The 57,671-nt window shown below is 48.2% G+C and carries 48 protein-coding genes (2 of these 48 cut by a window edge); 23 read left to right on the forward strand and 25 right to left on the reverse strand.

Annotation, left to right across the window (positions count from 1 at the left end):
- The 3 genes from KVT36_RS01685 to KVT36_RS01695 form a co-directional block, all read left to right on the forward strand.
- Positions 1-1,671: the 3' portion of a ligase-associated DNA damage response DEXH box helicase gene (locus tag KVT36_RS01685; protein ID WP_217601766.1), read on the forward strand. 783 nt of this gene lie to the left of the window's left edge; 1,671 of the gene's 2,454 nt are visible here — the last part of the coding sequence; its start codon lies beyond the left edge, outside the window; it ends in the stop codon at positions 1,669-1,671.
- 114 nt (positions 1,672-1,785) lie between these two features.
- Entirely contained in the window at positions 1,786-2,442 is a 657-nt protein-coding gene (gene pdeM / locus KVT36_RS01690; RefSeq protein ID WP_217601767.1) for a ligase-associated DNA damage response endonuclease PdeM, read from the forward strand.
- Positions 2,443-2,455: 13 nt separating this feature from the next.
- The gene (locus tag KVT36_RS01695) at positions 2,456-3,355 is read left to right on the forward strand and encodes a histone deacetylase (RefSeq protein WP_217601768.1); all 900 of its coding nucleotides are present in this window, start codon (positions 2,456-2,458) and stop codon (positions 3,353-3,355) included.
- Between the two features lie 297 nt (positions 3,356-3,652).
- On the opposite strand, the gene KVT36_RS01700 is transcribed toward KVT36_RS01695, so the two are convergent.
- Positions 3,653-4,405: a LexA family transcriptional regulator gene (locus tag KVT36_RS01700; RefSeq protein ID WP_089917635.1), complete on the reverse strand. Its 753-nt coding sequence runs from the start codon at positions 4,403-4,405 to the stop codon at positions 3,653-3,655.
- Positions 4,406-4,546: 141 nt separating this feature from the next.
- Between KVT36_RS01700 and KVT36_RS01705 the strand changes: the two genes are divergently transcribed.
- Entirely contained in the window at positions 4,547-5,002 is a 456-nt protein-coding gene (locus tag KVT36_RS01705) for a hypothetical protein (protein ID WP_217601769.1), read from the forward strand.
- A gap of 75 nt (positions 5,003-5,077) precedes the next feature.
- On the opposite strand, the gene KVT36_RS01710 is transcribed toward KVT36_RS01705, so the two are convergent.
- The gene (locus tag KVT36_RS01710; protein ID WP_217601770.1) at positions 5,078-5,752 is read right to left on the reverse strand and encodes an SdpI family protein; all 675 of its coding nucleotides are present in this window, start codon (positions 5,750-5,752) and stop codon (positions 5,078-5,080) included.
- Between the two features lie 385 nt (positions 5,753-6,137).
- Here KVT36_RS01710 and dinB point away from each other — a divergent pair, with 385 nt between their 5' ends.
- Genes dinB through KVT36_RS01730 form a run of 4 tightly spaced genes read left to right on the forward strand, consistent with a single transcriptional unit; the run spans position 6,138 to position 11,291 of the window.
- Entirely contained in the window at positions 6,138-7,349 is a 1,212-nt protein-coding gene (gene dinB, locus KVT36_RS01715; RefSeq protein WP_217601771.1) for a DNA polymerase IV, read from the forward strand.
- A gap of 3 nt (positions 7,350-7,352) precedes the next feature.
- Complete coding sequence (locus tag KVT36_RS01720) at positions 7,353-10,334, forward strand: DNA polymerase III subunit alpha (RefSeq protein ID WP_217601772.1); 2,982 nt, start codon at positions 7,353-7,355, stop codon at positions 10,332-10,334.
- Between the two features lie 16 nt (positions 10,335-10,350).
- Positions 10,351-10,809, forward strand: coding sequence for an antitoxin Xre/MbcA/ParS toxin-binding domain-containing protein (locus KVT36_RS01725; RefSeq protein WP_217601773.1), 459 nt, complete (start codon positions 10,351-10,353; stop codon positions 10,807-10,809).
- A 14-nt stretch (positions 10,810-10,823) separates the two neighbouring features.
- Positions 10,824-11,291 carry an RES family NAD+ phosphorylase gene (locus KVT36_RS01730; protein ID WP_217601774.1) on the forward strand — a complete coding sequence of 156 codons (468 nt, stop codon included), beginning with the start codon at positions 10,824-10,826 and terminating at the stop codon, positions 11,289-11,291.
- 80 nt (positions 11,292-11,371) lie between these two features.
- Here KVT36_RS01730 and KVT36_RS01735 read toward each other — a convergent pair whose 3' ends face one another.
- From KVT36_RS01735 to trpS, 10 genes are all read right to left on the reverse strand, one after another.
- Positions 11,372-12,694 (reverse strand): aspartate kinase, encoded by a 1,323-nt coding sequence (locus KVT36_RS01735; RefSeq protein WP_217601775.1) that lies wholly within the window; start codon positions 12,692-12,694, stop codon positions 11,372-11,374.
- A 42-nt stretch (positions 12,695-12,736) separates the two neighbouring features.
- On the reverse strand, positions 12,737-13,813 hold the full coding sequence (locus KVT36_RS01740; RefSeq protein WP_217601776.1) for an Ldh family oxidoreductase: 1,077 nt from the start codon (positions 13,811-13,813) through the stop codon (positions 12,737-12,739).
- 22 nt (positions 13,814-13,835) lie between these two features.
- Positions 13,836-14,150, reverse strand: coding sequence for a DUF3467 domain-containing protein (locus KVT36_RS01745; protein ID WP_089917848.1), 315 nt, complete (start codon positions 14,148-14,150; stop codon positions 13,836-13,838).
- A gap of 94 nt (positions 14,151-14,244) precedes the next feature.
- On the reverse strand, positions 14,245-15,255 hold the full coding sequence (locus KVT36_RS01750; protein ID WP_217601777.1) for a M57 family metalloprotease: 1,011 nt from the start codon (positions 15,253-15,255) through the stop codon (positions 14,245-14,247).
- A 166-nt stretch (positions 15,256-15,421) separates the two neighbouring features.
- Entirely contained in the window at positions 15,422-16,861 is a 1,440-nt protein-coding gene (locus tag KVT36_RS01755) for a SusD/RagB family nutrient-binding outer membrane lipoprotein (protein ID WP_254639789.1), read from the reverse strand.
- Between the two features lie 14 nt (positions 16,862-16,875).
- Positions 16,876-20,091, reverse strand: a complete 3,216-nt coding sequence (locus tag KVT36_RS01760; RefSeq protein ID WP_217601778.1) for a SusC/RagA family TonB-linked outer membrane protein — start codon at positions 20,089-20,091, stop codon at positions 16,876-16,878.
- Between the two features lie 195 nt (positions 20,092-20,286).
- Positions 20,287-22,338 carry a helix-hairpin-helix domain-containing protein gene (locus KVT36_RS01765; protein WP_217601779.1) on the reverse strand — a complete coding sequence of 684 codons (2,052 nt, stop codon included), beginning with the start codon at positions 22,336-22,338 and terminating at the stop codon, positions 20,287-20,289.
- Positions 22,335-23,162: a hypothetical protein gene (locus KVT36_RS01770; RefSeq protein WP_217601780.1), complete on the reverse strand. Its 828-nt coding sequence runs from the start codon at positions 23,160-23,162 to the stop codon at positions 22,335-22,337. The genes KVT36_RS01765 and KVT36_RS01770 overlap by 4 nt, the downstream gene beginning before the upstream one ends.
- Before the next feature lie 123 nt (positions 23,163-23,285).
- Positions 23,286-23,921, reverse strand: a complete 636-nt coding sequence (locus KVT36_RS01775) for a deoxynucleoside kinase (protein WP_089917667.1) — start codon at positions 23,919-23,921, stop codon at positions 23,286-23,288.
- A gap of 37 nt (positions 23,922-23,958) precedes the next feature.
- Positions 23,959-24,963: a tryptophan--tRNA ligase gene (trpS, locus tag KVT36_RS01780; protein ID WP_217601781.1), complete on the reverse strand. Its 1,005-nt coding sequence runs from the start codon at positions 24,961-24,963 to the stop codon at positions 23,959-23,961.
- A 97-nt stretch (positions 24,964-25,060) separates the two neighbouring features.
- Here trpS and gatC point away from each other — a divergent pair, with 97 nt between their 5' ends.
- Genes gatC through KVT36_RS01795 form a run of 3 tightly spaced genes read left to right on the forward strand, consistent with a single transcriptional unit; the run spans position 25,061 to position 26,679 of the window.
- On the forward strand, positions 25,061-25,351 hold the full coding sequence (gatC, locus tag KVT36_RS01785; protein ID WP_217601782.1) for an Asp-tRNA(Asn)/Glu-tRNA(Gln) amidotransferase subunit GatC: 291 nt from the start codon (positions 25,061-25,063) through the stop codon (positions 25,349-25,351).
- Positions 25,352-25,360: 9 nt separating this feature from the next.
- Positions 25,361-26,077: an ABC transporter ATP-binding protein gene (locus KVT36_RS01790; RefSeq protein ID WP_217601783.1), complete on the forward strand. Its 717-nt coding sequence runs from the start codon at positions 25,361-25,363 to the stop codon at positions 26,075-26,077.
- Between the two features lie 41 nt (positions 26,078-26,118).
- A complete protein-coding gene (locus tag KVT36_RS01795) occupies positions 26,119-26,679 on the forward strand; it encodes a cob(I)yrinic acid a,c-diamide adenosyltransferase (RefSeq protein ID WP_217601784.1) in 561 nt (186 codons plus the stop codon).
- Here KVT36_RS01795 and KVT36_RS01800 read toward each other — a convergent pair.
- The gene (locus tag KVT36_RS01800; protein WP_217601785.1) at positions 26,676-27,326 is read right to left on the reverse strand and encodes an ABC transporter ATP-binding protein; all 651 of its coding nucleotides are present in this window, start codon (positions 27,324-27,326) and stop codon (positions 26,676-26,678) included. The genes KVT36_RS01795 and KVT36_RS01800 overlap by 4 nt on opposite strands.
- A 130-nt stretch (positions 27,327-27,456) precedes the next feature.
- Between KVT36_RS01800 and KVT36_RS01805 the strand changes: the two genes are divergently transcribed.
- The gene (locus KVT36_RS01805; RefSeq protein ID WP_255859860.1) at positions 27,457-27,648 is read left to right on the forward strand and encodes a DUF2795 domain-containing protein; all 192 of its coding nucleotides are present in this window, start codon (positions 27,457-27,459) and stop codon (positions 27,646-27,648) included.
- 202 nt (positions 27,649-27,850) lie between these two features.
- Here the strand turns inward: KVT36_RS01805 and KVT36_RS01810 are convergent, their stop codons facing one another.
- The 5 genes from KVT36_RS01810 to KVT36_RS01830 all read right to left on the reverse strand — a co-directional run bounded on the left by KVT36_RS01810 (position 27,851) and on the right by KVT36_RS01830 (position 34,060).
- Complete coding sequence (locus KVT36_RS01810; RefSeq protein ID WP_217601786.1) at positions 27,851-28,663, reverse strand: enoyl-ACP reductase; 813 nt, start codon at positions 28,661-28,663, stop codon at positions 27,851-27,853.
- Between the two features lie 87 nt (positions 28,664-28,750).
- The gene (recN, locus tag KVT36_RS01815) at positions 28,751-30,403 is read right to left on the reverse strand and encodes a DNA repair protein RecN (protein WP_217601787.1); all 1,653 of its coding nucleotides are present in this window, start codon (positions 30,401-30,403) and stop codon (positions 28,751-28,753) included.
- Positions 30,404-30,568: 165 nt separating this feature from the next.
- On the reverse strand, positions 30,569-32,050 hold the full coding sequence (locus KVT36_RS01820; RefSeq protein ID WP_217601788.1) for a lipopolysaccharide assembly protein LapB: 1,482 nt from the start codon (positions 32,048-32,050) through the stop codon (positions 30,569-30,571).
- Between the two features lie 157 nt (positions 32,051-32,207).
- Entirely contained in the window at positions 32,208-32,960 is a 753-nt protein-coding gene (locus KVT36_RS01825) for a zinc ribbon domain-containing protein (protein ID WP_217601789.1), read from the reverse strand.
- A 5-nt stretch (positions 32,961-32,965) separates the two neighbouring features.
- Positions 32,966-34,060, reverse strand: coding sequence for a Nif3-like dinuclear metal center hexameric protein (locus tag KVT36_RS01830; protein WP_217601790.1), 1,095 nt, complete (start codon positions 34,058-34,060; stop codon positions 32,966-32,968).
- A gap of 298 nt (positions 34,061-34,358) precedes the next feature.
- Here KVT36_RS01830 and KVT36_RS01835 point away from each other — a divergent pair, with 298 nt between their 5' ends.
- Positions 34,359-35,867 carry a carboxypeptidase M32 gene (locus KVT36_RS01835; RefSeq protein WP_217601791.1) on the forward strand — a complete coding sequence of 503 codons (1,509 nt, stop codon included), beginning with the start codon at positions 34,359-34,361 and terminating at the stop codon, positions 35,865-35,867.
- Between the two features lie 89 nt (positions 35,868-35,956).
- Here the strand turns inward: KVT36_RS01835 and KVT36_RS01840 are convergent, their stop codons facing one another.
- Entirely contained in the window at positions 35,957-36,646 is a 690-nt protein-coding gene (locus KVT36_RS01840; protein WP_217601792.1) for a rhodanese-like domain-containing protein, read from the reverse strand.
- Positions 36,647-36,836: 190 nt separating this feature from the next.
- On the opposite strand from KVT36_RS01840, the gene KVT36_RS33060 reads away from it, so the two are divergent.
- From KVT36_RS33060 to KVT36_RS01865, 5 genes are all read left to right on the forward strand, one after another.
- Positions 36,837-41,675, forward strand: a complete 4,839-nt coding sequence (locus tag KVT36_RS33060; RefSeq protein WP_217601793.1) for a PKD domain-containing protein — start codon at positions 36,837-36,839, stop codon at positions 41,673-41,675.
- 209 nt (positions 41,676-41,884) lie between these two features.
- Positions 41,885-44,734 (forward strand): gliding motility-associated C-terminal domain-containing protein, encoded by a 2,850-nt coding sequence (locus KVT36_RS01850; protein WP_217601794.1) that lies wholly within the window; start codon positions 41,885-41,887, stop codon positions 44,732-44,734.
- A 31-nt stretch (positions 44,735-44,765) separates the two neighbouring features.
- The gene (locus KVT36_RS01855) at positions 44,766-45,803 is read left to right on the forward strand and encodes a PorP/SprF family type IX secretion system membrane protein (protein ID WP_254639790.1); all 1,038 of its coding nucleotides are present in this window, start codon (positions 44,766-44,768) and stop codon (positions 45,801-45,803) included.
- A gap of 80 nt (positions 45,804-45,883) precedes the next feature.
- Entirely contained in the window at positions 45,884-46,354 is a 471-nt protein-coding gene (locus KVT36_RS01860; RefSeq protein WP_217601795.1) for a redoxin domain-containing protein, read from the forward strand.
- 141 nt (positions 46,355-46,495) lie between these two features.
- Complete coding sequence (locus tag KVT36_RS01865) at positions 46,496-46,855, forward strand: T9SS type A sorting domain-containing protein (protein WP_217601796.1); 360 nt, start codon at positions 46,496-46,498, stop codon at positions 46,853-46,855.
- A 97-nt stretch (positions 46,856-46,952) separates the two neighbouring features.
- Here the strand turns inward: KVT36_RS01865 and KVT36_RS01870 are convergent, their stop codons facing one another.
- Complete coding sequence (locus KVT36_RS01870; protein ID WP_217601797.1) at positions 46,953-48,125, reverse strand: class I SAM-dependent rRNA methyltransferase; 1,173 nt, start codon at positions 48,123-48,125, stop codon at positions 46,953-46,955.
- Positions 48,126-48,299: 174 nt separating this feature from the next.
- Between KVT36_RS01870 and KVT36_RS01875 the strand changes: the two genes are divergently transcribed.
- From KVT36_RS01875 to KVT36_RS01895, 5 genes are all read left to right on the forward strand, one after another.
- Positions 48,300-48,842: a nucleotide exchange factor GrpE gene (locus KVT36_RS01875; protein WP_217601798.1), complete on the forward strand. Its 543-nt coding sequence runs from the start codon at positions 48,300-48,302 to the stop codon at positions 48,840-48,842.
- 107 nt (positions 48,843-48,949) lie between these two features.
- Positions 48,950-50,113 (forward strand): molecular chaperone DnaJ, encoded by a 1,164-nt coding sequence (dnaJ, locus tag KVT36_RS01880; protein WP_217601799.1) that lies wholly within the window; start codon positions 48,950-48,952, stop codon positions 50,111-50,113.
- 242 nt (positions 50,114-50,355) lie between these two features.
- Positions 50,356-51,303 carry a class I SAM-dependent methyltransferase gene (locus KVT36_RS01885; protein ID WP_217601800.1) on the forward strand — a complete coding sequence of 316 codons (948 nt, stop codon included), beginning with the start codon at positions 50,356-50,358 and terminating at the stop codon, positions 51,301-51,303.
- 158 nt (positions 51,304-51,461) lie between these two features.
- The gene (locus tag KVT36_RS01890) at positions 51,462-51,653 is read left to right on the forward strand and encodes a type II toxin-antitoxin system HicA family toxin (RefSeq protein WP_217601801.1); all 192 of its coding nucleotides are present in this window, start codon (positions 51,462-51,464) and stop codon (positions 51,651-51,653) included.
- Positions 51,654-51,675: 22 nt separating this feature from the next.
- Positions 51,676-52,065 (forward strand): hypothetical protein, encoded by a 390-nt coding sequence (locus KVT36_RS01895; protein ID WP_217601802.1) that lies wholly within the window; start codon positions 51,676-51,678, stop codon positions 52,063-52,065.
- 1 nt (position 52,066) lies between these two features.
- Here the strand turns inward: KVT36_RS01895 and KVT36_RS01900 are convergent, their stop codons facing one another.
- From KVT36_RS01900 to KVT36_RS01920, 5 genes are all read right to left on the reverse strand, one after another.
- A complete protein-coding gene (locus tag KVT36_RS01900) occupies positions 52,067-53,833 on the reverse strand; it encodes a von Willebrand factor type A domain-containing protein (protein WP_217601803.1) in 1,767 nt (588 codons plus the stop codon).
- 104 nt (positions 53,834-53,937) lie between these two features.
- On the reverse strand, positions 53,938-54,477 hold the full coding sequence (gene hpt, locus KVT36_RS01905) for a hypoxanthine phosphoribosyltransferase (RefSeq protein WP_217601804.1): 540 nt from the start codon (positions 54,475-54,477) through the stop codon (positions 53,938-53,940).
- 48 nt (positions 54,478-54,525) lie between these two features.
- Complete coding sequence (locus KVT36_RS01910; RefSeq protein ID WP_217601805.1) at positions 54,526-56,037, reverse strand: glucosaminidase domain-containing protein; 1,512 nt, start codon at positions 56,035-56,037, stop codon at positions 54,526-54,528.
- 92 nt (positions 56,038-56,129) lie between these two features.
- Entirely contained in the window at positions 56,130-56,774 is a 645-nt protein-coding gene (locus tag KVT36_RS01915) for an O-methyltransferase (RefSeq protein WP_217601806.1), read from the reverse strand.
- Between the two features lie 204 nt (positions 56,775-56,978).
- On the reverse strand, positions 56,979-57,671 hold the 3' portion of the coding sequence (locus KVT36_RS01920; RefSeq protein ID WP_217601807.1) for a TIGR00730 family Rossman fold protein. The gene runs 6 nt beyond the window's last position; 693 of the gene's 699 nt are visible here — the last part of the coding sequence; its start codon lies off the right edge, out of view; its stop codon occupies positions 56,979-56,981.

Raw genomic sequence — 57,671 nt, forward strand, 5'->3', positions numbered from 1 at the left:
GAAAGCCGCACCACGCTGATATTTACCAATACCCGCTCCCAATCTGAAATATGGTACCAGGAAATACTACGCCAATGCCCGGACCTGGCCGGCGCCATTGCATTACACCATGGCTCTATTGATATGGAGCTGCGCACCTGGGTAGAAGAATCGCTGCACAGCGGTGTGCTGAAAGCCGTGGTATGCACGGCCAGCCTGGACCTAGGCGTGGATTTCCGCCCGGTAGATACTGTGATCCAGGTGGGCAGCCCCGAAGGCGTAGCCCCTTTCCTGCCAAGGGCCGGCCGTAACGGTCACCAGCCGGGCGCCGTGAGCAAGATATTTTTCCTGCCCACGCACTCGCTTGAGCTGGTAGAAGCCGCTGCCCTGAAAGCCGCCATAGCAGAGGAGCTGGTAGAAAGCCGCATGCCCGTGATACTGGCTTATGATGTGCTGCTGCAATACCTGATGACCTTAGGCGTATCCGACGGTTTTTATGCAGATGAGATCTGGGAAGAGGTAACCGGTACTTTTTGTTACAGCCATATTACAAAAGAAGACTGGCAATGGATCCTTTCCTTCCTCACCACCGGCGGCGAGGCTTTACAGAGCTACGATGAGTTCCGCAAGCTGGAACGCGAAGGTGACCTCTACATTTGCCGCAGTCGCATGATAGCCATGCGCCACCGGCTGCATATAGGCGTAATTGTGAGCGATGCCATGCTGAAAGTAAAGTTTATGAGCGGCGGTTATATTGGCATGATAGAAGAATGGTTTATTGCCCGCCTTACACCAGGCGATACTTTCAGCATCAGCGGTTATATCCTGGAATTTGTGATGATCAAGGATATGACGGTGCTGGTGCGCAAGTCTAAAGCCAAACGGGCTATTGTGCCCAGCTGGGGCGGCGGCCGCATGCCCCTTTCCGCCAACCTGGGGGAAATATTACGCCGCACCTTTAACGAAGCGCTCTCCGGCGCCTCCCGGGAACCGGAGCTGCAAATACTGCAGCCCCTGTTTGATCTGCAGGAGCAATTATCCCACATCCCTTCCAGCAACCAACTGCTGATAGAAAAGATACAAACAGAAGACGGGTACCATCTTTTTGTATACCCTTTTGAAGGGCGCCTGGTGCATGAAGTAATGGCCGCCTTGCTGGCCTACCGCATCAGCCGCCTGCAGCCCATTACCTTTTCTATAGCCATGACAGATTATGGTTTTGAGCTGCTGAGCGATCAACCTTTACCGCTGGATGAAGGCAATGTACATGAGCTGTTCTCCCCCGAGAACCTGAGCCTTGACCTGCCGGCCAGCGTAAACTCAACGGAAATGGCCCGCCGCAAATTCCGCGATATTGCAGTAATAGCCGGGCTTGTGTTCCAGGGCTATCCCGGTAAACATAAGACCAGCCGGCACTTACAGTCTTCGTCATCTTTACTGTTCAATGTGTTCAAGGATTATGATGCGCATAACCTGCTGCTGCGGCAAGCTTTTAATGAAGCATTCTTTTACCAGATGGAAGAAGCCCGCCTGCGTGAAGCTATGGAGCGCATTTATAACAGCCATATTGTAATTACAGAACCTGTGCGGTTAACACCCTTCTGCTTCCCCATTAAGGTAGATAGCCTGCGGGAACAGCTGACAAGTGAAAAGCTGGAAGACCGGATAAAGAAGATGCTGAAACATGCATGAATTACGCTTAATGCTTAACGCTTAACGCTAAAGGCCCTTATTACCTTGAACAAAACGTAAACAGCGTTTAGCGTTAAGCGTTAAGCATTCAGCGTTAAGCATTATCTTCGCGTTGTGGAAGAAGTGGTATTTAATTTTCAACAACAAACATGGCATTTATCAGCCGGAAAAGCCCTGTACTGGCTGGAAGAAAAGGCGCTGATCCTTTCTGATCTGCACCTGGGTAAATCGGCGCATTTCCGCAAGGCCGGCATTGCTGTGCCGGCGGGGCTTATACAGGAAGACCTGTACCGTTTGCAGCAGCTCATTACCCATTACCACCCGGAAAAGATCATTGTAGTGGGCGACATGTTCCATAGCAGTGAGAATAATGATGTGCAGTACTTCCGCCTATGGCGGCAACAATTCCTACACATCCGGTTTGAGCTGGTAAAAGGCAACCATGATATACTGGCAGCCGACCTGTATGCCAGCCTGCATATAACCGTGCATGATACACTCACTTTGCAGAACATTCATTTCATACACGAACCCTGTGAATCAGAAGATGAGCATGGGCCCTATACTTTTTCCGGCCACCTGCACCCGGGTGTAGCCATTGCCGGTGGCGGGCGGCAGCGTTTACGCCTGCCCTGTTTTTATTTTGGGAAAAGCTGTGGTATACTCCCTGCTTTCGGGCGTTTTACCGGACTGGCTATGCTGGCGCCGGAAACGGATGAAGTAGTGTTTGCCATAGCAAATAACAGCATATTTAAAATAACGGTAGCATAATAGCCGGAACTGCATGCTTATAGCGTATGATCACATTTATGTACATCCTTTGCCGGAAGGCCACCGCTTTCCTATGGATAAGTATGAGCTTATTCCTTTACAGTTGTTAAGGGAAGGCGTGATCACACCTGCGCATATTTTTTCCCCTGCTCTGCTGGATGAAGCTACCATCCTGCTTACCCACGATGCCGCCTACTGGCATAAGCTCAAAGATCAAACTCTTAGCGACAGGGAACAACGCCGCATAGGTTTCACACAATCACCCGCACTTACCCTTCGCGAAATCACTATTTGCCAGGGCACTATTGATTGTGCGCTGCATGCTTTACAGCATGGCGTTGCACTCAATGTGGCCGGCGGCACCCATCATGCCTTTGCGGTCCGTGGCGAAGGTTTTTGCCTGCTGAATGATTTTGCTATTGCCGCCAACTATCTGCTACAGCAAAAAAAAATAAAACAAGCGCTCATCATTGACCTGGATGTACACCAGGGAAATGGCTCTGCTGCACTGTTTGCAGGTAAGGAAGAGGTATTCACCTTCAGCATGCACGGCGCCGGCAATTACCCTTTTCACAAAGAAGTTTCTGATTGGGATATTCCCCTGCAGGATGGTACAGATACCAGCACTTATTTACAATTGCTGGAAAACGCATTGCCAATACTCATTGACAGGGTGCAGCCGGACCTGGTATTTTATCTTTCCGGGGTAGATATACTGGAAACCGATAAATTCGGGAGATTGAAAGTAACACCGCAGGGCTGCCGCCAGCGGGATGAGCTGGTTTTTTCGTTCCTGCAACAACATGGTATTCCCTGTGCAGTGGCCATGGGCGGCGGTTACTCCACCAATATAAAGGATATTGTAAATGCCCACTGCAATACCTTCAGGGCTGCAGCGGAGATCTATGATTAATGTTGTTTAATTTCATAAAAAAGATGCCGCTCCGCTAGACAACGGACGGCATGATGGATCTCGGTTTTAGAATAACGGGGTAACAAAATGGGACTTATATTAATCAGCATCGTATATCATCCTATTTCATCTATAATCCTACTTCATCGTGCGTAAGCACTCATGGCTGCATTCTATCAGACCAACATAATCACACCTGGCCGCATTCTATCAGGCCAAAAGCTATATTATATCAGCATTGATACAGACCACTATACTTACAATCATTCATTACTTTACTGACATTATCAAACATCATTAATCTTTGATCTTTTTCTTCAACAGGCTTACCTGGTCCTGTAAATGGCTTACCATATCTGCCAGGTGATTTACGCTCAAGCGGCTTTGCTGGCCGGTTTTGCTGATCACGGCATCGGATTGCCAAAGCTCCAGCACATCTTCATAACCTACAGAATAAGGTTCAAACTGCGGGTTGTCAGACACCAGGGTGATCTTGCCTTTTGAACGGTTGCTCTTCAGCAAACGTTTATACACAATCCCTTCCCGGTTGGTAACCACCACATAAGTTTCATTGTTCTTAATATCATCCCAGCCATCTACCTTATGACACACAATCACGGAGCCGGATGGCGTAGGCAGCATGGAATCGCCGGCTATTTCAAAAGCACGGTAGTTACCGGCACCCAGCATTGGCAGCGTAAAGGTGTTCAGCTCTTCAATGAACTCATCATCATTATACCCTGCCAGGTAACCTGCGGCCGCCTTTACCGGTACAAACTCAACCTGCTGACGGCTATTCCCCAGCTTCTGCTGCCGGCGTTTTTCCAGGAAGTTCTCCTTCTGAGAACCAATGTCCCGCCGCAACAGGTCATCAATAGATACCCGGAACATATCGCTCACGAGCTCCAGCACCTCTGTGCGTGGTTCGGCCCGCTCTTCTTCATATGCTCCTAACAAGGAACGTTTAATTCCTAATTTATCAGCAAATTCCTGTTGGGTCCATCCCTTTTGCTTACGCAGGAATTTCAGATTTTGACACGCTATGGACATACCCCTAAATTATTTAGTACATTACTAACAAATTTAGCAATTAATTTTTATAATTACCAAATATATTTCCGGATATTATTCCCAAGGCTTCACTTATTTTTGCCCCTGGAAAAAATACCAACTCAAAAAAACAATAACATTATGAATAGCACGCTGCTGATCATTCACTCCTTACTCAGATGGATCATCCTGTTAACCGGCATCTGGGCCTTTATCCGTGCGCTGCAGGGCGTTAATGGTAAACCTTATACCGCCACTGACAATAAAGCCAGCCTGTTCTTTTCTATTAGCCTGGATATCCAGTTCCTGGTAGGGTTGATCATGTACTTTGTAACCAGCCCGCTGATGCAAACGGCCCGGGCAGATTTTGGCGCTGCTATGAAAGACGGCGTATTACGCTTTTTTGCGGTAGAACATACCTTTATGGCCTTTATAGCGCTGGTACTGGTACACATTGGCCGCTCCAAGGTAAAAAAAGCCGGCACCGATGCACAGAAACATAAATTTGCATTGATATTCTTTGGGATTGCGTTACTGCTGATACTGGCCCTGATCCCCTGGCCTTTCCGGGCAGCGCTGGGCAGAGGATGGTTTTAGTGTGTAAATGAGCATATACAGATGTGCAAATGAATTTACGCGGCAAAGCGTTTATTCATTTGCACATTTTTATTTTTAACCCTGATCTTCATTATATAACCGGAAAGAATAAATGTAAGGGAGAGCCGCCAGTATAGCACCCACAAAAATGAGAATGAAAACCCCGGTAACTACTGCCAGGAAAAAGCCGGCTATAATGATCACGATACCTGTATATAACCATAAATTGCCTGTCATGATATGCGTTTTTTTCCATACCTCACTGCTTTTTAAGGTCCAGGGCGTTCTCACCCCCACAAAATAGTTGGGCTGCAGCTTTTTCAGGTAAAGGCCCAGTAACGCGATCAATAGTCCCACCCCTATAAAGGTCCAGCGTTCCATAACAAATGGCATGCCCCGGCTTACCATAAATATGATGATACCGGTAAAAACAGCCAGGTAAATATGGATCATAAAACGGATCTGGTAATAGGAATGATGATCATGCGCAACCTGCTGCGGCAGTGCGCCTGCTTCATCCGTATCGGGCAGGTAACGGAATAAAAAGTATAAAAGCAGGTTGGTCAGGAATAAAAAGATCATCAATAAAAGGAAATCAGTTTTGCTGCCCACGCGCTGGGGCACGCCATTTACATTAAAATTGCTGGGGATCACCGCGGGCAGCGTATTCCAGATAATGCCCAGGTAAGCCATAGGTAACAATAACAACAATAGTATCAAGAGCTCTTTAGGAACAGCCGTCTTTTGCATGGTAGAACGTATTTAAGTGTTTACCGATCAGCTTCCTCAATCCTTTCATTCTCCTCACTATAAATATTACACCAATCAGGCCAAATATGTTTAGTTAATGAATTACTAATTAAGTTAGTTTTACTAAAAATATTAGTACATTTGGATATATGCTGAATGCCGAATGCTGCTTATGTTTTGCACAGGGCGTTATGTTAAGTATCCGGCATTTGTATCAGGCATTTTTTGAACGATAAGTATTAAGGAATTAAGGCATTCAGCGTTTAGCATTAGGCTTTAGGGCTTAAGCATTTTACTAATGGCATCCGGCATTTATTTAACGATAGGTATTAAGCGTTAAGCATTTCAGCGTTTAGCGTTTAGCGTTCCGCATTAAGCATTCAACATGATCTCTTTACAGCAAAGATCTATAGCGCATTTTGACCTGGATTGCTTTTTTGTATCCGTAGAGGTGCAGAAGAACAGTACATTAAAAGGCAAACCATTATTAGTAGGCGGGCATAGCGACCGGGGCGTGGTAGCCGCCTGCAGCTACGAAGCACGGCGATTTGGCATACACTCCGCCATGCCCATGAAAACAGCCTTAAAGCTTTGCCCCCACGCCATTGTATTAAGCGGCGATATGGAAGCTTACAGTGAAAAATCAAAAGAGGTAACTGAGATCATTGCAAACAATGCACCCCTGTATGAAAAATCCTCCATCGATGAATTTTACCTGGACCTTACCGGCATGGATAAATACTTTGGCTCCCTGCAATGGACCATTGAGCTGCGTGAAAAGATCATGAAGGAAGCCGGGCTGCCTATTTCCCTGGGCATGGCCTCCAACAAAATGGTATCCAAGGTAGCCACTAATGAAGCCAAACCAAACGGGAAAATGCAGGTGCTTTTTGGCGGGGAAAAAGCCTTCCTGGCGCCTATGCCGGTAGAAAAGCTGCCCATGGTAGGTAAGGAAACCGCTGCCCAGCTGCACCGGCGCGGCGTGGAAAATGTGAGGACCCTGAGTGAAATACCCATTCCCCTGCTGGAAGCCTGGCTGGGCAAAAACGGTATTGCCCTCTGGAATAAAGCCAATGGCATTGATGAATCGCCGGTGATCCCTTACCATGAACAAAAATCTATTTCTACAGAAAATACATTCCGGGCCGATACCATTGACATGCAATTCCTGCATGCAGAGCTGGTGCGTATGACAGAGAAAATAGCCTTTGAGCTGCGCCAGCAGGATAAGCTCACCGGCTGCGTAACTATTAAGATCCGTTACTCTGATTTTGAAACCGTTACCAAACAAATGACCATTCCCTACACCTGCAGCGATCATATTTTGCTGGAAAAAGTAAAAGAGCTGTTCCAGCGCCTGTATGACCGCCGCCTGCTGGTACGCCTGATAGGCATACGTTTCAGCCACCTGGTACAGGGAAATTACCAGATCAGCTTATTTGATGATACGCAGGAAATGATTGCCTTATACCAGGCCATAGATCATATCAAAAACCGTTTTGGGTGGCAATATTTAATGAAAGGCACCAATGTAGCAGCACCCGGTAAAAAAACAGATAGCCACCTGCGGAACATAATGCCCTATCAAAAACGCTGAGCTATGTACCTGAACTGTAAAACCTATTTCAGCCTGCGCTATGGTACCATTAGCACTAAAGACCTGGTAACCACTGCCCGCAACATGGGCATTACCAGCCTGGCCCTTACCAACATTAATATGACCGCCGATGTATGGACCTTTGTAAAGGAATGCCATGCAAAAGATATAAAACCTATTATTGGCCTGGAATGCAGGAATACGCATACATTCAAATACATTCTGCTGGCCCGCAATATGGAAGGCTGGTTCCATATTAACCGCTTTTTATCTGAGCACCTGCAAAACGAAATACCTTTCCCGGACCGGGCGCCGGTTTTGCCCGGCACCTTTGTTATATACGCCTGGGGCGCTTGTGCGCCGGATCAGCTGGCCGCACACGAGCTGATAGGCATACGCCCCCGTGAAGTGAATAAGCTATTCAGGGTAGATACGCTAAAGTATAAGCACAAGCTGGTGATCTTACACCCCGTTACTTTCCAGGATGCGGAACATTATGAGCTGCACCGTGTGCTGCGGGCAGTAGATCAGAACATCCTCATCACCCAGCTGCCCCCCGCTACCACCGCCTTACCCGATGAATGCTGGTTATTGCCCGCCGACCTGCTGGAGCACTATGAACAATACCCGCACATAGTACAGAACACGCTGCAGATCATGGAAGCCTGTGAGCTGCATTTTGATTTTAAAGTGCAGCGTAATAAAAAATATTTGTACGGCAGCGCAGCAGCAGACCGGGATAAGCTGCGGGAGCTGGCTTATAAAGGCATGCATGACCGTTATGGCGCTGATAATGCAGAGGCAAAATTCCGTATTGAAAAAGAGCTGAAGATCATAGAAGATCAAAATTTTAATGCTTACTTCCTGATCACCCATGATATTATCAGCTATGCACAAAGCCAGGGCTTTTTCTATGTAGGCCGGGGCAGCGGCGCCAATTCCATTATTGCCTATTGCCTGCGCATCACAGATGTAGACCCCATTGCGCTGAACCTGTACTTTGAACGTTTCTTAAATCCATACCGCAGCTCGCCCCCGGATTTTGATATTGACTTTTCCTGGCGCGACCGCGATGAGGTGATCAAACATGTATTTAAAAAGCACGGCGGCGAATACACGGCCTTGTTAGGCACCGTAGCTACCTTCCAGGAAAATGCAATTATACGTGAGCTGGGTAAAGTATACGGCCTGCCTAAAAAGGAAATAGACCGCATATTGGATACCCCTTTTGAGCTTAAGCTGGATGAAGACAGCATACAGCAAAAGATCCTGGGCTTCTGCAGCCTTATGACCAAAGACGGCAAGGCTTTTCCCAACCACCTGAGCATACATGCCGGCGGTATTCTTATCAGCAATGCGCCTATTCATCAATACTGCGCCACCCATTTGCCGCCCAAAGGATTTTGTACTGCCCAAATGGACATGCTGCAGGCAGAAGCCATTGGCCTGTATAAGTTTGATATACTAAGCCAGCGCGGGCTGGGGCATATACGCGATTCGCTGGATATTATTAAAGCCAATAAAGGCGTAGAGATAGATATACACGCCATTAAAGATTTTACTGCAGATGAAAATGTGAAAAGGCAGCTGCGGACAGTGAACACCATTGGCTGCTTTTACATAGAGTCCCCGGGCATGCGGCAGCTGCTGAAAAAGCTGGAATGTGATGATTATTTAACGCTGGTGGCAGCCAGCTCCATCATACGCCCGGGTGTAGCGCAATCCGGCATGATGCGGCAGTATGTGGAGAATTTCAGGAATAAGGATAAGGTCATCTACCTGCACCCTGTTATTGAAGAGGTGCTGTCGGAAACCTTTGGTATTATGGTGTACCAGGAAGATGTAATTAAGCTTATACATGCCTATGCTGACATGGACCTGGCAGATGCCGATATTATACGCCGCAGTATGGCCGGTAAGTACCGTGGGCCGGATGCCTTTTTGAAATTGCAGGAGCAGTTCTTTTCCAACAGCGCACGGATGAACCGCCCTATAGAAGTAACAAAAGAGCTATGGCGGCAAATAGCCAGCTTTACCAGCTTTTCATTTTCCAAAGCGCATTCCGCCACCTATGCAGTTGAAAGCTACCAAAGCCTGTTCCTGAAAACTTATTTTCCTGCGGAGTTTATGGTAGCGGTGATCAATAACTTTGGCGGCTTTTATAACCGGGAGCTGTATTTCAGGGAGCTGCAAAAAACCGGTGTTACTATTCATGCGCCCTGCATTAATAACAGCAGCTACCCTACCCGCATTACAGGTGAAGAAGTATATACCGGCTTTATTCATGTAGAAGGGCTGGAAGAAGCCTGGATAAACCGCATGCTGGCAGAACGGAGCCAATACGGGCCTTATGCCAGCCTGGATGATTTTACAGAACGTATGCAGCCCCCGCCGGAACAGCTGGATATACTGATACGGATAGGCGCCTTTAACTTTACCGGCTACACGAAAAAAGAGCTGTTATGGAAAAGCAGCCTACTGCTTAGGAGTAAAGATCCGAACGCAGATCATGTATTACCCCTGTTCTATGAGCCGACGCCGGATTGTAAGCTGCCGCAGCTGGCTTACCATGCACATGAAGATGCTTTTGATGAAATAGCGCTGCTGGGATTTCCGCTGTGCTCCCCGTTCAGCGTGCTGGAACATGATCAAAGCCAGTATGTGACCGTGCGGGAAATGGCCACAAGGCTGGGAGAAACCGTGCGGGTGCTAGGCTACCTGGTAACTACCAAACATATTAATACCTCCCAGGGTGCGCCTATGTGTTTTGGAACCTTTTTAGACCGGGAACAGGCCTTCCTGGATACCGTGCATTTCCCGGAAAGCTTCCGGCAATATCCCTTGCAGAAGAGCGGTTTTTATATCCTGGAAGGCAGGGTTACCAAAGAATACGATGTTATATTATTGGAAATCAGTTATATGCGGAAAATTGGGTATTTTGAGGATAAAAATTTTTTAACCAGACAAAAAGCCGTAAATTTGTGACAAATGACGTTGGAGCATGAAACCGCACAAAAACATCGAGTACCAGGTACAGGAACAAACCTTAATGGTAGTGCAGGAAGCCGCCGTGCCTTATGGGGCAGGCCGGGGGTATTTTGAGTTTATACAGCTTTCCAGGGATGGCATCATTAAAAAGGCGCTTATGAACCTGAGTCAGCAGCTTTCATTTTCATTGTCAGAAGTGGCGCGCGTGCTGCACATTTCTGAAAGAACATTGCAACGCTATGCAGATGATGAAAAACTTTCTGCAGATACTTCCGAAAGGGCCATACTACTCTCTCAACTGTACCAGCACGGTACCTTTGTATTTGGCGACCTGGAAAATTTTAAGGAATGGATGCGTACTCCATTACCTGCGTTCAATTACCAACCTCCTATTTCCCTTTTAGATACTACCTTTGGTTTCCAGCTCATCGAAGATGAACTTGGCAAAATAGCACACGGCATTTTTGCATAACCACACCCTATTGAATGGAAGTCTATCGTATCAGCAAATGCATGTACATTACTGATCTGAATGGTGTTGGCGCCCGCCTCTATGGCGGACGCTGGAACAGCAAAGGTCATCCGGTATTGTACACTGCAGGCAGCCGCGCCCTCTCCGCACTGGAAGTACTGGTGCATGTACCATTAAAGAATATTGTTCAGGATTTTTGTATTGCTACTATTCTTATACCGGATAAGATGCCGGTTAAAACCATTACCCGTAAAGAGCTGCCTTCCGGCTGGCAATCCCTCGCCCCTTTCCCGGAGCTGCAAAAAGTAGGTGATGCGTGGTTAGAAGAAGGTAAATACCCGGTATTGAAAATTCCATCTGTAGTGATACCGGAGGAGTTCAACTACCTGGTAAACCCACTGCACCCGGAAGCAGAAGGCGTGTATGTAACCAGCCAGCAGCCTTTTGTATTTGACCAGCGGCTGAAAGAAGCGAAGAGATAATGCAAATACGCAGAAATGCAAATGTGCAAATGAAAGATCCCGAAGAGATCTCATTTGCACATTTAATATTTGTATGGATACTATTCTAAGTTGAACAATCCTTTATTCAGCAGCTGCAATGTTCTTTCCTTGTGCTGGCCACCTACCAGTATGGAAATATTATGCCGGCTGCCGCCATAGGAGATCATACGCAGCGGGATCTCATTCAGCGCCTCAAATAACTTTTTCAGGATAGAAGGCGTGGCCGCTACTTCATTCCCTACAATAGATACAATGGTTTGATGGTGATCCAGCTCCACAGTGCCAAAGGGCTGCAGCTCTTTCAGGATCTGATCTATATGCTGGGTATTATCAATCGTAATAGACACCGCTACTTCTGAAGTAGTGATCATATCTATAGGTGTACGGTACTTCTCAAAGATCTCAAACAGCTTTCTCAAAAAACCATAAGCCAGCAGCATACGGCTGGATTTGATCTTAATAGCAATAATACCGTCTTTGGCAGCAATCGCCTTTACTCCATCGCCATTAGGCATTTCAGTAATAATTGTGCCTTTGGCTTCCGGCTGCATAGTGTTCAGCAGCTTTACCGGGATGTTAAAATGCTGCGCCGGCCATATGGAGGCCGGGTGCAATATTTTAGCGCCAAAGTATGCCAGCTCCGCAGCTTCATCAAAAGACAGCTGCTCAATGGGGAAGGTTTTCTTTACTACGCGCGGATCATTGTTGTGCATACCGTCAATATCCGTCCAGATCTGTACTTCACTGGCCTGAATAGCAGCTCCGATCAAGGAGGCGGAATAATCGCTGCCACCACGTTTCAGGTTATCTACCTCGCCTTTTGCATTGCGGCAAATGTATCCCTGTGTAATAAAGATGCGCTGGTCCTTTTGTTTATCGATCAGGTTACCCAGGCGGATCTTGATCTTGGGGATCTCCGGCTCCTCAAATTCATCAATGCTCATGAAATCCAGGGCGGGCACCAGTACGGCCTGCACACCGGCTTCTTCCAGGTATACATTGAACAGCTTTGTGCTCAATAGCTCACCCTGGGCCAGGATATCCTTGTTCAGCGCTTCATTGAAAGATATTTTGAGAATAATGGTCAGAAATTCAAAATGCTCATCCACAATTTCTTTGGCTTTGGCACGGGGACCTTCCTGCTTCAGCAGCTCATTACAAAAGGTACGGTAATGCTTTTCCAGCTTATCGATCTGCTGTTTAGCCTGTGCCTTATTCCCTTCTGCCAGTGATTGTCCTATTTCTACCAATGCATTGGTAGTACCGGACAATGCAGATAACACCACAATCTTTGGATCGTTGTCTGCCGTTATCAATTGAGCCACGGCATGCATACGTTCCGGCTTTCCCACAGAGGTGCCGCCAAATTTTAAAACTTTCATGTTGTGAGAGTTGTCTTTTAGATGTATTTGTGTTTGTTGTTGCTAAGCAAATTTTATTTTAAACCGGGCTGCCACTTCCTCCAGATCCTTTATCACGGGCTCTAAAACCGGAATGCCCTGCACCCTTCTCTCCTTTTCCATTTCCCGCTCCGGGTCGCCTGGTATCAGCACCTGCTGCCCTTGTACCGGCTCTGCTGCCCGGAAACGGCCGATCCATTTATCCATATTGGCCTTAAACTCATCTGCCGGGCGGAAGGCATCTACCCGCATGGCGCCAAAGAAATGGCCCAGGCCCTGCCCTACCGGATCCGGTGATAATGGTAAAAAGCTTACGAATGGCGGCGCCCAGGGACCGTAATTGGCTCCTGAAAGAACGGCCGAAAATATGTCAACAATTGCGCCCAAACAATAACCTTTATGGCTGCCATGCTCACGGTCGCCGCCCAGGGGCAGCAATGCGCCGCCGCTGCGCAGCTCATGCGGGTTGGTGCTGGTGGCGCCTTCCTTATCCTGGATCCACCCTTCCGGCGCCTCCAGGTTCTTACGCTGTAATATTTCCAGTTTGCCGTTGGCAGCGGTAGTGGTAGCAAAATCTGCTATAAAGGCCGGCTGCTCATTGGCCGGAATGGCTACTGCTATGGGATTGGTGCCCAGCATACGCTCTTTGGCAAAAGTGGGTGCTACCAGGGGGCTGGCATTGGTCATGGCCATACCGATCATATCCCTTTCCAGGGCCATCATGGCATGGTAACCGGCTATACCAAAGTGGTTGGAATTTTTTACGCTCACCCAGCCGCTGCCTACTGCGGCGGCTTTCTGCAAGGCCACTTCCATGGCAAAAGGCGCCACTACCAGGCCCAGGCCGCTATCCCCATCTACCACGGCAGTGCTGGGTGTTTCGTGCACAATATGCACATCCGGGCGGGTATTAATGCGGCCGGCTTCCCACAAACGTACGTAACCGCTAAGACGGGCCACCCCATGGGAATCTACGCCCCGGAGGTCGGCAGACAGGAGTACTTCACTTGCTGTTTCTGCATGCTGTAAAGAGCAACCCATGCGGGTAAATACCTCGTGGGTAAATTCCCTTAAATGCTGATAGGAAAAAATATGGTTCATGCTTTTGTATCAGTGCTAATGATCAGGCCTGCGCGGTGGGACCGCCAAAATTCATGGGCATGGATACAGGGTCCTGATCCTGTATGGCGCCGTGTACAGATTCATATTTCTTTACATTATCCTGCAACGCTTTCATAAAACGTTTGGCATGCTGGGGGGTTAAAATGATCCGGGACTTCACCTTAGCCTTTGGTAAACCAGGCATTACATTAATAAAATCCACCACAAATTCAGCATTGGAATGTGTTATTACGGCCAGGTTGGCGTACACACCCTCTGCTATTTCCTCGCTCAATTCTATATTCAACTGCGTCTGCTCTTCTTGCTGATTATCCATATTTGGTAGGTTTGAGGGTACAAAAGTAAAAAAAGAGGCTTCAAATGAAGCCTCTTTTTTTGTGGAGGGTAATGTGTACATATTTTATAAGCGATCAAGGGCACTGGCCGGGTTCCCGTGAAGTATGAGCGCTGGAAACTTCCCCATTGCTCCACATATAGTAATACGAGATCGTACACCTGTCATGGAAATCATCATATTCCGTGCTGATAATGTAGCGGCCGGAGGTTTGACAAACGCCATTGATCAGCCGCTGGCTATCATCTCCACAGGAAGGTGACGGGATCCCGTACAAGTAGCGTAGTGCCACAATATCACGGAAGGTAAAAGGACGGTTATCAAAAGGGCCTACACATGCCAGCATCCAGGAATCCGGGTCCGGACTAGAGGGTGTAGCAAATATTAAAACAGCGCCATCGCTGCCGGCGCCTTCATTATTAGGATGCGAAGCATCTACCAGGCAGCCGCTGTAAGAACGGTTCATATAATCTGTATGGCGGAAACCAATACAGTGGCCTAATTCATGGGCAATGATGGTGGTTAGATTATTAATATCCGGAAAACCACCTATAGCTGCGGGATCCAGCTGTAGCGTATTATAAGGATTGCCACCACTGGGAAAACCGGAGCGCCCCAGGGGACCACCCAGTGAGGCACTTACAACAGATATATCGGCACTACCGCTTACACGCTGAAAAATAAGGCGCAGGTTTAATGCATTGTACCGTGCAATGGCATTATCCAGCGCTGTAGTATAGTCGGACGACAAGCCAGTGATAGACAATGTAATGGTTCGCGGTGAGGATGCAACGGCGCTTACTGTGTTATTGGTCCTGTACTGCTCTGTTTCCCCCATCTTTATCCAGGGTGAATGGTTGTTTACGCCTAATTGTTCAGGTTTTAGTAAAATATCACCTTCCACCACATAACCTTCCGGCACTTTTTTTACAGCGGAAATATTAAAACCCATGTCATAGATCTTTTGCAAAACTTCGCTGGATACTTTTTCACCGGTGGAGGAGTCAATGCTTTTTTTACAGGCGGTACTAAACATCAATAATACTGCAATCAGGCTACTGATCAGGCTTTTTGAGGAATGTAACATACTTTTTTTTGGTTTAAGTGTGAGGGCAATAGGGTACTTATCAGGTATGGGTTACAAGTACTATCAATATAGAAAGATTAGTTGAGATTAGCAATGAACGGCCATAAAAAAAGCCAGGCAGTTTTTCAACTGCCTGGCTATCTGTTATTCTTAAAAATGTTTTTGTTTAGAACTTATCCCAGAACAATTTGGTAGTTACTACATCACCGCCAATGGCTTTGGCAGCAGCGTCATAATTCGTCTGGTTCAGGTTTTGCTCACTTACCGGGTAAGGGTAACGCAGGGGAATTTCAGACTGTGCTTCTTCCGGTTTAACCAGTTTGGGGAAATCCAGCCTTCTCCATTCCGTCCAGGCTTCAAAACCACGGTTATATAATGCCAGCCATTTCTGTACGCCTATTTTGCCTTTGTAACCGCCGGTAGCAGTAGCATAAGCAACTTCAGGCTGCGCCAGGTAAGTGGCTGCTTCGGCATCAGTACCACCCCATGAAATAATGGAAGCAGTAACTGCATTGGTGTAGTGCGTAGCGGCAGTACCGGCAACACCGGTCATGCCTCTTTCAATTGCTTCTGCACGCAGGAACTCCACTTCAGTATAATCAATCCAAATGGAGGGGTAATCTTTTTTACGCAGCAGGTCACCTACCGGTGAAAATGCGCTGTAATCATTGCTGGTACCATAGATACCGCCTTTGAAACCACCGCCTGCTGCTTCGCCAAAGAAGAAAGGTCTTCTGGGATCGCTCAGTGCGTTCATGGTATCTACCAGGGTATTGGCGCCTACGAAGTCCAAACGGCCGCTCTGCACCAGATCAACCCACAGCGGGTTAGTGTTCGGTGGTACAGTGGAGTACTGGAAAGAGGCGTTATCTGCTGCTGATGTAAATGCAGTGGCAGAAGCCTGCTCAATGCCTGCTTTAGCTTTTGCAGGTTCGTCGTCTGCAAGCACCATCCACATACGCATTTTCAGTGAGCTCGCCATTTTCTTCCAGCCTGCTACATCTCCTTTGTACAGGATGTCGCTGGCGCCAAAACTTGCAGCAGCCGGATCCAGGTTAGCGTTAGCTGCATCCAGCCTTGCCAGCAGATCCAGGTACACGGTTTTTGCATCGTCGTACTTGGGAGAAAGGTTGTCAATATCCATTGCATCGGTGTAAGGGATATTGCCAAAAGTGTTCAGTATTACGTTGTAAGTATAGATAGTTACTATCTCGATCTGTGCCAGCTGGTTCTTTTTCACCGCAGCATCCAGGGTAGCATCTTCATTTATTACCTTTTTAGCTTCGTTCAGGTCAGTCAGCACATCGCGGTACAGCCTGTGCCAGAACTCCTGCGGAATGTTACGGGTGCTCAGGTCATACTGGCTTTCATCCGGGTAGGTGGTTTCTGTCCAGTATTGCGCCAGCAGGCGGAAAATGTTTACGTTCACGTTGGTGCTGGTCAGCGCATTCGTGATATTAAGCTCTGCGTTGGCAAACAGGGTGGGCGCCACTACGGCAGCCGGTTTCTTAGAGTTCTGGTTCAGATCTGTAAGATTCTTTGTGCAGGATGCAGTGAGCACCATTGCAAATGCCAGCGTTATGTATGATAATGTTAGCTTCTTCATGTTTAAATAGTTTTTTAGAACCGCACTTTAGCATTAAAACCAAATGTTCTGGCAGTTGGGTAGGCACCTGACTGGTAGCCCTGAACGTTACCGGAACTCATACCTTCTTCAGGATCAGCATAAGGCAGGTTTTTATGAATGATCCACAAGTTCCTTCCTATCAGAGAGAAGTCCACACCTTTGATGGGATGTATCCTGGATACCACGCCTCTTGGCAGGGAGTAAGTAAGTGATACTTCTCTCAGCTTAATGTAGCTGGCATCATATACGAAAGCAGCAGCCGGGTTATAGCGATAACCATAGATACCGTAGTTAGTTGCGCTGGCGCGGGTTGTATTGGGTTTACCATCTGCGGTTACGCCTTTTACGATCACACCACCACCGTTAGCAATAGGAGAACGTACCGGGTTGCCTAAGTCGTTGGTACCGGCAGTTTCAGGCAAGATACCTGTAGCCAGGCCGTAGTACATATCCAGTGAGAATACATCACCACCCTGACGCATATCTACCAGGAAGCTCAAAGACAGATCTTTGTACTTCAGGGTATTGGTGATACCACCAATCCAGTCAGGATTTACGTTACCAATCACTGAATTGGAAGTAGCGGTTACTTCGTAGTGCCCCAAAGCATCCACCAGCTTCTCACCTTTTTCATTATACACATAGTTGGAACCGCGAATGGTACCATAAGGCTGACCCAAGGCAGCATTAATAGAAATACCGCCCTGCATGTTGGCAGGGTTCAATTGCAGGTTCTGTACGCCTTCAGGTAAGGAATTTACCTTGTTGCGATTCCTTGACCAGTTAGCATTAATAGTCCAGGAGAAAGATGGTGTTTTAACCGGTGTACCGTACACGGATACTTCTATACCCTTATTCTGGATCTCACCGGCGTTCACTACTTTATAGTCATAACCGGTAGCTCTTGAAACCGGCATTTTTACGATCTGGTTGGTGGATCTTGTATTATAATACGTTACATCAAACCCTACGCGGTTTTCCAGAAAAGCAGCTTCCAGACCGACTTCCCAGCTTTTGGTACGTTCCGGCTTCAGGTTAGGATTGTATTTGGTATTATTTACTGATGCCAGCGGCACACCATCTATACCGGTTGGTACGTCATAATAATTCCTTGTATATAAACCAGGAGCTGAAGCACCCACTTCTGCATAGTTGGCTCTTGCTTTGGCATAAGACAACCAGGGTGTGTTGTGGATCAGCTTAGAGAACAGGAATCCTAATGAAACAGAAGGATAATAGTAGGTGTTGTTCTCTTTCGGTAAAGTGGAGGATTTATCTCTTCTGGCAGTTACATCCAGGAACAGCATCTCCTTGTAGGCCAGGTTAGCGGCGGCAAAAATACCATCTACTTCTTCAGTTGAATCTGATTCAATAGGCGCTTCCAGCGGGTTAGCTGTGTTCAGCAATGCATACAGGCGGGGAATAAGCAGACCACCGTTTGTTTTAGCATCGATAGATGTTACATGCGTTCTTCTTACGTTACCACCCAGGATACCACCCAGGTTAAAATCGTTGCTCAGTTTCTTGTGGAAGTTGAGCATCAGATCATAGTTAAACTCACTGAAAGAACGGTTGTACCTGGAATATTCTGAAGGATCGATACTACCGATGGCGATCCTTTCTTCCTGCTGAGCGTTATAGGTATCCATTGATACACGGCCCATAACATCTACCCAATCTGTTATTTTATAGTTCAGCATTACGTTACCGAAATAACGGGTACGGCTATCATTTTCGTAATTCTCGTAACGGGTCCAGTACGGGTTATCCCAGTAAATAGGGTTGGTAGCCCCTACAGTTGCCTGGTTCCAGGTTGCGTTTGTTTTATTGCGGAAATAAGCATCGCGCTGCTCATATACATCCACGTTGGTTTCCCACCACTGACGCATGTTGGTCATCAGGTTCTTGGAATCATAACCGGTACCATAACGGCCCAGACCTGACAATATAGTGGTATTGATAGATCCACTGGCTGTTAATTTGGGTGTGATGTTATAAGAAGCGCCGAAGTTGATCTGGTCTTTTTTAATGCTGCTGTTCGGCAACAGGCCTTTATCAATGTTCTTGGTATAACCCAGCTTAAAGTAACCCTGATCGCCACCGCCATCTATCATAATGCTGTTCACAGTGGAAACAGCGGTCTGGAAGAATTTGGTAGGATCATTGGCTGCAGCTACCCAGGGGCGTGCCTTTCCGTAGAAGGGATTACCCGGGTCAAAAGAATACCAGCCATATACATCTAAGCTCGGATCAAACGGTGCACCATGGGAAGCATCTTCTGTAGTGGGAACAATCAGGTCCTTTACGCCATCGCCATTCACATCCTGATAGTTAAAGTAACCATCGGGTGAAGCATAGTACGCACCATAACCAGCGCCATACTTGTTCTGATATTTTGCAAAAGTGCTGGGATCTACCTTACCGATGGTTACACCAGAGTTGATAGTTACACCCAAACCTCTTCTGCCTTTTTTGGTGGTGATCATGATCACACCATTGGAAGCGCGTGAACCGTACAGTGCAGATGCAGCGGCACCTTTCAGCACGTTCACAGATTCAATATCATCCGGGTTGATATCTGCAGCAGCGTTACCGTAATCATAACCGGCGCGGCCACTTTGCTGATCAGCGGTGTTGGTATTGGAGTTATCAATAGGCACTCCATCTACAATGAACAGCGCCTGGCTATTACCGGATAAGGATTTGTTACCACGTAATACTACGTTGGTGGAACCACCTAAGCTGTTATTACGGCGTACTTCCAAACCGGATACTTTACCGGACAGGGAGTTGGCGATGTTAGATTCCCTGGCTTTTACCAGGTCTTCACCTACCACTGTTTGTGCGGAGTAAGGCAGCTCGTTCTTTTTTCTCTGAACACCCAAAGCTGTTACCACTACTTCCTGCAGACTTTCATTGCTGGTTTGCAGCACGGCATTTGCCTGGCTGCCTGCACCCACTTTTAAGTCCTGGGAGGTGTAACCTACGCTTCTGATCACTAAAACCAAGTCACTGCCGGTGGCATTGAGCTTAAAGTTTCCGTCTTGATCTGTGGTAGTTCCTGTGTTAGTCCCCTTGATTTGTACTGTTGCAAACGGTATAGGAGCGCCATCGCTTCCTGTTACCTTACCTGTAACCTGGCGTTGTTGAGCGAATGCCAGCGTTACAATCACCATAAGCATGGTGAAAAAGAGTAACGTCTTTTTCATTAATTAACGATTTAGATTTTGGTTGACACGGCCCACAATTTAGATAAAAAAACCACTACTAGACAAGTAAAAATTAACAAATGATTAAGGATATTTTAATTTTTAATTCATATTAAGGTTCATTATCAAAAAAGTAAGCTTAAATAATGATGTTGTGTATTTTTTACACTTTAACATTTTGGGTCCCTTTCAGCGTTAAAACAACTGTTGCGCCTGCAACTGAATGGTACTTTTCTGCTTTCCGCTTACTTCATCCCACCCGCTGCCAAGAGTGGCTGCATTCCGGTACATTACCTGGTTCCAGCGTAACCAAACGGCTATACGTTTTGTAATGCCCCACCTTATATTAATATTATACTGCCAGCCATCCCCATTCAGCTGCATTACACTATTACTATACAGCATATTACTTTCTATTGCGTACAAAGTGCTGCCACTACCGCTGGCGCTAAACCAGGTAAGGCGGCCGGAAAGCCGTAGTGGCAGCGTAGGAAAGCGGTACTGCAATTCCTGGAAACATAACCAGCCCTGCTGTTTATCACTGTTCTTTGTATAATGGTTCAGCTCTACCCGGCTGCGCAGCTTCCAGGGCCCGCCTAAAGGCATGCTTACCTGGCAGCGCCAGCTACGCCGTGTTAGCGGTGCTACCGGGGTTATATAATTATTACTGCCCGCACTGTTCTCCCAGCCGGTTTTATGGCTGTAACGGATAAATGCTTCTGTTTGCTTATCCGGCGTATAGGTAAGGCTCATTAACAGCTCCCGGCCATTGGCGCCCGGCCTGTTCACCCGGTATTTGAGCCAGGGGAAACGATACAGGTCCGCATAAGCTTCCATTTTCAGCTGCGGGGTTAAACGCAGGGTAATGGCCGCGTACCAGCCGCTTTCATTGGCAGGGCGGTAGTTGTTACCAAAAGCATTACTGTATAATGACTGGTAGGCGCGGTGGTACGAGCGGTATAATAAAGCTACATCTGCCTTTGGGTGTATGCCGGCCAGGATACCATTTACCGTAGCCAGGTGGCCGCCTGCATCTACAGCTGTTTCACCGAAGGCATGCACATTTTTCCAGGTGCCGCTGTAATCAATGCTGGCATTAAAGAACCGGTCGCCCTCCGGTGCAAACAGGTTATACGGCTGCTCATTTTTTTGCAGCGGGGCGGAGAATTTATGCTGTATAACATTCAAACCTATACGCCAGTTACCATTATCATATACGATATTTCCGCCAGCAGAGCGCTGCTGCAAAGCACCCCGCTTAGCGGCTTCCAGCGCAGTACGATGATAGCCGGTAGTAACAAAAGAGCTGATGTAGGATGCGGCTTCCAAGGTATCGCTTTCAAAAAGATTTCCATCCAGCTTGCGGAGCGATACAAAAGCGGTTAGCTGCCAGGCGCGCTGCTGCAGCGTAATACCCGCGCCGCGGAAGAAATAGAACTCACCAGTGGAGGCATATGGGTTCAGCACCTCCCCTTCCCGCTTCACCTGTAACACTACGGGGCTTTTACCAAATGCCAGCGATTGCCAGTTGATGAGCCCCTGCCCCATATTCACCGTAAAATCGCCCAGGGCCAGGGCTTTAATGTGTTTGTAATTGCGGATGAACAGGTGGGTGCTGTAAAAATCAAAGCCCTGTTTTTGTGCGCCTTTGAAGAATTGCTCACCTGCATCTTTTTCCATTACCAGGCCCCAGCTGGCATAACGAGGAAAGTTATAGCGGTAACGCAGCAGCAGCTGATCCGGCGAGCCGCCGTAATGTGCAGCAGTACTATCTGTATGCGCGTAACCACGCGGTAATTCCAGCTGCCGGCCATAACGGAGTAACAGGGCATGCTCCCCTTTATGCAGGTAATCGCGCAGGGCGTAAGATGGCTGCAAACCAGCATCTACAGTGATATAGGGCAGTATGCGGTTTATAAGCCCTTCATCAAAACCGGGTACGGCCTGCAGCTCATAAATGCTTATTAATTTTCCCAATAAACGGCGGTAGGCCAGCAGGCTATTGATCTGCAAAGGGGTTAACAAACCCAGGGAGCGCAACGCTGCAGCATCTGCCAGGTTCAGGTCCATCTTGTGCCGGGTGTAAGCATTGAGCTGTTGCCAGCGGGTATCATCTTCCGGTATAATGGTGCTATTCTCCAGCTGCTCTTCCCCTGCGGCAGATAAGGTTTCTGCTGACTGGGCATACCCCTGCCCGCAGGCGCCCAGTAACAGGCAGCCTGCCAGAATGATGCGGTAGCTTTTCATAGCAGTGTTTCTTTTTTCTTTAGTTGCCAGATAAGAGCTGCTGCGGGCGTAATACCTAATTGCGGATGATAACTACCGGAAAGGAATATACGCAGCGATTGCCAGCTGAAGCTAATGCCCCCGCCGCTCAGCTGCGGATCTGTGGCAATGCCCAGCTGCAGTGATAATTGGGGGATGATGCGGTACTCGCCCATTACACGGGTGATCATGGGACGGTCTGTTTCCCGGATCACTTCTGCACTGAATAATAAACTGCCAGATACCTCGTAACCCAGGCCTGCGCTGTATACCACCGGAATATCCTGCGCACCGGCTTTGTACAGCTGCCGTGCGGCGGGGTTAAAAGCATGGATACCGGCATGCAGCTGCGGGGTAATGTGCAGCAAACAACCTGCTTCAAAAGTAACAGTGCTGGCGCGGCCATATTGCCGGATAGATGCGGCCAGGTAATCGGCCTGGATGCCGATGCTTACCTTACTGCCTAAGGTACGGCCATAGGCCAGGCCTAACTTTTGCTGGCTAAAGGCATCAAAGCCAAAATGCTGAACAGATAAACCGAATGTGCCGGATGATGTGGGAATGGCTACTGCCATAACATACAAGCTGGTAGCATCCAACATAAAACGGCGCTCAGCATATACGCCTGCGGAAACGGTGGAAATATGCGCCAGGGCGGCCTGGTTATGCAGGGCGGTAAATACATGCTGGAACTGTGTGCTGTACGTACCGCCCGCCTGCTGCGGACCTACGGGTAACCAAACGGATTGGGCTTTCAATAAGGATATACCCCAGGTGCAAACAACGGTTACAATGAGCTTTCTCATTTATACATGGTTGGTTGATGACAATAATTCTGAGGGAGAGATGCAACTAAGAGAGAGGGGCGAAAATAAAGTAAAAAGTAAAAAATAAAAAAAATTGTGTTTGCTGACTACACGTTACAATGTTTAGAATAATCCGTACAGCTGGGAATCTATGCGGGAAATGATCTCGCCCAGGTCTTCCTCGCTATCGGGAAATTTGTTCTTATCAATATCTACTATCAGCAGGGGGCCTTCTTTATACTTTTCTATCCAGTTGTTATAATATTCGTTTAATCGTTTCAGGTAATCCAGGCGGATGTTCTCTTCATACTCGCGGCCGCGCTTCTGGATCTGCGCTACCAACGTGGGTACGGAGGCGTGTAAATAAATGAGCAGGTCCGGCGGTTTAACCATCGATTTCAATGTTTCAAAAAAGTTGAAATAGTTATCAAAATCGCGTTTGGTCATGAGGCCCATTTCATACAGGTTGGGTGCAAAAATGTGCGCATCCTCATAAATGGTGCGGTCCTGTATAACAGTGTCTTTTCCGTTCTGTATTTCCAGGAGCTGTTTTAAACGGCCATGCAGAAAATATACCTGCAGGTTAAAAGACCAGCGTGGCATGTCTTCATAAAAATCGTTCAGGTAAGGGTTATGTTCCACATCTTCAAACTGGGGCGTCCATTTGTAATGTTTGGCTAAAGCTTCAGTAAGGGTGGTTTTGCCGGCGCCGATATTACCGGCTACTGCAATGTGTTTGATCTTGTTAAGTTTTGCCATGCTTTTATTGTGGTAAGTGTAGAAAGATCATCAGCGGTTAATAGTAATTGATCCCAATTAATTTCCTTGCTGCCTGCAAAGTTTGTGCCGCGCTTGCTCTTGCTTTTTCAGCGCCGGTCCTTAAGATCTTTTGCAGGTAGGCAGGGTCTTGCTGCAGGGCTTGCGCCTTTTCACGGATGGGGGCCATAAAGTTCACCATATCTTCTGCCAGCTGCTTTTTCATATCCCCGTAACGGATACTCTGATCCTGGTAAGCATTCTCAAAACTTTTTACCACTTCCGGCGCTGTTACCAGCTGCATGAGCGTAAACAGGTTAGCTATGCTCTCCGGCATGGGAGCGCCCGGTTCTGCAGGGCCACTGTCTGTTTTGGCTTTCATGATCTTTTTACGGATCAGCTCATCGGTATCATTCAGGTACAGGGTAGCCATTTCATTTTCACTCTTGCTCATTTTACCGGTGCCATCCAGGCTTTGAATGCGCACCAGGTTATCGCCAAAGTTAAAGGCTACCGGCTCAGGAAACAATTCCCCGTAGCGGGCATTAAAACGCTGTGCAAAGTTACGGGCCATTTCCAGGTGCTGCTCCTGGTCTTTACCCACCGGCACTTTTATGGCGCGGTGCACCAGGATATCTGCACTCATGAGCACCGGGTAAGTTAACAGGCCGGCGTTTACGTTCTGGGGCTGCAGGCGTACCTTGTCTTTAAAAGTAGGTACTTTTTCCAGCTCGCCCTTATAGGCTAACATGTTCAGCAACAGGTACAGCTCTGCAATTTCAGGCACATCACTTTGCGCATATAATGCCACTTTTTCAGGATCCAGGCCGGAGGCTATATTTTCTGACAGCACGCGGTATACATTGCCCCTCAGGTCTTTGGGATCAGGATGGGTGGTGAGTGAATGCCAGTCTGCCACAAAAAAGTAACAGTTATAATCTTCCTGCATCCGGATATAATTGCGGATAGCGCCAAAGTAATTGCCTAAATGTAAAAAGCCGGTTGATCGTATGCCACTTACTACGATTTCTTTTCCTGTTGCCATAATGGGGTGCAAGATAATAAATCCCCATTTATCCCTAATTTTGAGATACTGTCATATTTAACAATAATATTTCAATTTCTTTTTATTTAATTTGATCATGGAAGTAAATGATGCATTGGTACAGCAGCTGGCTAACCTGGCCAGGCTGGAATTTAGCGAGCAGGAAAGGGCGGGCATCCAGCATGATCTGCAGCGGATGATCACCTTTGTGGAAAAGCTGAATGAGCTGGATACCGCGAATGTACAACCCCTGCTGTTCCTGACGGAGAATTATAATGTGTTCCGCGAGGATAAGGTAGTGCCTTCCATTACCCGTGAAGAAGGATTGCAGAACGCTCCCTCTGCCAACGATCAGTATTTTAAAGTGCCCAAAGTCATTAAGAAATAACCTATTACTATGCGACCTGATTCTGTCATCCATTTAGAGAACATCCGCAAAAGTTATTTTATTGGCCGCAATGAGCTGCCGGTGCTGAAAGGCATATCCATGGATATTCTGAAAAATGAATATGTGGCGCTGATGGGCCCTTCCGGCTCCGGTAAAAGTACCCTCATGAACATACTGGGCTGCCTGGACTCCCCTACCAGCGGCAGATATATACTGAGCGGACATGATGTTAGCACCATGGAGGACAATGAGCTGGCCCGCATACGTAATAAGGAAATAGGCTTTGTGTTCCAGCAGTTTAACCTGATGCCCCGCCTTTCCGCACTGGAGAATGTGGCGGTGCCGCTGATCTATGCCGGCATCAATAAAAAGACCCGGGAAGAAATGGCGATGGAGGTGATTAAAAAAGTGGGGCTGGGCGAGCGTTATAAACATAAACCCAACGAGCTTTCCGGTGGCCAGTGCCAGCGTGTGGCCATTGCCCGCGCCCTGGTAAATGACCCTGCCCTGATATTGGCGGATGAACCTACCGGTAACCTGGATTCCAAAACTTCTGTCGGGTTCATGGAGATCTTTGGAAAGATTCATGCTTCCGGCAACACCGTAGTGCTGGTAACCCACGAAGAAGATATTGCGGACCATGCACGCCGCGTAGTTCGCTTACGCGATGGATTAATTGAAACCGATAAGCTGAACGAGAAATACCTGAGACCTGCTGTTTCCTGATCACCTGTGCCGCTTTAGCGGCCATTTCCCCGTATTTTAATATGGCTACCAAGATATACACCAAAACCGGCGATAAGGGCAAAACGGCCCTCATAGGCGGCACTAAAGTGCCTAAGAGCCACCTGCGTATTGAAACCTATGGTACGGTGGATGAGCTGAACTCTTACATTGGCCTGGTAAATGACCATATTACCGATGCTGCTACCAATACTTTACTGAAAGAGATACAGGACCGCCTGTTCACCATTGGCGCTTCCCTGGCTACGGACCCTGAAAAGGAAACGGGCATGAGCATACCTGACCTGAAAGCGGAAGATGTGCAGCTGCTGGAAAAAAGTATAGATGTTATGAACGAGGAGCTGCCGGTGATGAAATCGTTTATACTGCCGGGCGGGCATGTAGCCGTATCTACCTGCCATGTGGCCCGCTGCGTATGCCGCCGTGCAGAGCGCCTGTGCGTGGGTATGCAGGAGGAAGGATTGTTTATTGAACCCCTGGTATTGCAGTATACCAACCGCCTGAGCGATTATTTGTTTGTATTGGCCCGATGGATAGGCCACCGGCTAAATGTTCCGGAAGTGACCTGGAAACCCAGGGTTTAAATTATTTTCCCATCTTTCATAGTTAGCTGCCGGTCGCTCAAGGGCGCCAGCTCATCGTTATGGGTAACGATGATGAAGGTTTGCCGGAACTGGTCCCGCAGCTGCAGGAACAGCTGGTGCAGCTCCCGCGCATTCTTGGAATCCAGGTTGCCGGTGGGTTCATCGGCCATTACAATGGCGGGGGTGTTAATGAGTGCCCGGGCTACGGCTACACGCTGCTGCTCACCACCGGATAACTCGTTGGGTTTATGATCCATACGGTCCTTGAGGTTCAGGGTTTCCAGCAGGAACTGCGCCCGCTCTTTTACCTGGTTCTTTCTGGCGCCGGAAATATAACCGGGTACGCACACATTTTCCAGGGCGGTAAATTCCGGCAGCAGGTGGTGGAACTGGAAAATAAAGCCAATGTTGCGGTTACGGAAATCGGCAAGCGCATTGCCCTTCAGGGTAGTGAGGTTTACATCCTGCAGCCATACCTCACCGGAGGTAGGGGTATCCAAAGTGCCCAGCAGATGGAGCAAAGTGCTTTTACCAGCCCCGGATGAACCTACGATGGTTACAATTTCCCCCTGCTTAACGGTAACGTCTACCCCCTTTACAACCTGTAAGTTGGAATAATTTTTGGTAAGATTGCGAGCAACTAACATACTCAAAGAAAAGTAATTCACCGTTAAAATAGTAATAGTTGTTTATTTCAAATTAAATAATACTTTTGCGAAAATTTAAGGCAGTAAAAATTTTACTAACATGTACTGGACATTAGAATTAGCTTCATACTTGGAGGACGCTCCTTGGCCAGCTACTAAAGACGAATTGATTGATTACGCCATCCGCTCCGGTGCACCCATTGAAGTGATAGAGAACTTACAGGAGCTGGAGGATGAAGGGGAAATTTACGAAGGGATAGAGGATATATGGTCTGATTATCCGTCACAAGACGACTTTTTCTTTAATGAGGACGAATATTAGCTGAAGCACCACTGAAAGCCAAAGCATAAAGCCCATGCCTGTAAAGCTGGTAAATGTAAGCATACAGCCCTAAGCTTATGCCATCCTTTGCCACAGCCTATACTTTTGATATTCCCCCTTGAGTAAACTATTTAAGCTATTAAAGCACAAAGCCTGCAGCTATCCGCTACAGGCTTTGCGCTTTATGCTTTGAGCTTTACGCTTATTTTTCCATTTGCTCTGCTATGGCCAGTGAAACCCCGGTAAAGGAGAAACCACCGTCATGGAACAGGTTCTGCATGGTTACCATGCGGGTAAAGTCAGAGAACAGGGTTACCACGTAGTTAGCGCATTGGTCGGCAGTGGCATTGCCCAGGGGGCTCATTTTCTCTGCATAGGCCATAAACCCGTCAAAACCCTTTACACCGCTACCGGCAGTAGTTTTGGTGGGTGACTGGGAAACGGTATTGATACGCACCTTGTTGCGGATACCGTAATGGTAACCAAAGCTGCGGGCTATAGATTCCAGCAGGGCTTTGGCATCAGCCATCTCGCTATAATCAGGGAACACCCTTTGTGCAGCAATGTATGTAAGCGCTACCACTGAACCCCAGTCGCTGATAGCATCCAGCTGGTAAGCTGTTTGCAGCACGCGGTGCAGGGACATAGCAGAAATATCAAACGTTTTATGATTGAAGTCGTAATCCAGGTCTGTATAAGGCCGGCCTTTACGCACATTCATGCCCATACCTACGGAATGCAGCACAAAATCTACTTTACCGCCAAAATGCTCCATGGACTTGGTGAAGAGATTTTTGAGATCGTCCATATTGGTTACATCGGCCGGGATCACCGGCGCATTGCAGGTTTCAGCCAGTTTCTTGATCTCTCCCATGCGCAGCGCTATAGGAGCATTGGTCAGCACGATCTGGGCTCCTTCTTCCTTGCAACGCAAAGCTGTTTTCCACGCAAGAGATTGCTCATCCAGCGCCCCAAATATGATACCTTTCTTTCCTTGTAATAAGTTATGAGCCATTGGGTTCAAATTAATTTCCGGCAAAAATAGTTGTTATAGTTTAAAAATCATTATTTGTTATTTGTTAACCAGGCCCATGGCCAGCTCTCAACTCCCTACCATTTCCCGGGCATTCTCCAATGCAGCAGCAGTGGGCTTTTCACCACTCAGCATTTGTGCAATGGCGTTAATACGTTCTTCCGTGGTAAGCAGGCGCACACCGGTAGTTACCTTACCGCTCCTGGTTTCCTTATACACAAAGTAATGCGCATCCGCCTTACCGGCTATCTGCGGCTGGTGGGTAATACAGATCACCTGGTGCGCATGGGCCAGATCTTTGAGTATTACGCCTACCTGGCGGGCTGCTTCGCCGGAAATACCGGTATCTATCTCGTCAAATATTAATGTTGGTAAAGCTACGGATTGTGCTACCAGTGATTTGATGCACAACATTAAACGGCTTAATTCCCCGCCGGAGGCCACTTTTCGCAGCGGCGCAAACTGTTCGCTCTTATTGGCATCAAACAGGAACTCAATGTTATCCTGCCCGTTAGCCTGCAAAGCGCCTGGCGTAATGTTCACCTTTAAGCGGGCATTGGGCATGCCTACCTGTGCCAGCAGGGCATTTACCTTTTTCTCAAAAGGCGGCACCTGCTGCATACGCAGGGTGGTGATACCGGCGGCCAGCTTTTCCAGGGCTTGCTGTAAGGACGCTTGTTCCTTTTCCAACTCCAGCAGCTGCTCATCCAGGTTCAGCGCACTTTCTACACGGGCAGAGAGGTCGGTCCGGATCTTTAACAGGTCGGCAGTGGTATGCACGCCATGTTTTTTTAGCAGGCGGTAACCGGTGGCTGTTCTCTCATTCACCTGTTCTATGCGGGCAGCATCGTACTGGATGCTGTCGTTTATGCGTTCTATTTCGTCTGCTACATCCTGCAGCTCCAGGTAGGATGATTGCAGACGGGCTACCAGGGCAGGCAGCTCCTGCTGATAACCGGCCATGGCCTGCAGGGCAGATTGCAGCTGTTTCAGCTGCTGCAAAATGGGCTGCTCATCTTCCTTTAACTGGAAACAGGCTTTGTTGAGGGCGTTCTTGATCTCCTCTGCATGGGTAAGCACCTGCAGCTCTGCATCCAGGTTCTCTATTTCGTTCTCTGTAAAGGCGGCATCTTCCAGCTCATCCAGCAGGAACTTGTTGTAGTCCAGCTCTTTGTTGGCGCTATCACGCTGATCCTGCAGCTGTTTCAGCTTACGTTGTACCTGGGAGTAGCGCTGCCAGGATTGCTGGTACTGCTGCAGGGCTTCCGGCTTATTTACCAGCGCATCTACCACGCGGCGCTGGAAGTCGCTTTTTTCCAGCTCCAGGGTATCAAACTGCTGGTGCAGGTCTACCAGGTAACCGCTTAGCTCTGCCAGCTGGGAAAGGTTTACCGGCGTATCATTCACAAATGCACGGGATTTGCCGCTGGCACTTACTTCCCGGCGTATAATAAGCACATCTTCCAGGTCCAGCTCATGCTGCTGGAAAAACTCTGCCACCAGCGCTTTTTTTACCTTAAAGGCGCCTTCTACCACACATTTACCGGTTTTATCAAACAGCACCCCGGGATCGGCCCGCTCTCCTAATATTAATGATAACGCGCCCATGAGAATAGATTTACCGGCGCCGGTTTCACCTGTGATGATATTCAGGCTGCCGGAGAAATCAACCTCCAGGTGGTCAATGATCGCATAATTCTTAACTGTCAGTTTCTGTAACATAGAGGGCGTTTGCGTTACGGGTACGAATTAAAATGAAATGCCTGAATTTTAAGTAAGAAGTTTTGCACAATCCCAATAGCTCACATGTATGCTACACCTTTGCAAGCGCAGCCTGGAACAAAGTAAGCGGATGGGTACGAATTGTATTTGCGTAATATATGTTCCTTAGCCTCCTACCCGCTGGATGCCGGCTTTGGCGCGCTGGTCCAGGGAATTTTTAAAATCATGGTCGGGCATGTTCAGGCAGTTCTGGTAACATTGCAGGGCTTTGGCTTTATCGTTGCGCTTTTCGTAGATATATCCCATTTGCAGGGCGGCCCTGGCGGCAAAGTACTCCGGGCGGCTGGTACCCACCTTTACCGTGGCCTCATACATAGATATGGCTTTATCGTCCTGCCCCATTTCATCATAAATACGGCCCAGGCGGTAGGCGTATTCGAGCTTTTCTTCGATCTGCGTAAAGTCGGCTGCTTTTTTAGTTTGCATCAGCTTCAGCGCATCGTTGAAAAAGCCACCGTCGCTCAGCAGGCGTACCTTCAATAAAAAGGTATTGGGCCATTTGCCGCTTTTGGCTTCCTTCAGGGCTTGTTTATCGCCATCTGCTTCCGTATTACCCCTGGTTAAGATGAGGCTGCGGTATTTATTGGCGGCTTCCATATTGCCCCGCATATAATAATACCAGCTTAAGCGCTGCAGGGCTTCTTTTACATTAAACTTTCCTTTGAAGTTGTTCAGGAATTTTTCCAGGTACACATGCGCATCCTCATCCTGGCGGGCCAGCTTTAGCAGGCCCATTAAATAATCCTGGTACACCATGGTTTCATAACGGGCGCTGGTATTACGTTCGGACAGCACTTTAATGCCCAGGTCTGCCCTTTGGTTGGTAACTGCCAGGTTGGCTACCATAATGGCAAACAGGTAGTTATTACGCGTATCCAGCTGCCGTTGTTGTATGAACTGCCATAGCTCGTCCGGGTTGCTTTCCATGAACAGCTTCAGGTAACAGTAGTAATAATATCCTTCCGGTTTAAACAGCTGGGCCAGGGGGGCATTACTGTCTATAAACGCCTGCAGATCCTGCATGCCCTGCTTAATGCTGCCTTTCATGCCCAGCACCCCGCTGATCCACTTATAACCATCCGGAATGGTGCCGAACACGGTTTGCATGGCGCTGATCAACATGGTGTTGGGTGGGAACCGGGGGAACTTGCGCTGGTTATCTTTCAGCGTCATAAAGGCTTTGCGTATTTCCCAGGCGGCATCCCATTTTTCCCCGAACTTAATACGGATCATGGCCCACTGGAACTTAATGGCAGCCTGGGTGTACAGGTAATACGGGGAGCTGTCAGGCCCCTGCTCCATTAATGACAGGCGGGCGGCCCGCTGTGATTTTTTGGCGTTATACTCCGCCGGGTCTTCATTAAAATATAATGGAAAAAAGTCAACGTAATTATCCAGGAAGTAAGGGATCAGATTATCGGGGTGCTCTTTTTTTTCTGTTTCCAGCAGGGCTTTACCCTCCTCTAAACGCAGCTGCATAATAGCCTCATAGGCTTGCTGGCAGCGGCTATTAAAATCATATACCTTTTGACGGGCTGTAACGGTGAATGTTATACTAAGAAAAAGGACCGATAGAAAAAAGCGCATGGGCAAAAGTATTCAAATTCCATTCCAATAACGCCGGGGCTGGTGTAATTGAAAGTAAAAGTCCCGTTCCCGGAACATACCGGGACGGGACTATGTAAGTTGGCAGTTAGTAGCTTACAGTTAGCAATAGGCGCCGGCTGCTACAGGTTGCTGCTGTTTATATCGTTACGGTAGCTTCCAGGTCATTATCAACCAGGATACGGCCGCAATGTTCGCAAACGATGATCTTTTTGCGGTGGCGGATCTCAGCCTGACGCTGGGGCGGAATGGCGTTAAAACAACCGCCACAGGAATCACGTTCAACGGTTACCACGGCCAGACCGTTACGGTAGTTCTTACGGATCTTTTCATAAGCTCCCAGCAGGCGGGGTTCTACCTTGGTACGGGCTTCGTCGCTTTCCTTGCGGATCTGACGCTCTTCTTTCTCAGTTTCAGAGATGATCTTTTCCAGCTCGCCTTTCTTATGTTTCAGATTGGACTCCTTGTCAACGATCGCTTTCTTTGCGGATTCCACCAGGCGGGTTTTATCCTTTATCTCTTCACTTGCGTCCTTGATATGCTTTTCTGAGAGTTTGATCTCCAGGTTCTGCATTTCAATTTCCTTTGTGATAGCTTCAAATTCGCGGTTGTTCTTCACATTATCCTGCTGCTTCTCATACTTCTTAACCAGCGCTTCTGACTCCTTGATAGCTGCTTTTTTGTTAGCAATGAAGTCCTGGATACCTCTCAGTTCATCCTCAACATGGGTAAGGCGGGTGTTTAACCCTTCTACCTCATCTTCCAGGTCTTTCACTTCTATCGGCAACTCCCCTCTCAACACCTGGATACCATCCAGCTTGGAATCGATCTTCTGCAGTCTGAGCACAGACACCAATTTTTCTTCTACGGAGTACTCTTTTACGGTAGCCATATATTTTATAAATAATTTACCGGGTTTGTGTGAATAGTAGATTTAAGAGGCGCGAAATTACGAAATTTTTCGGTCAAAATATTGTAAAATAAATCAACCGTGAACTGCTCGCTTTCAAAATGCCCTATATCTGCTATAATTAATTGGTTTTCAGCATCAAAAAACTCATGGTACTTGAAATCGGCGGAGATGTAGGCATCTGCCCCGGCGGCCATGGCCTTTTTCAGCAAAAAGCTGCCTGCGCCGCCGCAGAGGGCCACTTTTTGCACGGGCTTGCCGCGTAAAGGCGTGTACCGTACGCAACCGGTATTGAACTGCTGTTTTACCAGCTGTAAAAAAGCTGTTTCCTCCATGGGCGCGGGCAGGGAACCTATTAACCCTGAGCCGGCCTGCTGGTAGGCGTTATCCAGGCGGATAATATCGTAGGCTACCTCCTCATAAGGGTGGCTGGCCAGCAGGGCCTGTAATACGGCGCCTTCCAGGTAGGCGGGAAAGATCACTTCCAGCTTGGTTTCCGGCTCTATATGGCGCTGGCCCTGCTTCCCTACATAGGGATTAGTTCCGGCGCCGGCTTTGAAAGTGCCGCTGCCCTCCGCATTAAAGCTGCATTCATCGTAATTACCAATATTGCCTGCCCCGGCGGCAAATAAGGCGCTGCGCACCTTTTCAGCAGCAGTATGAGGCACAAAGGTGTATAACTTTTTGAGCAGGTCTTTTTTAGGGACCAGCACCCGGCACTGCTGCAGATCCAGGCGGCCGACCATCATGGCGCATACGCCATTGCGTACATTATCCAGGTTGGTATGGGCAGCGTAAACGGCCACATCATGTTTAATGGCTTTGATAGCCACCCGCTCCACGTAATTGCTGCCAGTGATCTTTTTAAGCCCGCCAAACACAATGGGGTGGTGGGCAATCACCAGGTTACAGCTGCGGGCCAGGGCCTCGTCTATTACAGCCTCTGTAACATCCAGGGTAAGCAGGGCATTGGTAAGCTCCCAGCCGGGGTTGCCGAACAGCAGGCCTGCATTATCATAGCTTTCCTGGTACTGCAGGGGCGCAAAGGATTCAATGGCCTGTATAACGTCCTTGATCTTCATTAAGGGCAAAATAAGGAAATGTGCGGATATGCAGATATGCAAATGTGCGGATGGGAATGGGCCTGACATGGACTTCACCAGGGATGGACTAGGGAAAAACATGGGAAGGACATGGGAAAAAGGAGTTCAGAAGTAAGATGATTCAAAATTGCAGCAAAAATGATGTGGGGTTTTATGTAGGGGGGAGGGATGTCACTAGGGTTGCACAGGGATTACGGGGCTGTTTTAGGAGGAGACTACCGCAGTTGAATACCAATCCCGGTGCCTTGTAACCAAACTTTTCTTTTATTTTGCCGTTATGAACACACGGAAACCCACCAGCGAATTATACAGCACCTTTACCGCCAAAATGCAGGCTATTGCCGATGTACGTAATGCCATGGCCGTACTGGGCTGGGACCAGGAAACCTATTTGCCGGAAAAAGGCGCTGCCTTCCGCGGACAGCAGCTCACCACCCTTTCCACCATCGCACATGAAATGTTCACCGCCACAGAACTGGGGGATGTATTACAGGAGCTGCGCAACCGCGGCGACCTGAATGCTACCCAGCGCAAAAACGTAGAGCTGTCGCAGGAAGATTATGAAAAGAACAAAAAGTACCCGGCCAGCTTTGTAGCAGAAATGTCGCAAACCACCAATGCCTGCTACCATGCCTGGATAAAAGCCCGTAAAGCCAACAGTTATGCGGAGTTTGAGCCCCTGCTGGCTAAAATGGTGCTGCTGAAAAAACAGGAAACCAATATACTGGGCTTTGAAGGCCACCCTTACAATGCCCTGCTGAATGAATATGAAAAAGGCGCCAGCACCACTATGCTGGATACAATCTTTGACGCCGTTAAAACGGCCCTTACACCCCTGCTGCGCCGTATTGAACAACGGCCGCAGGTGAACAAGGATTTCCTGCACCTGCGTTATGAACGTAACAAACAGTGGGAGCTGGGCATTGCCCTGCTAAAAGATATGGGCTATGATATGGGTGCGGGGCGGCAGGATATTTCAGAACACCCTTTCACTACCAGCTTTAGCCCGCAGGATGTGCGGGTAACCACCCGTATTGATGAACAGGATTTTGGCAACATGACCTGGAGCTGCATTCACGAAGGTGGCCATGCCTTATATGAGCAGGGGCTGCCTGCGGAAGAATATGGCCTGCCCTGCGGGGAGGCGGCCAGCCTGGGGATCCACGAATCACAATCGCGCCTGTGGGAGAACAATGTAGGCCGCAGCAAGGCTTTCTGGCAGCACCATTACGGCAAGCTGCAGCAAACCTTCCCTGACAACCTGCAAAACATTTCCCTGGACCAGTTCTATAAAGGCATTAACCTGGTGCAGCCTTCCCTGATACGTACAGAGGCCGATGAGCTGACCTATCATTTCCATGTAATGATCCGGTACGAGATAGAAAAAGGCTTGCTGGAAGGCACCTACTCCACCAAAGACCTGGACCAGGTATGGAACCGGTATTACCAGGAGTACCTGCATGTATCTGCCCCCAGCGCTACACAGGGTGTGCTGCAGGATATTCATTGGTCGCACGGCAGCTTTGGGTACTTCCCTACTTACTCCCTGGGCAGCTTTTATGCTGCGCAGTTCTTTGCCGCGGCACAACAGCAATTGCCCGGCCTTACGGAGCAAATAGCTACCGGGCAGTATGGTAAATTACTCAGCTGGCTGCGGGAAAACATTCACCGTTACGGACGCTTTTATACTTCTAATGAGCTGTGTGAAAAGGTTACCGGGCAGCCCCTGGATTTTCAGTATTTCCTGAGATATGCGGAAGAGAAGTTTGGAGAGATCTATGGGTAATTATGCTGAACGCCGAACGCTTAATGCTGAACGCTGATTGTGTTTTGCTTTAAGCGTTTAGCGTCAGGCATTGCGCGTTCAGCGTAATTCTATTTCATCATCTTTTCCAGTTCTGCCAGTGTTACCACGCCTTGTTTGCGGCCGGCCTCTTTACCTTCTTTATAAGCAATAAACGTAGGCAGGGTATTGGCTTTTACAGATTGCATTACCTCCTGGTCCCGGCCTCCATCTACCTTTACCAGCTTTACCTGCGGGTGCTGCTGTAAGAACTGTTCCAGCACCGGCGCCATGGTACGGCAGGGCGGGCACCATTCTGCACCTACATCTACCAGCACCCATCCGCTTTTAACGGCGGTTTTAAAATCGCTTACGGCCAGCTGCTTCTCGGTAACAGCGCCTTGCAAGGGTTTACCAGCCTGCTTCCAGGCGCGGATACCGCCTTCCATTTCCACCACTTTCGCAAAGCCGTTCTCCCGCATCCATTGGGCAGCTGCACTGCTACGGCCACCACTCAGGCAGTAAATGTATACGGGCTTTTGCTTATCCAGGTATTTAACCCGGTCGGCGAACTCTGTTTTATTGGTATAATCTGCCTGCAAGGCATTGGGTAAATGCCCGGTGTTAAATTCCTGTGCTGTTCGTACGTCGAATACCTGTATGGCTGGTTGCCGGCTTCCTTTTTCAAAAGTATTTACATCTACCACCTGGGCAGTGGCTGCCTGGACAGACATGCATAACAACAGCACACTTAAACCCCACTGAATGAATGACTTGATCATACCTCACTTTTTTTTACAAAATACATAAACAATTCATGCATATCCAAGTGTTAATTAATAAATGAATTACATAAATTATAGTAATTTTAGCTTCATTAATGAATGTACTCAAGCCCGACGGGACCGGGATCCTTATCCAATGAAACACCAGATATACCTATGTTGCCGTTGGCTGCGCCAATGGCCCCTCATGCGATCCATCATTTGCCTGGCCTGTTGTTACCTGTGTCCGATATTGAATGCCAATGCGCAAACCCACAAAGTAGATTTTGATGCGAGTAAATGGAGTGGTTGCGAGCCGCTGGCCGTTCAATTCCAGAACCTGTCGGATCCCGGTTATACTTCCCTTAACTGGAGCTTCAGCGTAGGGGCAGATGTTGCTGACCCTAACCCTGCCAGGATCTTTAACGTGGCCGGTACTTACAAAATTACCCTTACGGCCACTTACCCGGATGGGGTGGTTAAAAAGGAAAAAACCGTTACGGTGTATAAAAAACCGGTACCGGCGTTCAGCACCTCTGTGCCTGGTGGCTGCGCGCCGCTGGCCGTAACCTTTACAGACAAAAGCACCCCGGGCGATGGCACTATTACCAGTGTAACATGGGACTTTGGCGATGGTATTAATGGCACCGGCAGTACGGCTACACATACCTATACTTTGGGTGGCAATCAAACCGCTTCCATTATCGTGATCAATAGTTTTGGCTGTACCAATGGCAGCACCCAGCAAATAAAAGTGCAGGATGCGCCTACGGTAAAATTCAGCAGTGATGTGCAAAGCAGCTGTGTTACGCCGCTGGCGGTAAAATTCACAAACGCCAGTACTACGGTAAATAATGCGCCGCTTACCTACACCTGGGATTTTGGCGATGGTACTACCAGCACTGCAACAGCGCCGCAACATACCTATACCAAAGAAGGTAAGTATACCGTAACACTTACTGCTACCACTTCCGAAGGTTGTAAGCAATCTGTGACTGCGCCGGACTATATACAGATCGCGAAAATGAAACCTGATTTTACGGTCCCTGCCAGCAACTGCGTGGGCCGGCCTGTTGTTCTAAAGAACACTACCACGCCTACTCCCCTTTCTGCCCGCTGGGATTTTCCGGATGGCAGTGTGCAGTATAACCTGAATGCCAGCTATACCTTTACACAACCGGGCGATTATGCAGTGAAGCTTACCACCTTTGGGAATGGCTGCCAGGAAACCATTACCAAAACCATTCACGTAAATCCTTTACCTACGGCTGATTTTGCTGCCAGCCCCAACCCGGACTGTCATGTACCTACTACCACAAAATTTACAGCGCAAACACCGGATGCCACTACCTGGGCATGGGATTTTGGAGATGGCGGAACCGCTACCACACAGAATCCAACACATAGCTATACAGCGGATGGCAATTATACCGTTAGCCTGCTGGCCATTAACAAATTTGGCTGCGGCACTACGGTTGTCAAAACAAGCTATATGCAGGTGCAGGAGCCGCAGGTAGATTTCGTGATGACTGCCAATAGCGGCTGTATTCCTTTTTCCATTGGTTTTACGGCCCAGGTGAGCAGCGTAGATCCCGTAGTAAAATATACCTGGGATTTTGGGGACGGCACCACCGCCACTAACATCACGGTACCTTCCCATTACTACTCTAAAGTGGGCGACTATACGATAACGCTGGAAATAGAAACCAAGAGCGGCTGTAAACTAAGCGCATCGCACGCAATTGAAGCAGGTGATACTGTAAAGGTGGATTTTGATGTGGACCATTACAAAGGCTGCCAATCAGATATTTTTAACTTTACCAATAAATCCGTACCCGCAGGTACAGAGTGGCTGTGGAACTTTCCGCAGGATAACAGCGGCGCTACCGGGCAAAACCCTTCACACCAGTTTAATGAGATAGGCTTTCATGATGTTACCCTTACGGTGATAAACCATGGCTGTTATAATATCCTTACCAAAAGACTGTTCATTGAAATTAACCCGCCAGTAGCGCGTTTCAGCGTACTGCCCGACTGTATCAACAAATACGACCGGCAGTTCTATGATGCATCTGACTTTGGTAACAGTGTTACCAAAACCTGGTTATGGGAGTTTGGAGATGGTACTACCTCAACTGACCAATCGCCCAAACATACCTATGCCCAAACAGGCACTTACACGGTAAAGCTAACTGTGGGCAATGGCAGCTGTACCAGCAACCTGTCGCAGATCATTCACATCATTGATGAAAACCCGGTTATAAAAGCGGATACCAACAGCATTTGCAATGGCGACTCCATTACGTACCGCATTACCAATTCCCTGCATTATAACATGATCAATGTTTACCACTGGGAATGGGGCGATGGTAGCTACATCAATATCCCTGCAGCAAGCTTTGATTCAACCGCTGTTTACACGCATACCTACACCACACCCGGCACTTATACGGTGCGCTTAAGCCTGATAGACATAAACGGCTGTCCGCAACAGTCTAACAGCCTGCAGGTAGTAGCGAATGGCGTAAATGCAGACTTTACCTATACCGGCACCTGTAAAGAAAAACCGTTCACATTTACCGATGCCTCCACACCAACCTCGCCAGGTACTACCCTAAGCACCTGGACATGGAATTTTGGCGATGGCAGCGGCAACATTACACAAACACAAAAGCCGGTTGCTTTTTCCCATGCTTTTGGCAGTATGACCACCTTCCCGGTTACACTCACTGTAACAGATCAAATGGGCTGTAAAGGCACTATTACCAAACCGGTGTCTGTGAACGTAGTAGCTACGAACATTGTAGTACCGGGGCAGGAAGCCTGTTTACAGAAAGACTTTCAATTTTCCAGCAACAGCAGCGGTCAGTCGCTTACCTATGCCTGGAGCTTTGGAGATGGCGGCACCAGCACACAAGCCGCTCCGCTTTATGTGTATACTAAACCCGGCGTATATACGATAAAGCTGGACATAACAGATATTGACGGTTGTAGGGCCAGCCAGGAAGCGCTAAACTTTATTACAGTGCGCAATCCACAGGCAGCATTTGATTTTCCTGCTAACCTGGCGCCCTGCCCGCCGGTGCTGGTACCTTTTACCAACAACTCATCAGACTATGATCATATAGCCTGGCAGTTCGGCGATGGCAGCACCTCGCCGGAAGTATCGCCGGGCCATGCTTACAGCCGCCCCGGTGATTATACCGTAGCGCTGAGGGTGTATACGGATGGCGGTTGCGCCAGCACAGTGTCCAAAACACTGACCATCCAGGGACCGGACGGCAGCCAGTCTGCCACGCCCACTACCGGCTGTATGCCGCTGAAAATTGAAATGACGGCTAAAAGCAGCAATGCCATTAAATACATCTGGGACTTTGATGACGGGCATGTGATCACCACTACAACGCCAACTACCAGTTACGAGTACACGAAAGAAGGCATTTACCACCCGCGCGTAATACTGGAAGATGCCAAAGGCTGCCAGGTGCCGGCTTTGGGTAATGACCAGATAGTAGCTGATAAGGTAACACCGCGCTTTACCATGGATGCTACGCAGGCCTGTGATGGCGGTTATGTATACTTTAAGGATAACAGCTTAAGCGTAACAAAAGACCAGCTGAGCTTACCTATGACCTACCAGTGGGACTTTGGTATTGCCGGCCGTACGGACGATGTATCAACCGACGCCAATCCCCGCTTTTTATATGACCAGGTAGGCACCTACCCGGTAAAATTGCTGGTAACCACCGCTTATGGCTGCACGGGTGAAGTAACCTTACCCACCGTAGTAGAGCCTAAACCGCAGGCAGAAATAATGCCGATTGATCCCATATGCGTAGGCACTTCTGTAAGGCTGCAGGGCAGCGATACCAAACAATTACCCGGCACCAAATGGGTATGGCTGGTAACACCGGATAACACGGAGTTTGAAACAGCTACCCCACCGCGTGTAACTTTAAATACACCGGGTAATAACCAGGTATTACTAACCATCAGCAATGGAAACGGCACCTGCCCGGATACCGCCGGTACTACGGTGCTGGTATCGCCCCTGCCTGATCTGAACCCCATGCCCAAGCAGGCTAATATTTGTTTGGGACAATCACTGGAGCTGCGCTCCAATGTATCACCGGGCGCAGACATTACCTGGACGGATTACCAGATCTCTGATGCGCGCAGCCCTAACCCAACCATACAACCCCTGCATGATACTACTTACCATGTGATGGCAGTGAACAGCACCGGCTGCAGCCGGGAGGCAGATATATCCGTAACCGTTAGCCAGCCGCATAAAGTAAGCGCAGCGGATGCTGCTATTTGCAGTGGCAGCCAGGTGCAGCTGCATGTAAGCGGGGCGCCCCATTATAAATGGATACCGGCCACCGGCTTAAATAAAGCAGATGTGCCGGACCCTGTAGCCCGCCCCACTGTTACCACCACTTACCAGGTAATAGGTTTGGGTGATGATGCCTGTTTTACAGACACGGCCCTTGTTACGGTTACCGTTAACCAGGCGCCCACCATTAATGCGGGCCCTGACCAGGTAGTGCCGGTAGGCTCTGAGCTGCGCCTGCAGCTGCAGGCCAGCCCGGATGTAACCAAGATAGAATGGCGGGCGGATCCCAGCCTGAGCTGTACGGATTGTATGGCCCCGCTGGCAACACCTAAACAGTCTGTTACCTACCATGTAATTGCCACTAACCAATATAACTGCGTGGACATAGATGAGCTGAATGTGAAGGTGGTATGCAGCGGCAGCAATGTGTTTGTGCCTAACTCCTTTAGCCCTAACGGGGATGGGCAGAACGATATCTTCTACATCCGCGGGCGGGGTATAAAATCCATCAAGGTGTTCCGCATATTTAACCGCTGGGGAGAGGTGGTATTTGAACGTTCCGACCTGAATACGGATGATCAGGCAGGCGGCTGGGATGGCCGTTTCCGCGGTATTGCGCTTAACCCGGATGTGTTTATTTACTATGCAGAAATGATCTGCGATACCAATGAAAGCTTTGTGCTGAAAGGCAATGTAACCTTACTGAGGTAGCTGCCAGGCTACCCGGATATACAGCCGCAGGCTGCAGGCAGTTTTACCTATACAGGGTGGCTGCTTGCAGCCTGCCGCTTTTGGGGCCATGGCAATGCCTGTCTAACACGTTAAAAAACAATGCCCAACGTACGGCTCTAATAGTTATTGTATATAATATATTATTTTTAGCTAATTTGTGGTTAATTATACGGCCATTAACTATACCTATGAAAAGCCCAGCGCCTACATTCTTAACGGCCTTTCTGCCGTTTGCACTGTTATTTACAGGGCTACTGTACAGCAACAAGGTAAGCGGCCAGCAGGCAAATTTCACCTATACGGCATCGCCGGGCCTGTGCGCGCCTACCACCCTTACTTTTACCAATACCAGCACCGGTTACGCTTTAGCTTACGATTGGGACCTGGGAGATGGCTCCAGCTCGCATGTGGCATCGCCCCAGAACATTTACGCCCAGCCAGGCACCTACCGGGTGTCCCTGACCGTACACTATGCCAATGGTAACAGCCAGTATTATAAGGACATTACTATACAACCATCGCCCATAGTGGATTTTAGCGTGAACACCGCTACCAGCTGTAAACCCTTTACCGCTACCTTTACAGACCATACAATAGACGGGTTTGTGCGCACCTGGGATTTTGGAGATGGTACTGCGCCTTTAACTACTAACAGCACTACCGCCACCCATGCCTACACAAAAGCAGGCCAGTTCAATGTAACGCTAAGTGTTACTAACTCTGCCGCCTGTACGCAAACACTCACCAAACCTGCTTTAATAAATATAGCCGTACCTGTTATTAATATCAGCGGCACTGGCCTTAGTGGGTGCGCACCGCTGAATGCCGCGCTGGCAGCCAATGTTACCACCATCAATAACGATCCTGTAGCCCAATATACCTGGGCTTTCGGAGATGGCACCACGCAAACTACCACCACTAATAACGCTACCCATAACTACACCGGTGTGGGCACCTATAATGTAACGGTTACCGCTACCACCCAGCAGGGGTGCAGCGCTTCCGTTACTGCGGGCAGCCTGGTACGTACCGGCACGCCGCCTTCCAATGTTAGCTTTACTGCAACACCGGGTACCGCCTGTGCAGGATCGCCCATACGCTTGCTGGCCACTGCCACTAATGCGGACAGCTATAGCTGGGATTTTGGCGACGGCACCACCCAGGAAGGGCCCCAGAACGATATTACACACGGTTTTAAGGCCAATGGCAACATACAGGTGCAAATGAAGGCGGGCCGCAATGGCTGTTATGCCGGCAGCGTACCGGTAACCGTGCAGATCACAGGCCCTGCGGCCAAATTCACCTTTGCCCGCTCCTGTACCAACCGCAAGGCATTTACCTTTACCAATACCTCCAGCGCTACGGCCGGTGTTAGCTATGAATGGGATTTTGGCGATGGCAGCGCGCTGGAATATACCCGGGATGCCACGCATGTATATACCCAGAACGGGGACTATACCGTGCGCTTAACTGTACGCGAAACAGCCGGTACCTGCACCAGCAGCGAGTTCCAGACAGTATCCTGTTTCCAGGCTGATTTTAGTACAGGCATCAGCAGCATATGCCGGGGCAGCCGCATAGGTTATGGCGTGCTGCATGTACCCTCCCAACAGGTGCACCATTACGCATGGCGTTTTGGCGATAATACCCGGCTGGATACCACGGCCGTTGATATTTATAAAACCTATGAACAAACCGGTACGTATACTGATACACTGATCATTTTCTATAAAGACCCTGCCGTGTATTGTAATGATACGGTGGTGAAACCACAGCATATAACCATTATTGCGCCCCTGGCGGATTTTATAATTGGCAAGGCCTGTGTGGGCCAGCCGGTTACGTTTACAGATGCCTCCCAGCCCTGGCCCAATATTCCTTTAACCAACTGGCGATGGTCTTTAGGTAATGGCATGACAGCCAGCACAAAAGTACCGCCAACGCCTACCTACTCCCCTGCGGGCACAGTGGCTATTACGCTGGTGATAACGGATGCGCGCAACTGCGTGGATTCCTTTACGCAGCAGCTAACGGTAGACCCTACCCCTACGCTAAGCATGGCCTCCCGGCAGTACAAGATCTGCGAAGGCAATAGCATTACGCTTAATGCACAATCAGATGGTACTGTGTTATGGAGCCCCAACGATCACCTGAGCTGCGTGGGCTGCGCCAGCACCATTGCCGACCCGGTAACTGATACCAAATACTTTGCAACGGCCAGCAATGCCTTTGCCTGTTTTGTAACAGATTCTGTAGCCGTTAAAGTAGTGCCACAAGTGCAGCTCACCGTATCGTCAGACACGGTGCTGTGTAAAGGCGCTGCCGCACAGCTAAAAGCCAGCGGCGCTGCTACGTACAGCTGGGCGCCTGCTACGGGCCTTACTTCTGCCCATGTAGCCAACCCTATCAGCACACCGGAGCAGGATGTTACCTATACCGTTACCGGCACCAATGATGCTGCCTGCCCCGGCCAAACGCAGCAGGTAAGCATACAGGTAAAACCTTTGCCCACTGTAAATGCAGGCCCCGACCAAACTGTGACCGTAGGCACCCGCATTACGCTGGCTGCCACCGGCAGCGCGGATGTGGTAAGCTGGCAATGGACACCCGCTGAAAACATAGACTGCGCCACCTGCCCTACTACACTGGCAGATGTACGTAAACCCGGCAGCTACAGCGTTAAGGGCACCAATGCAGACGGCTGCTCCAATAGTGATCCGGTTGATATTCATCTGGTATGTGACCAAAATGTGGTATACATTCCCAGCGCCTTCAGTCCCAATGGTGACGGGGAGAATGATATTTTTTATCCTCGCGGAAAAGGCATTAACTTTATTAAATCTTTCCGCATTTTTAACCGCTGGGGACAAGAGGTATTCAAGAGGGAAAATATAGCCATAGACGACATCAGCTCCGGATGGAACGGAACCTATAAAAACCAGCCGCAGGCGGCCGATGTGTATATTTATTTCATAGAGGCCCGTTGCGACAATAATGAAAGTTTTTCGCTGAAAGGAAATGTGACATTACTAAGATAACCGAACCGATAATATACCTAAATACATTCCTATGAATAGACTGTTACGCAGTGTGCTGCTAATGGTTATAACCGGTACCTATGCTACGCAAGCCGTAACTGCGCAGGATATACATTTGTCACAATTTTACGAAACGCCCATATTACGTAACCCGGCGCTCATTGGTATTTTCAATGGGGATATACGTGTGCAGGCTGTGTATCGTAACCAGTGGAACAGTGTAACGGTTCCTTACCAGACCGGTACATTCAGCGGGGAAATGAAGTTCCCGGTAGGTATGAGCAATAACTTTGTAACAGCGGGCCTGCAGCTATCCTATGACCGGGCAGGCACCTCCCGCCTGCAATCCGTACAGGTATTGCCGGCGCTGAACTTTCATAAATCCCTGAGCGCGGATAAAAGCAGCTTTCTATCCCTAGGTATTATGGGTGGCCTGGTGCAGCGGCAGTTTGATCCCTCCCACCTTACTTTCAATAATCAGTATACGAACGGTCGTTTTGATCCCTATGCCCCTACCGGGGAGGACGGGCGGCTGGCCTTACGCGGTTACTCTTACCTGGATGCCGGCATAGGACTGAGCTATAACGGCACCATTGGGGAAAACACAAGCTATTTTGTGGGCGCAGCTGCGTATCATTTGAACCGGCCCAAAGTATCGTTCTACAAAGATGCAGGTATAGAGCTGGATATGAAGTTCACCTTTAACGCGGGTATTACCGTACCGGTATCTGAGAATGTGAAGGTAATTGGCCAGTATAACCAGCTGCACCAGGGCACTTACACGGAATATATCGGAGGTGCAATGGTGGGTTATGGACTGCTGGACCAGGGCCTGGAATCTGACCGGGGTATTTACGGCGGTTTATTCCTGCGCTGGAATGATGCTATTGTGCCCACCGTTAAGCTGGATATGGGCAGCTGGGAAGTAGGTATGAGCTATGATGCCAATATATCCAGCCTGCGGACTGCCAGCCAAACCTTTGGCGGTTTTGAAATATCGCTGGTGTTCAAGGACTTCCTGAACAGCCGGAACAGTACGCTGGAAATGACGAACTGCCCGCATTTTTAATAAAACCAGTGAGTTGGGATTGATAACACTTTCATGTAATTTTACGGCCTTATTAATCTTAACCACTAACAATTTTTAATATGAGCGCAACAGTAGGAGCTAAAGCACCGGCATTTACATTAACGGATACTGAAAAGAAAAAGGTATCCCTGGAAGATTTTAAGGGCCAGAACCTGGTGATCCTGTTCTTTCCCATGGCATTTACCAGCGTTTGTACCGCGGAGCTGTGCTCTGTACGGGACAACCTGAGTGTGTATAATGGCCTGAACACCGCTGTAGTAGGTGTTTCTGTAGATTCTCCCTTTACACTGGGTAAATTTAAGGCAGAGCAGCAGCTGAACTTTCCCCTGCTGTCTGACTTTAACAAGGAAGCCTCCCAGGCATACGGCGCCTTTTATGAAACTTTTGTGCTGGACCTGAAAGGCGTATCCAAAAGAGCGGCTTTTGTGATAGACAAGGAAGGTACTCTGCGTTATGCGGAAGTACTGGAAAGCGCCGGTGACCAGCCCAATTTTGAAGCTATTAAGCAGACTTTGAGCACCTTACAATAAAATGGCCAATAAAGCGTTAAATTTTTCAAAAAAGCGACGGCAGGCCAACTGATTTGGCCTGCCGTTTGTTATATTTACATAGGTGATGAACCGAAATTAAAATCTCAGATATTCAAAAAAATCATTATTTTTATACTAATTATGTGGAAAACCTCTACTCTCTTTTTTACTTTACTACTTTGTTTCCACTGCCTTACCGGCAGCGCGCAAACGGCTAAAACTCTCCCTGCTACGGAGAACGAGGGAGCCGTGAAGATCGTTAAGCTATACCCTAATCCAGCCTCCAGCAGGATTAATTTTGAAATTCAACAGCATAATAACGATAAGGTATATGATCTTATTGTATACAACTTCCTGGGTAAGAAAATGGATCAGCTAAAGAACGTGAATGGCCGTACTTCTATGGACCTGGGTTCTTATTACAGCGGGTTATACATTTTCCAGCTTCGTGACCGGGATGGTAACCTGATCGAGTCCGGTAAGTTTAATGTAGTGAAATAACGATCGCAGCCATATCAAATTCTCCCTATCCTAATATCCGATGAAACTGCTCACCCACACTTTTAAGATCTAAGATCTTATATTACCGCTTCCTTCTTTAAGAAACCTCTACAATCAGAAATTTCAGGTACGTAGTATTTTCAATATTCCATAAAATGGGATGGTCCTGTGCCTGTGTCTGGAAAGTAACCTGACGCAGCTTTTTCTTGGCATCTTTGGCCGCCATGTCAATGATCTCCAGGAACATAGAGGGTGGCACCAGGTTGGTACAGGAGGCTGTTACCAGGAACCCGCCGGGTTTCAACAGCTTCATGCCCCGGAGGTTGATCTCCTTATAACCGGTAATGGCTTTCTGGATGTTCTCCCGGCTTTTGGTAAAGGCCGGCGGATCCAGGATCACTACATCAAACTGTTTCTCTTCCCGCGTCCATTGTTTCAGCACATCAAAGGCATTTACCGCCTGGAACTGGCAAATGTGGTCCAGGTTATTCAGCTGGGCATTGCGGCGGGCGGTATTTACCGCATGTTCGGAAATATCCAGCCCCAGCACGCTTTTAGCGCCGTAGTGGCCGGCATGGCAGGAGAAGGTACCAGTATAACAAAAAGCTTCCAGCACATCGGCTCCCTTTGCAATATGTTGAATGGCGCGGCGGTTATCCTGCTGATCCAGGAAATAACCTGTTTTCTGGCCATTTACAATATCTACATGAAACTTTAAGCCGTTCTCATTGATGATAATATTGGTATCAAAAAGCTCGCTCAGGAAGCCTTTTTGCTGGGACAAACCTTCCAGCTCCCGCACGGGTACATCATTCCGCTCATAAATGCCTTTGGGTTTGAAGATAGTGTTGAGCGCATCTACAATAGCGCCTTTCCAGCGGTCCATACCCAGGGCCAGGGTTTGCAGCACAAAATAATCGTTGAACTTATCAATGATAAGGGCGGGCATTTCATCAGCTTCTCCAAAAATGAGGCGGCAGTTCTCCACATAACCCAGCTTTTGGCGATACTCCCAGGCCTTTTGCAGGCGGCGGTGAAAGAAAGCGGCATCTACCGTTTCGTTCTTGTCGCGGGTAAGGATGCGCACCAGGATCTGGGATTGGGGATTAATGTACCCCCGGCCTACAAAAAAGCCCTGGTGGGTGAATACATCTACGATATCGCCGGCATTCACGGCGCCATCGATCTGTGCTACTTCGTTGCCAAATACCCAGGGGTGGCCCTGCAGTACGCGGTTCTGGATCTTTTTCTTTAAGAAAACCTTGGTCATTGTAAGTTTAAAAGGTCTGCAAAGGTACAGGGATTTTAGATCTTAGCTCTACGATTTTAGATTTTGGAGGGAGATTGGCCGTAAATCTGGCGTGCCAAATTGTCCGCCATTCCACGTTGGCAAAATAATTGTCCGGTGTAACTTTGCAGATTAAAGGCAAATAATTTTACCATCATGACAGAAAAAGAAAAAGATATGCAGACAGAGAGTCAGCAGGCGGAAAACGTAAACCAGCAGGTGGATACGGAGAACGTAAGCGCTGAAGAGACTGCGCTGGATAAAAAACAGCAGGAGCTGAATGAAATGCGGGATAAATATCTGCGTTTGGTGGCAGAATTCGATAATTTTAAGAAAAGGAATGCCAAAGAACGTATAGAGCTGATGCAAACCGCCAATAAAGAGGTGATCAATGCACTGCTGCCCGTGCTGGACGATGCGGACCGGGCTGCAAAACAGCTGGAAACTTCCCAGGATATCAATATCGTTAAAGACGGCGTAACGCTGGTGTTCAATAAACTGAGATCTACCCTGCAATCCAAAGGACTGAAGGCAATGGAAAGCATGCACACAGAGTTTAATCCAGACCTGCATGAAGCCATTACAGAGATCCCTGCCCCCAACGAAGAGCTGAAAGGAAAGGTAATGGATGAGCTGGAAAAGGGCTATTACCTGAATGACAAATTAATCCGTCATGCAAGGGTGGTAGTAGGAAAATAATGAGTGACGATATGGCATAACCCTATACCGGTGTGCCTTCATCGCAATTATAGAAATACACTACAACAAACCATGCCGGGTAATAACCCGGCTTTAAGCGATAAAGCATGTCTACCAAGCGAGATTATTACGAAATACTGGTTGTGGCCAAAACAGCTTCCCAGGATGAAATCAAGAAGGCCTACCGCAAGGTAGCAATGCAGTTCCATCCTGACCGTAACCCTAATAACAAGGAAGCGGAAGGAAAATTCAAGGAGGCGGCAGAAGCCTACGAAGTACTGAGCGATCCGGACAAACGTGCACAATATGACCGTTTTGGCCACTCCATGGGTGGCAACCGCGGCGGTGGTTATGGCGGCGGTGGCATGAACATGGACGACATTTTCTCCAACTTCGGGGACATTTTCGGGGAAGACATTTTTGGCAGCTTCTTTGGCGGCAACCGCGGTGGTGGCGGTGGTGGCCGTCGCAGCAGGGGTACCCGGGGCTCTAACCTGCGCGTGAAGATCCGCCTTACCTATGAGGAGATCGCCAAAGGCGCCAACAAAAAAATAAAGGTTAAAAAACACGTACCCTGCTCCCACTGTAATGGGCTGGGTGCAAAAGATAAAAACGCTTTCCAGACCTGTAATACCTGTGGCGGATCCGGCCAGGTAAGAAGGGTAACCCAAACCTTTTTGGGACAAATGCAAACGGTAACCACCTGCCCCACCTGCCAGGGTGAAGGCCAGATCATTACCAGCAAATGCGGCCATTGTAAAGGTGAAGGCCGTATGTACGGTGAGGAAATGGTGAGCATTGACATACCAGCCGGCGTAGGCGAAGGCATGCAGCTAAGCATGAGTGGTAAAGGCAATGCAGGTGAAAGAGGCGGCGCCCCCGGCGACCTGCTGATACTGATAGAGGAAGAACCACATCCGGAACTGCACAGGGATGGGCTGAACATAGCTTTTGACCTGCACATCTCTTTCCCGGATGCTGTATTTGGCACCCAGGTAGAAGTGCCTACCATTGACGGCAAAGCGAAAATTAAGATACCACCGGGCACACAAAGCGGTAAGATCTTCCGCCTGAAAGGCAAAGGTTTCCCTTCTGTGAACTCTTACGATAAAGGCGACCAGCTGATACATGTAAATGTATGGACGCCCCAAAACCTTACGGCAGAAGAAAAGACGGTACTGGAAAAGTTACAGAGCGCTGATAACTTCCAGCCTAACCCGGAGAAGTCGGAGAAAGGATTTTTTGAGAAGGTGAGGGATATTTTTAGTTAATTACGAATTGTCAATTACGAAATGCGAATGGATTAGTGAGGAGAGGAAATATTTTTTTAAGCAGCGGCTGTATCAGGTTTGATGCAGCCGCTGCTTTTTTGGGGTTAGGTTTGGGATGCTGGGATGGTGATAATGTTTTTGTTTAGATGTGTCTATTGCAGATCCTAATGGTTCTTATCCTTCAAAATTGAACAATGCTATGGACCATCGACCATGGACTATTTTAATTAATTTGCGCCCCTATGACGGATGCTTCCAAATTCACGATGTTTGAGAACCGGCTGGTAAAGGTTTTCCGCCACCTGCAAAAAACAGCCCGGCGGCAGAACATTACCTGCTACCGCGTGTATGATGACGATATACCGGAATTTCCCTTCAGCATTGAGATCTACGAGGAATATGTATATGTGGCGGAATACCACCGCAAACATAACATGGAAGAAGAAGCGCATGAACAATGGTTAGATGATTGCATGGAAGTGGTAGCCAAAGTGCTGCAAATGCCGCTTGAGAATATCTTCATAAAACAGCGGCAACGTAAAGAGAACCGCCAAAGCCAGTACGAAAAACTCTCTTTTGAAAAACATGAGTTCACCGTGCACGAAGCGGGCCTTAATTTTAAAGTGAACCTGAGCGATTACCTGGATACCGGCCTTTTCCTGGACCACCGTATCACCCGCGGTATGGTACGCGCCGAAGCGCAGGATAAACAGGTGCTGAACCTGTTCTGCTATACCGGCTCTTTTTCCGTGTATGCCGCTGCCGGCGGGGCCCGCAGCGTTACATCGGTAGACCTTTCCAAAACTTACCTGGCCTGGGCGGAAGATAATATGCGCCTCAATAATTTTGATATGCAGGCCCACTACTTTGTACATGCAGATGTATTGCAATACCTGGATACCCTGACACCCAATAGTTTTGACCTGGTGGTAGTAGACCCTCCTACTTTCTCCAACAGCAAGCGTATGAAGGATTTCCTGGATATACAGCGTGACCATGTATCGCTGCTGAATAAGGTGTTAGCAGCTACCAAACCGGGCGGCATTGTATATTTCAGCAATAACTACCGGCGCTTTGTGCTGGAGCAGGAGCAGATACAGGCCAGCAGTATTAAGGATATTACCTCGCAAACATTGCCGTTTGATTTTCAGCAGAAGATGATCCGGAAATGTTATAAGATAGTGAAATGATTAACAACGGATTAAGACTTTTCTTTTTATAAATCATTTAGTATAGCGGAGCCGGACATTTATTGTCCGGCTTTTTATTTCTTAACCCATGAGGGTAAATAATTGTTTACTTTTTTTGAAGAGAATAGTAAAGAATTGTTTACCTTTGAAATTGTAGGATGATGAAATGTTCCGAGCTGCTAAGGATCTTAAAAAGGGAGGGATGGTATGTGTACAGAACAGGAAAAGGAAGCCATAAAATATTAGTCCATCCGGAGAAGGCGGATATTGAAATTGTTTTTCCGGATCATGGATCAGCTGAAATAGCCAAAGGGCTGGCATTTAAAATACTGAAACAGGCAGGGCTTTAATAATCACATAACACATTAAGTAATGAAGAAGATTGTATTTGTGGTAGAAAAAACGTCTACCGGTTTCTCTGCCTATGCAGATGATTTTGAGAAAAACCCGGTAGGCACTACAGGTAAAGATATGGCTACTTTAAGGCGCAATATCCTGGATGCCTTAAACCTCTATCGTAATCACAAAGGGCTAAAATCCTTATCTGATGCGGATATTACTATTATGCTGGACCTGCAGCAATTTTTTGAATATTATAAAGAGATCAATGCCAAATCACTTTCCCAGCGCATTGGTATGAACCAAACCTTATTATCGCAATACATTAACGGTATTAAAAAACCATCTGCCAAACAAACAAATAAAATACTGGAAGGGGTAAGGGCATTAGGCCGGGAGCTCATACAATTAGAATTTGCTTAAGCTATTTCAGATTCCCCGTTTTCTTCAACTCTTTTACCAGCTTTAAAAACTCCTTACGGTAACCACCGTTATCAGCGCCCAATGACCTTTTAGCAATGCTGAGCACCATGCTGGTACTTCCATCACCGCGGTAACTGGATTTGCGGAGCAGTAAGCCCAGCAAGGCTACTGAGCTGGCAAAACGGAAATCGGTGGAGGCATCTTCAAAGCTGGTGTATTTACCGTCAATATCATGCTGTATAGTGATAGTATTACTATCTGCGGGCTCGCGGTACCAGAGCTTCACCTGGCCCAGCGCACTGTCGGCAGGTAAGGTATCACGCGGAATAATTTCATACAGCGCTACTGCGCAATGTCCTGCGCCAATGATACCACCGGCAATATTATCGTCCTCACCGGAATTATCTGCAAGCAGTTTATTCTCATAACCTATCAGGCGGTAAGCCTTTACTATTTCGGGGTTAAACCATACCTGCGCACGGGCATCTTTTGCTACGGTGAAGAGGGTGCTGCCAAACTCACGGGCAAAGATCTTGTTGGCTTCTTCCAGGTTATCGATATAGGCAAAGTTACCATTGCCTTTGCTGGACAGGGCTTCCAGCTTACTATCCTTATAATCGCCCATACCAAATCCCAGGCAGGTAAGCAGTACCCCGCTCTCCTTCTTTTGCGTAATGAGGTCTTCCATTTCCTGATCACTGGTTTGGCCTACATTAAAGTCCCCGTCTGTAGCCATGATCACGCGGTTATTACCGTCCTTTATAAAATTCTCTACTGCTATCTGGTAAGCCATTTTAATGGCTGCTTCGCCTGCTGTGGCGCCACCAGCGCTGAGGTAATCAATAGCATTCAGGATCTTCTCTTTCTGTGTACCGGAAGTAGCGGGTAATATTACACCGGGCGTACCGGCATAGGCTACAATTGCTACGTGATCTTTAGGGCGCAGGTTATTTACCAGCACCCGGAAGGCAGCCTGCAGCAAAGGAAGTTTGTTTTGCTGCCCCATGGAGCCTGATACATCTATGAGGAACACCAGGTTACTGGCCGGCAGGCTGTTAATATCCACCTGTTTGGCGCGTACGGCAATCTGCAGCAGCTTATGTTTGGGCTCCCAGGGACATATTGCATAACTGGTATTAATAGCCAGCAGGTGATTGCTGTCCGGCAGTGGATAGTCATAATGGAAGTAGTTCACCATTTCCTCAATACGCACTGCATCTGCCGGTACCGGCTCTTTCAGGCGTATGAAACGCCGGATGTTGCTGTAGGCTGCACGGTCCACATCCAGCGCAAAGTTGGAGGAAGGATTTTTCATGGTGGCTACGAACTTGTTTTCGTAGATGGTGCCATACGTTTCATCAAAGAACGTACGGATGCCCATGCCGATATTACCATAATTAGGATTAGAGCTGTGTGAGGCGCGGGCTTTGGCCTTTGCTTTAGCCATGGCAATATCGCTCACTGCAGCAGCATTCTTATCGCGCGGGGCAAGGGCCACCAGCATGCGGCTGTACTTTTCTATAGCTATAGTGCGGCTGAAAAATTTGGGATGCTCAAATAAAAGCGTAGTTCCGCCCGGCGGTATTACAATACGGAAAAGGCCATATTTATTAGTGGTGACCCTGACAGTATCATTCATAACGCTCACGGTTACCCCGGGCAGGGGATTATGGGTAATGCTATCTTCAACGGCTCCCGTTACCCATGTTGTTTGTGCGCCCGCAGGTACAGCGGATAATATACAAAGCAAAGCTAGGAGCACTCGCATGTATTAAAATTAATAATTAAGAATGAATAATTAATAATTAAGGTGATAATGAGCGCAAAACATTCGTGTTACGCTGCAATCCTTAATTATTCATTCTTAATTATTTATTGTTCTATGAGCTGGTAGATCTCCGGGAGGTTGCGCCCCAGGCCATCATAATCCAGGCCATAACCCAGCAGGAACTTGTTGGGAACGGAAAAGCCCAGGTAATCAATGTTTATGGGGTAGGTTAAGGCTTCCGGTTTGGTGAGCAGGGCGGCAATCAGCAGCTTTTTCGGCTGCTGGTGGTGCAGCTGGGGCAGGAACATATTTAAGGTTTTGCCGGTATCCACAATATCTTCCAGGATCACTACGGTGCGGCCGTACAGGTCCTCATCCAGCCCAATGGAGGTTACCACATTGCCGGTGGATTTAGTGCCTTTATAGGACACCAGCTTAATAAAAGAGATCTCTGCTTCTATATCCAGGTATTTGAACACATCGGCCGCAAACATAAAAGAGCCGTTGAGAATGGCGATAAACAAAGGTTTTTCGCCGGCCAGGTCTTTGCTGATCTGTGCGGCTATTTCCTTAATACGCAGCTGCAGCTCTTCTGCACCAATGTAAGGCTGAAATTCTTTATCGTGCACCTTTATGACGGACATGTGATCTTAGATTTGAGATTTACGATTTTAGATTTGTTGTAAACGCGGTTATTTGCCTACTACCAGGCGCTGACCGATCTTGATATCGGTACCCTGCAGGTTGTTCCACCGCTGCAGCTGGTCAATAGAAATGTTATAACGTTTGGCTATGCCGTAGGCGGTTTCTTTAGGTTGTACATCGTGATACTGCATGATGCCGGTGCTGCGTGGCTGCGTGGCAGCCGGAGCGGGGGCGGGTGGCGGAGGCGGTGTGGTGGCCGGCCCTGCCTGTGCAGGTGGTGTCTGGCTTTTGGGCATAACCTGGGGCGCCTGGCTGCTGCCGGAAGATGACATTTTCACATCGCCCATTTTCTTCAGGTCTTCTACCATAGCTACCGGTATGCCGCCACTTTGGGAAGTGGTTGCGGCGCCGTCTGTTCTGGCGGGCGCCTGGGCCTGGGAGGGCTGTGACGCCTGGTTCTGCGCAATCTCTTTCTCTATATCGTTACCGGCTTTTTTTACGGAAAAGTCTTCCCCGGCATTTTCATCTTTAGGCTCATTCTTCGACAAACGGGGCGTAGCGCTGGCATAACCATCCAGGGCCAGCCTGGTGCCTGCTGCGGGCTCCTGCCCTTCTTTCATTTTATTACGCCTGCGCAGCCATTTCAGCTGAATGCCTTCTGCCTGTGCTACATCGTGCATGGTTTCACCCTGGGCTACGGTATGAAAATCGTTCTTACTTTTTTTGCCTTTCTTTTGCAGGTAAATGTACATGTCGTTTGGCAGGGGTACATCCTGTGAAAGATCATTGTATTGCAGCAAACGGCTTAAACGTATATCATAGCGGTCTGCTATTTGTATCAGCGGTGTGCCTGCAGGCAGGTACAATACTTTACGGTCGTTGATCTCAAACACTCCTGAAGGACGCTTGATGGCAGCGGCTGGTTGGGCCGGTGTATTGGCAGCTGTAGAAGGCCTGCTGGCAGCGGGTTCCGGGCGGCTGGTGTAAGTATTGTTATTGGTAGTATTATTGTTGGCGGGCCTGGTATCAGACCTGGCTATACCTAAACCTTCCTGCGTGTATTGCTCCAGGTTATAGTCTTCAATTATTTTGATCAGCTGCTGCGGATAAGTTCTGCTGGTAGCATAACCTGCCTGCTTGAGGCCATAGGCCCAGGATTTATAATCGTCCTGACTAAACTGGAACAGGAATGCATAGCGGGGATTATTTTTCAGGAAAGCGGAATGATCGTGGTAAGAATCGGCAGCAGAGCTGTATTTGCGGAAACATTCCTGGCGGGCATCATCATCATAATTTACAGTAGGGCCTACCCAGTTGTTCTTACACTTAATACCGAAATGATTGTTGGAGTTGAGCACCAGCCAGCCGTTGCCGCTCTGGGTTTCCAGGATGCCCTGGGCCAGCTTAATGGCGGCGGGTATGCCGGAGGTGTGCATTTCATCAATGGCAATGCCCTTGTACGTAGCAATATATTGCTCCGTTGTCATGGTTTGCGCTTTCAACACAGGCATGCAGCCGATAAGAAAACTAACCACTAACCAAAATTTTCTTACTTGCATGAAGAGGAGTTTAATGGGAAATATTTTTGATGTGCTGATGTGCAGATGAATTGAAGCGTTGGCATTCATTTGCACATCTGCGTATTTGCACATTATTTAATTTTTCTGATCATAAGCAAACCATCCCGGATGGTGAGCAGCACCTGTTCTGCACGGGCATCAGCTTTTACTTTTTCGCAAAAGGCGATCATGGCTTTGGCATTGGCGCTTTGCTGGCTTTCATCCTGCAGCACTTCACCGTGGTAAAGCACATTATCAGCCAGTATAAAACCACCGGGCCGCAGCTGTTCCCATACCAGGTCCAGGTAGTTGGCGTATCCCTGCTTATCTGCATCTATAAATACCAGGTCAAATGTTTCCTGTAATTGCGGGATAATGTCAGCGGCTTTCCCTATGCGTAACTGGATCTTATTTTCCAGTCCTGCTTCTTTAAAATAACGTCTGCACAATTCCTCTCTTTCTTCGTTAATGTCCAGTGTGTATAACAGGCCGTCTGCGGTGAGGCCCTGTGCCAGGCATATGGCAGAATAACCGGTGTAGGTGCCTATTTCCAGTATGCGGCGCGGCTGTACCATATGGCTTACCATAGATAGGTATTGCCCCTGCAGATGCCCGCTCAGCATGTGCGGCTGCTCCACTTTCAGGTATGTTTCGCGGTGAAGGCGGCGCAGCACGTCATTTTCCGGGCTGGTGTAATTTTCCGCAAATGCATTCACTGCTGCAGGTATAACGTCCATAAGCTGGAAAAAATTTCTGCAAACCTACGGAAAAAGGCTTAATGCTGAATGCGAAACGCGGAACGCTGAATGCTTAACGCTGAATGTGCTAAGCCCTTGACAAGGGCAAAAAGCCGCGTTAACGCCTGATGCTGAATGCTTAATATTGTAATGCGCAGCGCATTGAATGCGGCAAAATGCGTTAAGCGTTCCGCATTCAGCGTATTAAAAGTTCGGTCTTAATTTATTGGTTGTGTAGAATACACGGAAATACTCCACTACTTCATCGGCTGTATCAAAAAGCTTCAGCAGGCCCAGGTCTTCAGGGCTGATGTTACTTTCCTTTTCCATCATTACATTACGGATCCATTCCAGCAGGCCGCTCCAGTACTCTTTACCTACCAGCACCATGGGGGTTTCCGTCATTTTTTTTGTTTGTATGAGTGTGGCTACTTCAAAAAATTCGTCCATGGTACCAAAGCCACCGGGCATCATTACAAATCCCTGGGCATACTTGGTGAACATTACTTTACGTACAAAGAAATAATCGAAGTGCAGGTTTTTGTCGTAGTCTACATATTGATTGGGGTATTGTTCATGGGGCAGGGTAATGTTCACGCCTACGGATTTGCCTTTGCCTTCCTGTGCGCCTTTATTGGCGGCTTCCATTACGCCGGGGCCACCGCCGGAAATGATACCAAAACCATCTTCTGCCAGGCGCCGGGCTATTTCCACGGTAAGGTCGTAATATTTATTACCCGGTTTTGTACGTGCTGATCCGAATACTGATATACAGGGTCCCATTTTGGCCAGGGCTTCAAATCCTTCTACAAATTCGGCCATGATCTTGAATATTTGCCAGCTGGAATGGGCTTTGGTTTCTGTCCAATCTCGCTCTTTCAGATTTTTTAAAGTAGT

This window comes from Chitinophaga sp. GbtcB8 (genome assembly GCF_019091455.1).
Classification (GTDB): domain Bacteria; phylum Bacteroidota; class Bacteroidia; order Chitinophagales; family Chitinophagaceae; genus Chitinophaga.

Excerpts from the sequence above, each read along its gene's own strand:
- KVT36_RS01760 (WP_217601778.1), bottom strand. The coding sequence starts at position 20,091 with ATGAAAAAGACGTTACTCTTTTTCACCATGCTTATGGTGATTGTAACG.
- KVT36_RS01705 (WP_217601769.1), top strand. The coding sequence starts at position 4,547 with ATGAATAGCACGCTGCTGATCATTCACTCCTTACTCAGATGGATCATC.
- KVT36_RS01750 (WP_217601777.1), bottom strand. The coding sequence starts at position 15,255 with ATGTTACATTCCTCAAAAAGCCTGATCAGTAGCCTGATTGCAGTATTA.
- KVT36_RS01775 (WP_089917667.1), bottom strand. The coding sequence starts at position 23,921 with ATGGCAAAACTTAACAAGATCAAACACATTGCAGTAGCCGGTAATATC.
- KVT36_RS01855 (WP_254639790.1), top strand. The coding sequence starts at position 44,766 with ATGAATAGACTGTTACGCAGTGTGCTGCTAATGGTTATAACCGGTACC.
- KVT36_RS01825 (WP_217601789.1), bottom strand. The coding sequence starts at position 32,960 with ATGGCTACCGTAAAAGAGTACTCCGTAGAAGAAAAATTGGTGTCTGTG.
- KVT36_RS01830 (WP_217601790.1), bottom strand. The coding sequence starts at position 34,060 with ATGAAGATCAAGGACGTTATACAGGCCATTGAATCCTTTGCGCCCCTG.
- KVT36_RS01850 (WP_217601794.1), top strand. The coding sequence starts at position 41,885 with ATGAAAAGCCCAGCGCCTACATTCTTAACGGCCTTTCTGCCGTTTGCA.
- KVT36_RS01835 (WP_217601791.1), top strand. The coding sequence starts at position 34,359 with ATGAACACACGGAAACCCACCAGCGAATTATACAGCACCTTTACCGCC.
- KVT36_RS01810 (WP_217601786.1), bottom strand. The coding sequence starts at position 28,663 with ATGGCTCATAACTTATTACAAGGAAAGAAAGGTATCATATTTGGGGCG.
- KVT36_RS01795 (WP_217601784.1), top strand. The coding sequence starts at position 26,119 with ATGGCTACCAAGATATACACCAAAACCGGCGATAAGGGCAAAACGGCC.
- gatC (WP_217601782.1), top strand. The coding sequence starts at position 25,061 with ATGGAAGTAAATGATGCATTGGTACAGCAGCTGGCTAACCTGGCCAGG.
- KVT36_RS01910 (WP_217601805.1), bottom strand. The coding sequence starts at position 56,037 with ATGCAAGTAAGAAAATTTTGGTTAGTGGTTAGTTTTCTTATCGGCTGC.
- KVT36_RS01700 (WP_089917635.1), bottom strand. The coding sequence starts at position 4,405 with ATGTCCATAGCGTGTCAAAATCTGAAATTCCTGCGTAAGCAAAAGGGA.
- KVT36_RS01710 (WP_217601770.1), bottom strand. The coding sequence starts at position 5,752 with ATGCAAAAGACGGCTGTTCCTAAAGAGCTCTTGATACTATTGTTGTTA.
- KVT36_RS01870 (WP_217601797.1), bottom strand. The coding sequence starts at position 48,125 with ATGACCAAGGTTTTCTTAAAGAAAAAGATCCAGAACCGCGTACTGCAG.
- KVT36_RS01695 (WP_217601768.1), top strand. The coding sequence starts at position 2,456 with ATGCTTATAGCGTATGATCACATTTATGTACATCCTTTGCCGGAAGGC.
- dinB (WP_217601771.1), top strand. The coding sequence starts at position 6,138 with ATGATCTCTTTACAGCAAAGATCTATAGCGCATTTTGACCTGGATTGC.
- KVT36_RS01720 (WP_217601772.1), top strand. The coding sequence starts at position 7,353 with ATGTACCTGAACTGTAAAACCTATTTCAGCCTGCGCTATGGTACCATT.
- KVT36_RS01770 (WP_217601780.1), bottom strand. The coding sequence starts at position 23,162 with ATGAGAAAGCTCATTGTAACCGTTGTTTGCACCTGGGGTATATCCTTA.
- KVT36_RS33060 (WP_217601793.1), top strand. The coding sequence starts at position 36,837 with ATGCGATCCATCATTTGCCTGGCCTGTTGTTACCTGTGTCCGATATTG.
- KVT36_RS01725 (WP_217601773.1), top strand. The coding sequence starts at position 10,351 with ATGAAACCGCACAAAAACATCGAGTACCAGGTACAGGAACAAACCTTA.
- KVT36_RS01875 (WP_217601798.1), top strand. The coding sequence starts at position 48,300 with ATGACAGAAAAAGAAAAAGATATGCAGACAGAGAGTCAGCAGGCGGAA.
- KVT36_RS01890 (WP_217601801.1), top strand. The coding sequence starts at position 51,462 with ATGATGAAATGTTCCGAGCTGCTAAGGATCTTAAAAAGGGAGGGATGG.
- trpS (WP_217601781.1), bottom strand. The coding sequence starts at position 24,963 with ATGGCAACAGGAAAAGAAATCGTAGTAAGTGGCATACGATCAACCGGC.
- KVT36_RS01895 (WP_217601802.1), top strand. The coding sequence starts at position 51,676 with ATGAAGAAGATTGTATTTGTGGTAGAAAAAACGTCTACCGGTTTCTCT.
- KVT36_RS01735 (WP_217601775.1), bottom strand. The coding sequence starts at position 12,694 with ATGAAAGTTTTAAAATTTGGCGGCACCTCTGTGGGAAAGCCGGAACGT.
- KVT36_RS01765 (WP_217601779.1), bottom strand. The coding sequence starts at position 22,338 with ATGAAAAGCTACCGCATCATTCTGGCAGGCTGCCTGTTACTGGGCGCC.
- recN (WP_217601787.1), bottom strand. The coding sequence starts at position 30,403 with ATGTTACAGAAACTGACAGTTAAGAATTATGCGATCATTGACCACCTG.
- KVT36_RS01730 (WP_217601774.1), top strand. The coding sequence starts at position 10,824 with ATGGAAGTCTATCGTATCAGCAAATGCATGTACATTACTGATCTGAAT.
- KVT36_RS01755 (WP_254639789.1), bottom strand. The coding sequence starts at position 16,861 with ATGAAGAAGCTAACATTATCATACATAACGCTGGCATTTGCAATGGTG.
- KVT36_RS01800 (WP_217601785.1), bottom strand. The coding sequence starts at position 27,326 with ATGTTAGTTGCTCGCAATCTTACCAAAAATTATTCCAACTTACAGGTT.
- dnaJ (WP_217601799.1), top strand. The coding sequence starts at position 48,950 with ATGTCTACCAAGCGAGATTATTACGAAATACTGGTTGTGGCCAAAACA.
- KVT36_RS01740 (WP_217601776.1), bottom strand. The coding sequence starts at position 13,813 with ATGAACCATATTTTTTCCTATCAGCATTTAAGGGAATTTACCCACGAG.
- KVT36_RS01865 (WP_217601796.1), top strand. The coding sequence starts at position 46,496 with ATGTGGAAAACCTCTACTCTCTTTTTTACTTTACTACTTTGTTTCCAC.
- KVT36_RS01860 (WP_217601795.1), top strand. The coding sequence starts at position 45,884 with ATGAGCGCAACAGTAGGAGCTAAAGCACCGGCATTTACATTAACGGAT.
- KVT36_RS01745 (WP_089917848.1), bottom strand. The coding sequence starts at position 14,150 with ATGGATAATCAGCAAGAAGAGCAGACGCAGTTGAATATAGAATTGAGC.
- KVT36_RS01790 (WP_217601783.1), top strand. The coding sequence starts at position 25,361 with ATGCGACCTGATTCTGTCATCCATTTAGAGAACATCCGCAAAAGTTAT.
- KVT36_RS01885 (WP_217601800.1), top strand. The coding sequence starts at position 50,356 with ATGACGGATGCTTCCAAATTCACGATGTTTGAGAACCGGCTGGTAAAG.
- hpt (WP_217601804.1), bottom strand. The coding sequence starts at position 54,477 with ATGTCCGTCATAAAGGTGCACGATAAAGAATTTCAGCCTTACATTGGT.
- KVT36_RS01900 (WP_217601803.1), bottom strand. The coding sequence starts at position 53,833 with ATGCGAGTGCTCCTAGCTTTGCTTTGTATATTATCCGCTGTACCTGCG.
- KVT36_RS01840 (WP_217601792.1), bottom strand. The coding sequence starts at position 36,646 with ATGATCAAGTCATTCATTCAGTGGGGTTTAAGTGTGCTGTTGTTATGC.
- KVT36_RS01915 (WP_217601806.1), bottom strand. The coding sequence starts at position 56,774 with ATGGACGTTATACCTGCAGCAGTGAATGCATTTGCGGAAAATTACACC.
- KVT36_RS01820 (WP_217601788.1), bottom strand. The coding sequence starts at position 32,050 with ATGCGCTTTTTTCTATCGGTCCTTTTTCTTAGTATAACATTCACCGTT.